Raw genomic sequence first — 53,289 nt, 5'->3', positions numbered from 1 at the left:
CGGGTTGCTGACAATCGCGTCCAGGTACAGGGGCGCGGCGTCGATGCCGTCGCCGGTGATCACCTCGCCTTCCAGGCCGTTTGCCGCCAGGGTCATGCGGCTACTGGCCGCAGCGAAGGCGTCCACGTCCAGCAGGGTCAGCTGGCTGTCGGGGTAGCGACGCTTGAGGCTGGCACCCACCACGCCGGCGCCGCAGCCGAAGTCCAGCACGTGGCCGCGCGGCAGGCCGTCCAGGTGCTCCAGCAGCAGCGCGGTGCCGCGGTCGAGGCGGCCGTGGCTGAACACGCCGGGCAGGGTGATGACCGTCAGCGGGCCGTCGGCCAGGGCCAGTTCGTAGCGCTGGGCCAGGCTGTGCAGCTCGACGGCGGCGGGGGCGGCGTCGATGTTGACCTGCCACAGCTGGCAGTGGCGGGCGCTGTCCAGCTTGCGTGGCTTGCCCAGCGCCTGCAGCTGCTTGGCCGCGCCTTCGATGCCACCGCGTTTTTCCCCTACCAGGAACAGCGGCTTGCCGCCCAGGCGCGAGGCCAGGGCGTTGAGCAGGTAGTTGGCCAGCTCCCGGGACTTGGGCAGGAACAGCACGGCGGCGTCGAAGTCGCCGGCCGGCGCCTCGGTGCCGAAGTGGCTGCGGGCACCGAAGCGGGCGTTCAGGGCGTTGTGGTCGCCGGCGTGCCAGCACCAGCCGTGGGCGTCGGGCAGCGTGCCGAGCAGGTCGTCGGCGGGCAGGCCTGCCAGCAGCAGGCGGCCCTGGAACAAGTCGGCCTGGCGAAGCAGCACTTCACTGCGCGGGTCCATGGTGGGGGCTCCTGGTCAAAAACCGGCGATTCTACCAGAGCCGCCCGGGGTCAGTTGACCTGGCGCAACGGCGTGCCGCTGAAATGCGCCGTGGCGTTTTCCACCACCTGGCCGACGATGCGCTGCCGCGCCTCGCGGCTGCCCCAGGCGCTGTGCGGGGTCACGATCAGCCGCGGGATGTCGTCGGCCAGCAGCGGGTTGCCGTGCACCGGCGGTTCCACGCTGAGCACGTCGGTGGCGGCGCCGCCCAGGTGGCCGGCGCGCAGGGCATCGGCCAGTGCCTGTTCGTCGATCATGCCGCCACGGGCGGTGTTGACCACGAACGCGCCGGGCTTGAGCAGCGCCAGCTCGGCGGCGCCGATCATGTTGCGGGTGTGCTCGTTGAGGGGGCAGTGCAGGGTCAGCGCGTCGATCTGCGGCAGCAGCTCGGCCAGCGCCAGGCGGTCCTCGCGCGGCGGCCGGCCAGGCAACTGCCCCAGCAGCACGCGCATGCCGAACGCCTCGGCCAGGCGCGCCACCGCGCTGCCCAGCTCGCCGTGGCCCAGCAGGCCCAGGGTCTTGCCTTCCAGCTCGACGATGGGGAAGTCCAGCAGGCAGAACTGGCTGGAGCGCTGCCATTGGCCGGCGGCAATAGCCTTCTGGTAGTCCGGCAGGCGCGTGGCCAGGGCCAGCAACAGCATCAGCGTGTGCTGGGCCACCGACGGCGTGCCGTAGCCCTGGCAGTTGCACACGGCGATGCCGCGGGCGCGGGCGGCGGCCAGGTCGACGTTGTTGGTGCCGGTGGCCGTGATCAGGATCAGTTGCAGGTCGGGGCAGGCGGCGATGGTTTCGGCGTCCACCACCACCTTGTTGGTGATGATCACCTGGGCGTCGCGGCAGCGTTCGATGACTTCTGCGGGGCGGGTGGAACCGTGCAGGTCCAGCGGGTTGAAGGCCTGGTGCAGGGGGGTTAGGTCAAGGTCGCCCAGGTCCAGCGAGCTGTAGTCGAGAAACACGGCGCGGCGCAGATCGGTCATCGGTCGGACTCCATGTGAGGTAGGTTTCACGCAGAAAAATCCTACACGAATTTTCCGGTGGATTTGCTTTGTGAAAATTCAGTGCTAGATTTTCATGAAAATTATCCAATAAAAATTCACGGGCCGGTCCATGTTCAAACAATCCGCGCAGCACGTGCAAAGCTATTACGCCCAGACCTACCCCCAGGCGCTGCCCCTGCGCCCGCGCCTGGAAGGCACGCTTGAGGCCGATGTGCTGATCATCGGCGGCGGCTTCAGTGGCCTGCACACGGCGCTGCGCCTGGCCCTGAGTGGCAAACGGGTGGTAGTGCTGGAGGCCAGCCGCCTGGCGTGGGCGGCCTCCGGGCGCAACGGCGGGCAGGCGCTGCTGGGCTGGTCGTGCGACATGGCTCCGCTTGAGCGCGGGCTGGGCTTGGCCGGGGCGCGCGAGCTGTGGGACAGCATGGTCTGGGCCAGCCAGGAACTGCGCGAGCTGCCCGGCCGCCATGGTTTCGACGTCGACTACCGCCTGGGCAGCCTGTGGGCGGCGGTGCGCGACAGCCGCGTACAGCAGCTGCGCGACGCCCAGCGCGAGGCGCGTGAGAAGTGGGGCGACGACCAGGTGCGCTTCATCGACCGTGACGAGCTGCCCCAGTGGATCGACAGCCCACGCTACAAGGCTGCGCTGCTAGACCCGCGTGGCGCCCACCTCAACCCGCTGAAACTGGCCCAGGGCCTGGCCGCCGCCATCGAGCAGGCCGGCGGCCGCCTGTTCGAGCAGAGCCAGGTGCTGGGCTACCGTCGCCATGGTGAAGGGTTCGTCGCCCGCACCGAGCACGGTGAAGTCAGCTGCGACGTGCTGGTGCTGGCCTGCAACGCCTATCTCGACGGCCTGGACCGCAGCATTTCCAGCCGCGTACTGCCAGTGGGCTCGTACCAGGTGGCCACCGAACCGCTGGCCCCGGCGTTGGCGCAGGCGCTGCTGCCGCGCAACAGCTGCGTGATCGACAACCAGTTCGTGCCGGACTATTTCCGCCTGACCCCGGACCACCGCCTGCTGTTCGGCGGCGGCTGCACCTACCTGGGTGGCATTCCCAAGGACGTCGCCACGGCCACCCGGCCGTACCTGGAGCGCGCCTTCCCGCAGCTCAAGGGCGTGGCGCTGGACTACGCCTGGGGCGGCCATATCGACATCAGCATGAAACGCACCCCCGACGTCGGCCGCGATGGCCAGTGCTACTGGCTGCAGGGCTTCTCCGGCCACGGCGTGCTGCCCACCCTGGCGGCAGCGAAGGCGGTAACCGACGCCATCGGCGGCGACGCGCGGTTGCTGCGCCTGTACCAGGCGCTCGACAATCCGCGCTTTCCCGGTGGCCGCTGGCTGGCCGCCCCCCTGGAAGCCGCCGGCAAGGCCTGGTACCGGCTTCGTGACGTAATTTGACGGGCATCTCCCATGAACATGCAGGCAGAAATCGACAGCCTCGCGATCCTGATTCGCGACCTTCGCAAGCACAAGAACCTCACCCTGGGCGAGCTGGCCAAGCGCATCGACCGCTCGGTGGGCTTCCTGTCCCAAGTGGAGCGCGGGCTGTCGCGCCCGACGGTGGCCGACCTCACCGCCATCAGCGAGGCGCTGGGCGTGCCCACTACCTATTTCTACGCGCCGGAGCGCCCGCGGGCACGCCAGTGGGTTACCCGCCCCAGTGACCGCCGCACCCTGTACTACGCCGGCGGCATCACCGACGTGCTGGCCTCGCCGACCATCGCCGGCGGCTTTTCCATGCTTGAAAGCCACCTGGCACCGGGCGCCACCAGCGGTGACGGGCACCTCAACGACAGTTCCGAGCAGGGCGGCTTCGTGCTCGAAGGCGAGCTGACCGTATGGCTGGACGGCGACGCCGAGCCGGTGACCCTGCACGCCAACGACAGCTTCCAGCTGCCGCCCCACGCCCAGTTTCGCTACGCCAACCGTACCGACCAAGCCACCCGCGTGTTGTGGGTGTTCAACTGATCGATAACAAGGATAAAAAACGATGAGCCCCGCCACGCCCGACCTGCTCAGTGAAGTGCGCGCCTTCCGCGCCAGCCATCCGCAGGTGCGTTACGTCGACCTGATTGCCCTGGACATCCCCGGGCACTTCTACGGCAAGCGTTACCCGGTGGAGATGCTGGAGAAAGTCGCGGCCGGTGGGCCCCTCAAGCTGCCGCAGAACTGCGTGCTGCTGGGCGCCCAGGGCGGGCTGCATGCCATTGGCGACTACTGCTTCAACGACGGCGACCCGGACGCGCCGCGCCGGCTGATTCCCGGCACCCTCAAGCCGGTGAGCTGGGAAGGCCAGCCCCTGGGGCAGATGCTGATCAGCTCGGATGGCACCGCCGCGCCCATCGAGTTCGAACCGCGCGAAGTGCTGGCGCAGGTGATGCAGCGCCTGGCGCGCAAGGGCATTCGCCCGGTGGTGGCCTTCGAGCTGGAGTTCTACCTGTTCGACCGCGCGCTGAAGGACGGCCTGCCGCAATTCCCCCGCGACGCCAGCAGCGGCGATGAGGACGACCAGCCCAACATGCACATCGAGCGCCTGTCGCGCTACGCCGCGGTGCTCCATGACATGGTCGAGACCGCCAACCAGCAAGGGGTGGAGGCCAACGTCATCACCGCCGAGCTGGGCCCCGGCCAGTTCGAGATCAACTTCGCCCACTGCGACGACGGCCTGCGTGCCGCCGACTGGGCCGCGCTGTTCGCCCGCAGCACCCGCGGCGTGGCGCTCAAGCATGGGCACCGCGCCAGTTTCATGAGCAAACCCTACCTGCACGCGCCCGGCAGCGGCATGCACGTGCACGTCAGCCTCTACGACGCCGCGGGCAACAACCTGCTGGCCGCCGATGACCAGCGGCCGCTGCGCCACGCGGTGGCCGGTTGCCTGGCGCTGCTACCCCATTGCATGCCGATCTTCGCGGCCAACCACAACGCCTTCCGCCGCTATGGCGCCATGGTCAACGCCGCCAGCCGCGCCAGCTGGGGCTTCGAGGACCGCGACGCGTGCATCCGCATCCCCGAGTCCGACCCGCGCAACCTGCGCATCGAACACCGCCTGGCCGGGGCCGACGCCAACCCGTACCTGGTGCTGGCGGCCATCCTCACCGGCATGGAACACGGCCTGGAGGCGGGGCTGGAACCCATCGCCCCGCTCAATGAAAACCGCCAGAGCGGCATCGACTTTCCCAAGGACATGCTCGACGCCGTGCGCCACATGCAGGGCCATGCCGCGGTGCGCGAGGGGCTGGGTAGTGAATTTGTCATGGTTTATTGCGAAAACAAGCGCCAGGACCACCTGGCGTTCCTCGACGAGATAGCTGCGCGCGAATACCGCTGGTTCCTCTGAAAAACACGCCGCCCCGCACTGCGTAGCCGCTGCCGCAGGCTGCGCTGGCCTTGTGCCTCACTGCAGATTTCCAGTGTACACAAAGGCCAGCGCAGCCTGGCGGCAGCGGCTACAAGGGTTTTTTGTTATCTTCGGGGTTTTGTAACTGCCTATGACAAAAGCCCTTGGAGGCCCCTGATGTACTGGATGGAATTTCTCACCGTTGCGCTGATTCACCTGCTGGCCGTCGCCAGCCCCGGCCCCGATTTCGCCGTGGTGGTGCGTGAAAGCGTGACCCACGGCCGGCGCGCCGGCACCTGGACGGCCCTAGGCGTGGGCTCGGCGATTTTCCTCCACGTGGGCTATTCGCTGCTGGGCATCGGCCTGATCGTGTCGCAGTCCATCGTGCTGTTCAACGCCCTGAAATGGCTGGCCGCCGCCTACCTGCTGTACATCGGCTTCAAGGCCATTCGCGCCAAGCCCGCAGCGCCAGGCGCCGAGACCTTCAAGGCCGAGCCGCAGCAGCGCAGCCCCAAGGCCGCCTACGTCGCGGGTTTCATGACCAACGGCCTGAACCCCAAGGCCACGCTGTTCTTCCTGTCGCTGTTCACCGTGGTCATCAATCCCCACACCCCCTTGCTGGTGCAGGCAGGCTATGGTGTATATCTGGCATTCGCCACCGCGGCCTGGTTCTGCCTGGTGGCCATGTTGTTCAGCCAGCAGCGCGTGCGCGACGGCTTCGCCCGCCTGGGCCACTGGTTCGACCGTGGCATGGGCGCGGTATTGATCGCCCTGGGCGTGAAAATTGCTCTGACTGAAATGCACTGAAGCCCCCGGGGGCATGGCAGGCTGGATGCCATCATCGGAAATAATTTCCAATGATTATGCTGTGCCCCGCAGGGTCTAAAGTGTGAAAGTATTTGCCATGCATTTGCACTCAGAATAGGGATCCTCATGATGCAGACTCGCGTTATTCCGCCGGCCGATGGTGCTTACCAATACCCTCTGTTGATCAAGCGGCTGCTGATGTCGGGCAGCCGTTACGAGAAAACCCGCGAGATTGTCTACCGGGATCAGTTGCGCTACAGCTATGCAACGCTCTCCGAGCGCATCGCGCGCCTGGCCAACGTGCTGACCGAGGCGGGGGTAAAGGCGGGCGACACCGTGGCAGTGATGGACTGGGACAGCCATCGCTACCTGGAGGCCATGTTCGCCATTCCGATGATTGGCGCGGTGGTGCACACCGTCAACGTGCGGCTTTCCCCCGAGCAGATCCTGTTCACCATGAACCACGCGGTGGACAAGCTGGTGCTGGTCAACAGCGACTTCGTCGGCCTGTACCAGGCCATTGCGCCGCACCTGACCACCGTCGAGAAGACCCTGCTGCTGACCGACGGCGCGCAGAAGACCGCCGAGTTGCCCAACCTGGTGGGCGAGTACGAGCAACTGCTGGCCGCCGCCAGCCCGAAATACGACTTCCCCGATTTCGACGAGAATTCGGTGGCCACCACCTTCTACACCACCGGCACCACCGGCAACCCCAAGGGCGTCTACTTCACCCACCGCCAGCTGGTGCTGCACACCCTGAGCCTGGCCACCGTCACCGGCAGCCTCGACAGCACCCGCTTCATGGGCACCAACGACGTCTACATGCCCATCACGCCAATGTTCCACGTGCATGCCTGGGGCGTGCCCTACGTGGCCACCATGCTGGGTATCAAGCAGGTCTACCCGGGCCGCTACGAGCCGGAAATGCTGGTGGAGCTGTGGAAGCGCGAGAAGGTCTCGTTCTCCCACTGCGTGCCGACCATCCTGCAGATGCTGCTCAACTGCAAGACCGGCCAGGGCCAGGACTTCGGCGGCTGGAAGATCATCATCGGCGGCAGTTCGCTGAACCGCGCGCTGTACGAGGCCGCAAAAGGCCGCGGCATCCAGCTGACCGCCGCCTACGGCATGTCCGAGACCTGCCCGCTGATTTCCGCCGCGCACATCAACGAAGAGCTGCTGGCGGGCCTTGAAGACGAGCGCACCACCTACCGCATCAAGGCCGGCGTGCCGGTGCCGCTGGTGGAACCGGCAATCATCGACGCCGACGGCAACTTCCTTCCCCACGACGGCGAGACCCAGGGCGAGCTGGTGCTGCGCGCACCCTGGCTGACCATGGGCTACTACCGCGAGCCCGAGAAGGGCGCCGAACTGTGGAAGGGCGGCTGGCTGCACACCGGTGACGTGGCCACCCTGGACGGCAACGGCGCCATCGACATTCGCGACCGTATCAAGGACGTGATCAAGACCGGCGGCGAGTGGGTGTCGTCGCTGGAGCTGGAAGACCTGATCAGCCGTCACCCGGCGGTCAAGGAAGTGGCCGTGGTCGGCATCGCCGACGCCCAGTGGGGCGAGCGGCCGTTCGCGCTGCTGGTGGTGCGCGAAGGCCAAAGCGCCGATGCCCGCGCCCTCAAGGACCACCTGCAGCCGTTCGTCGAGCTGGGCCACATCAACAAGTGGGCCATCCCCAGCCAGATCGCCGTGGTGCCGGAAATTCCCAAGACCAGCGTCGGCAAGCTGGACAAGAAGAAAATCCGCCTCGACATCGCCGAGTGGCAGGCCAGCAACAGCAGCCTGCTGTCCACGCTGTAACGCCCGGCCCGAAGCTGCTGCCACTGGCAGCGGCTTCGGGTCTCCTACACGCTGTGCTGAACCGGCTGGCAGCCGGCCTCCTGCCACCTCCATACATTCAGTCTTTTGCCACGCAAAAGGATATGTATGGAACCTTCTTCCTCCCCATTCGCGCAGGTCACCCGCGTCGGGCTGTTCTTCGACGGCACCGGCAACAACGCGGCCAATGCGCCTTGCACTGACACCCCGCCGGGCAACCGGCGCGGCAGCCATGGCACGGCCCCCACCAATATCTTCAAACTCAGCCAGCTGTATGGCGGCCCGGGGGTACAAGCGCTGTATATCCCGGGCATCGGCACCCAGGCCGGCCAGCCTGACAGCCTGCTGGACAGCGCCCTGGGGCGCGGGCGTTCAGGCGTGCTGGCGCGGGCCGAGCAAGGGCTGAATGCCATCCGGCAGCTAAACGGCAAGCCGGTGATCGTCGACCTGTTCGGCTTCAGCCGCGGTGCCGCGGCCGCGCGCCATTGTGCCAACCTGCTGCTGCAGGTGCCGGGCGTCAGCGTTGGCTTCATCGGCCTGTTCGACACCGTGGCGGCGGTAGCGGGCCCCGTGAACCTGCAACTGCACCTGGCCCCGGCACGCTTTGCCAACGTGGTGCACCTGGTGGCGCGCGACGAGCACCGGGCGCACTTCCTCTTGGCCCAGGTGTGCGCCGGGCATGTGGAAATCGAAGTGCCGGGGGCGCATGCCGACGTCGGTGGGGGTTATTTCGCGCTGGAGCGGGAGCAGCTGTTGGTGGGGCGTATGCAGGCGCTGACGGTGGCGGCGGGCACGGCGGTCGAGGCGACCTCGATTTATCGCGAGGCCCAGCGAATCAGGGCGGGATGGTTGAGCCGGGGCTGGCCAGCGGACTGCCTCAAGGTACTGGCACCGGCACCGACCCCGGTGCTCGACCGCCAGCAGCCTGCGCAACAGCGGGTGTATGCCGGCGTGCAGCTGGAGCGCGAGGTGCGCGGGGAGTTGTCGCAGGTCTACCTGCGTGTCATGCGCGAATGGGCGGTTGCCCGTGGGGTGCCGCTGGCGCCAGTGGCGAGTGCACTGCCGGCGGAGCTTGAACCGCTGTGCCAGGGTTTCCTGCGGGGCGAATTTTCGCTGTCGCGGGTGGAGGAGGACTGGTTGCGGCTCCAGTACATCCACCTTTCGGCCCACTGGACCGCGCCGGCGATTGTGCAAGGCAATCAGCCGCGCTCGGGGGCCACGGCGTTGTATATCAATGCCCCGGCGGCGAACGGCAGGCGTGTGCGGCGGCGTTACTGACGCAGCCTGTAGCCGCGGCCGCCAGGCCGCGTCACGAGCGCCGCGTACTTCGTTTGGCTTATGACGCAGCCTTCGGCAGCTGCTACGGGGTGGGGGTGTACGGGGTAGAATGCAGGCATCGAACGGCAGCAGAAAGAACCATGAACGCTACCCACCCTACGTTGATCCGCGAAACCTTCCCGGTAGGCCCCCTGCAGTGCAACTGCACCATCATCGGCGACCCCATCAGCAAAAAGGCCATCGTCGTCGACCCGGGCGGCAGCCCCGACCTGATCATGGCACGCCTGGACGCCCATGGCCTGAAGGTGGTGAGCATCATCCACACCCATGCCCACCTGGACCACTTCCTGGCCTCGGGCCAGTTGAAGGAGAAGACTGGGGCCACGCTGCACCTGCACAAGGACGACCAGTTCCTGTGGGACAACCTGGAGATGCAATGCCAGATGTTCGGTGTGCCCTACACGCCAGTGCCGCCGCCGGACCGCTGGCTGGGCGATGACGAAGAGCTGGCCTGCGGTTGCGGCGTGGCGCTGCACACGCCGGGGCACACGCCAGGGTCGATGAGTTTCTGGTTCGCCGACGCCAAGCTGCTGATCGCCGGGGACACGCTGTTCCGCCGTGGCATCGGCCGCACGGATTTGTGGGGCGGCGATCAACGGACTATCGTTCGTTCCATCAAGGAGCGTTTGTACCGCTTGGACGAAGACGCCACGGTGGTCACCGGGCACGGCCCGGACACGCGCCTTGGGGACGAAATGCGCGAGAATCCATTTGTTCGTGTCTGAATGTTACTTCACGGAATTCTGACCATTTAAGGTGTCTAATTGGCGCAGCAGTCTGCTCGTCAACAGCCGCTGTTTTACCACTGCAAGTACAGGAGTTTCCTGAAATGTCGCGTCGCCTGATTATTGCTGCCACCGCCGTTGCCCTGCTGGCCGGCTGTGCCTCGCAAAACAACCCGTATGACAACCAGAGCCAGGGTTCTGGCGTGAACAAGACCGCCACCTACGGCGGCCTGGGCGCCCTGGCCGGCGCGGTGGCAGGTGCTGCCATCGACCACAACAACCGCGGCAAGGGCGCGCTGATCGGCGCGGCATTGGGCGGTGCCGGCGGCGCCGGTTATGGCTACTACGCCGACAAGCAGGAGAAGGCCCTGCGTGCCTCCATGGCCAACACTGGCGTGCAGGTACAGCGTGAAGGTGACCAGATCAAGCTGATCATGCCGGGCAACATCACCTTCGCCACCGACTCGTCGTCGATCGCGCCAAGCTTCTACTCGCCGCTGAACAACCTGGCTGGTTCGTTCAAGCAGTACAACCAGAACCTGATCGAGATCGTCGGCTACACCGACAGCACCGGCAGCCGCCAGCACAACATGGACCTGTCCCAGGCCCGTGCCCAGAGCGTGGCCACCTACCTGACCTCCCAGGGCGTGGACCCGTCCCACGTGTCGGTACGCGGTGCCGGCCCCGACCAGCCTATTGCCAGCAACGCCGATGCCAACGGCCGTGCGCAGAACCGCCGGGTAGAGGTCAACCTCAAGCCGCTGCCGGGTGCGCAGTACCAGCAGCAGTAAATGAAAAATCCCGCCGTGAGGCGGGATTTTTTTTGGTTTGAGGTCAGCGTTTCATCTGCTCCAGCAACTCATCCTTCGCCACCCATAGCTCGTTCACCCACTGCTGGAACTGCGCCCGGTACTGTACGTCCTGGTCGTAGCTGCGGCCGATGAACTGCGCCGGGATGGCGATCTCCTCCAACTGCACCGTCACGTTGCGCACCCGCCCGCACAGCAGGTCCCAGAACCCAGGGCGGCCGCCCGGGTAGTCGATGGTGACGTTGACGATGGACTCCAACTGCTCGCCCATGGCATCCAGCACGAAGGCGATGCCACCGGCCTTGGGCTTGAGCAGGTGCCTGAACGGCGATTGCTGCTGGGCGTGCTTGGCCGGGGTGAAGCGCGTGCCTTCGGCGAAGTTGAAGATGGCCGTGGGCTTGCCGGCGAAGCGGGCGCAGGTGCGGCGCGTGGTTTCCAGGTCCTTGCCCTGTTTCTCCGGGTGCTTGGCCAGGTAGGCCTTGGAGTAGCGTTTCATGAACGGGAAGCCCAGGGCCCACCAGGCCAGGCCAATCACGGGCACCCAGATCAGTTCCTGCTTGAGGAAGAACTTCAGCGGCCGGATGCGCCGGTTGAGCACGTACTGCAGCGCCATGATGTCGACCCAGCTCTGGTGGTTGCTGGTGATCAGGTACGAGTGCTGGTAGTCCAGCCCCTGCAGGCCACTGACCTGCCAGCGGGTGCGGCACAGCAGCTTCATCCAGCCCTTGTTCAGGGTGATCCAGGCTTCATGGATGTGACGCATCAGCACGTCGGTCACGCGCTGCGCCGCCGGGAAGGGCAGGCACAGCTTGAACAGGCTGACGATGAACAACGGGGTGCAGCACAGCACGGTGTTGCACGCCAACAACAGCGAGGCGATCACGCCTCGCACTGGCGCCGGAATCTGTTTCATGGGGTTTCCTGGTTAGCCACGCGGCGGTGAGCCTGAATGGCGGTGAGGGCGATGGTGTAGACGATGTCGTCGACCTGGGCGCCGCGCGGCAGGTCGTTGACCGGCTTGCGAAGGCCTTGCAGCATGGGGCCCAGGCTGACGCAGTCGGCGCTGCGCTGCACCGCCTTGTGGGTGGTGTTGCCGGTGTTCAGGTCGGGGAACACGAACACCGTGGCGCGCCCGGCCACCTCGCTGTTGGGGGCCAGCTGGCGGGCGATGGTCTCGTTGGCGGCGGCGTCGTATTGCAGCGGGCCGTCGATCAGCAGGTCGCGCTGGGCCTCGCGCGCCAGCAGGGTGGCTTCGCGAACTTTCTCGACGTCGTCGCCACTCGCCGAGTCGCCACTGGAATAGCTGATCATCGCCACCCGCGCGGGAATGCCGAAGGCCTCGGCCGAGTCGGCGCTCTGCCGGGCGATTTCCGCCAGCTCGCCGGCGCTGGGGTGCGGGTTCATCACGCAGTCGCCGTACACCAGCACCTGGTCGGGGAACAGCATGAAGAACACCGAGGACACCAGGCTGCAGCCCGGCGCGGTCTTGATCAGTTGCAGGGCCGGGCGGATGGTGTTGGCGGTGGAGTGCACCAGGCCCGACACCAGGCCGTCGACCTCGTCGAGGGCCAGCATCATGGTGCCGATCACCACGTTGTCTTCCAGCTGTTGCTCGGCCATGGGCGCGTTCAGGCTCTTGCTCTTGCGCAGCGCCACCATGGGTTCCACGTAGCGCTCGCGCACCACTTCCGGGTCGAGGATCTCCAGGCCCTCGGGCAGCACGATGCCCTGGGCGCTGGCCACCGCGTGCACGTCCGCAGGCTTGGCCAGCAGCACGCAACGGGCGATGCCGCGGGCCTGGCAGATAGCCGCGGCCTGCACCATCAGCGGCTCGGCACCTTCGGGCAGGACGATGCGCTTGTTGGCGTGCTGGGCGCGCTGGATCAGCTGGTAGCGGAACACCGCCGGCGACAGCCGCAGCTCGCGCGGGGTGCCGCAGCGCTGGTGCAGCCAGTGGGCGTCGAGGTGGCTGGCGACGAAGTCGGTGATGATCTCCGCGCGCTCGCGGTCATCGATGGGTATTTCCTTGTTGAGCTGGTTGAGCTGGGTGGCGGTGTCGTAGGAACCGGTGCTCACCGACAGCACCGGCAGGCCGGCCTGCAGCGCGCCGCGGCACAGCTCCATCAGGCGTGGGTCGGGCAGGGTGTCGCTGGTCAGCAGCAGGCCGGCCAGGGGCACGCCGTTGAGGGCGGCCAGGCTCACTGCCAGGATGATGTCGTCGCGGTCGCCGGGGGTCACCACCAGCACGCCGGGCTTGAGCAGCTGCAGGGTGTTGAGCACGGTGCGCGCGCAGATGATGATTTTCGACATGCGCCGGGTTTCATAGTCGCCGGCGTTGATCACCTGGGCGCCCAGCAGTTCGGCCACGTCGCGGGTGCGCGGGGCGTTGAGGTCGGCCTGGTAGGGAATGCAGCCCAGCAGGCGGAAGTCGCCACCGCGCAGCAGCGGCGAGTGTTCCTTGAGGCGCGCGGCGAAGGCTTCCAGGCTCTCGTCGGTGCGCACCTTGTTGAGGATCACCCCCAGCACCTTCGGGTCGCGCGGGCCGCCGAACAATTGCGCCTGCAGTTCCACCCTGCCGGACAGCTCGGCCAGCACTTCGGTCTCGCTGGCGGCGGACACCAGGATGACGTCGGCGTCCATGCTCTTGGCCAGGTGCTGGTTGACCCGCGCCGCGTAGCTGGCGTGGCGGGTGGGCACCATGCCCTCGACAATCAGCACGTCCTTGCCCACCGACGCCTGCTGGTACAGGGTGATGATTTCCTCCAGCAGTTCGTCCAGCTGGCCGTCGCCCAGCATGCGCTCGACGTGGGCCAGGCCCAGGGGCTTGGGCGGGTTGAGGCCGTGGGTGCGCGCCATCAGTTCGGTGGAGCGTTCCGGGCCGGTGTCGCCGGGGTGCGGCTGGGCGATGGGCTTGAAGAAACCGACGGTCAGGCCGGCGCGCTCCAGGGTGCGCACCAGGCCCAGGCTGATGGAAGTGAGGCCGACGCCGAAATCAGTTGGCGCGATAAAAAATGTCTGCATGCGAGCTTCCCGAATGAGCACTGCGCGGGCGTCGGCCTATGGCTGGCCGATCGCGAAATCAGTTGCCAAGGGTATCGTTATCCTCCAGCCGTGCACACCAGCCGCAGCGAAAGCTTTTGCCTATTTGTTGTGCACGTTGTTGCGGGTCCAGCACCCACGGGCGCGACTGCCAGGGCGGCTGGTGGCGCAGGTGCTGGGTGTGGCCGCAGGACAGCACGGCGACCCAGTCGCCGTGCGCGTCGCGGATGAAATCTACGATTGTGGTGGTGTTCATCGGTTCCGTTGGTCCGGGTTGCGTTCGCTTTCGGGCGACGCCTTGGTTACACTTGTTCGTTCTACATTCTTATGCAAAAAGGTGTCGCCCCATGCCGATCGCTGCCAACAAGGCTGTCTCCATCGACTATACCCTGACCAACGACGCTGGTGAGGTCATCGACAGCTCCGCCGGCGGCGCGCCGCTGGTGTACCTGCAAGGCGCAGGTAACATCATTCCAGGCCTGGAAAAGGCCCTGGAAGGCAAGGACGTCGGTGAAGAACTGACCGTTGCCATCGAACCAGAAGAAGCCTACGGCGAGTACTCGGCCGAACTGGTCAGCACCCTGAGCCGCAGCATGTTCGAAGGCGTCGACGAACTGGAAGTGGGCATGCAGTTCCACGCTTCCGCGCCGGACGGCCAAATGCAAATCGTCACCATCCGTGACCTGGACGGCGACGACGTCACCGTCGACGGCAACCACCCGCTGGCCGGCCAGCGCCTGAACTTCCAGGTCAAGATCGTCGCCATCCGTGACGCCAGCCAGGAAGAAATCGCCCACGGTCACGTGCACGGCGAAGGTGGTCACCACCATTAATCCGCGCGCGTAAGCCCGGATAGCCAAAAGGCGTCCGTTCGGGCCTGATGAAATCTCGCAAGAGTGCTCATCGGGCTTGGACGGGCGCCTTTTTTGTCTGCTAGTGTTTCGCACAGCGCCTTTGCGCCACAGGGATATGGAATAGGGGAGTTAGTCATGAGTATTTTCCACGACCTTAAACTGCAGGCGCTCGACGGCCAGGAACTGCCCCTGGCGCCCTTCAAGGGCAAGGTGGTGCTAGTGGTGAACGTGGCGTCCAAATGTGGCCTGACGCCGCAATACGCCGCCCTGGAGAACCTGTACCAGACCTTCAAGGACAAGGGGTTCAGCGTGCTGGGCCTGCCGTGCAACCAGTTTGCCGGCCAGGAACCGGGCAGCGAGCAGGAGATCCAGCAGTTCTGCAGCCTCAACTACGGGGTGACGTTCCCCCTGAGCGCCAAGCTGGAAGTGAACGGCCATGGCCGCCACCGCCTTTACCAGCTGCTGGCGGGCGAGGGTGCGGAGTTCCCCGGTGACATCACCTGGAACTTCGAGAAGTTCCTGGTGGGCAAGGATGGCCGCGTGCTCGCGCGCTTCTCGCCGCGCACCGCGCCGGACGACCCCACGGTGGTCCACGCCATCGAAAAAGCCCTGGGCTGAGGCCCACGTGGCCGGGCCCTCGTGCCCGGCTAGCGGCGCTTATCACTGCAATCAATAGTGCTGTCAGCCACGCTGGCGGCGTTTTATGCTGCGGGTCTTTGAGCCATCTTTCAGAGGATCTGCGCATGTCGGTCAACGCTCTGTTCAAGCCGTTCCAGTTGGGTGCCCTGCAGCTGCCGAGCCGCGTGGTGATGGCGCCCATGACCCGTTCGTTCTCGCCCGGTGGCGTGCCAACCGCCAAGGTGGTGGAGTACTACCGCCGTCGCGCCGCCGCCGGCGTCGGCCTGATCGTCACCGAAGGCACCACCGTGGGCCACAAGGCCGCCAACGGCTACCCGCACGTGCCGCGCTTCTACGGCATCGACGCGTTGGCCGGCTGGAAGCAAGTGGTGGACGCGGTGCACGCCGAGGGCGGCAAGATCGTTCCGCAACTGTGGCACGTGGGCAACGTGCGGCGCCTGGGCACCGAGCCTGACGCCGCAGTGCCGGGCTACGGCCCCCAGGGCAAGGTCAAGGACGGCAAGGTGCTGATCCATGGCATGAGCCACCAGGACATCGCCGACGTGATCGCCGCGTTCGCCCAGGCCGCTGCCGACGCCAAGGCCATCGGCATGGACGGCGTGGAGATCCATGGCGCCCACGGCTACCTGATCGACCAGTTCTTCTGGGAAGGCACCAACCAGCGCGATGACGAATACGGCGGCAGCCTGGCCAAGCGCTCGCGCTTCGCCATCGAGCTGGTCCAGGCCGTGCGCGCTGCCGTGGGGCCGGGCTTCCCGATCATCTTCCGCTTCTCGCAGTGGAAACAGCAGGACTACAGCGCGCGCCTGGTGCAGACCCCGGAAGCCCTGGGGCAATTCCTGCAGCCACTGGCCGACGCCGGGGTGGACATTTTCCACTGTTCGACGCGGCGTTTCTGGGAGCCGGAATTCGAAGGTTCCGACCTCAACCTGGCCGGCTGGACCCGCCAGCTCACCGGCAAGCCGACCATCACCGTGGGCAGCGTGGGCCTTGACGGCGAGTTCCTGCAGTTCATGGTCGACACCGACAAGGTGGCGCAGCCCGCCAGCCTGGAAAACCTGCTGCAGCGCCTGAACGCCGAGGAGTTCGACCTGGTGGCGGTGGGCCGTGCCTTGCTGGTGGACCCGGACTGGGCGGCCAAGGTGCGTGACGGCCGCGAGCAGGACATTCTGCCCTTCAGCCGGGAAGCGTTGACGAGCCTGGTTTGATCGCAAACCCGCCCATGCGTTGCGCGGCGGCCTGACAGGCGCCGCGCAGCTGGGTTTCGAATTGCTCGATGATTGCCGCCCAGCCCTGGCGGCTGGCGTGCTGGCGTGCGTTGAGGCGGATGCGGCGCAGGGTTTCGCTGTCTTCCAGCAGCCAGCCGGCGGCGTCGATGAAAGCTTCTTCGTCGCCCGGCATGGCCAGGGCGCCGTTGTGGCCGTGGCGAATGTGCTGGCCGGCGGCGGCCTCGTCGTAGGCCACAACGCCCAGGCCCGAGGCCAGGGCTTCGAGCACCACGTTGCCGAAGGTCTCGCTGAGGCTGGGGAACAGGAACACGTCGCCGCTGGCGTAGTGCATGGCCAGCTCCTCGCCCCGTTGCGCGCCACAGAAAATCGCCTCGGGCAACTCCTGCTCAAGCTGCGTCCGTTGCGGCCCATCACCGACGATCACCAAGCGCAGGCGCTGCAGCGGGTAATGCAGTTGCAGGGTCTGCAGGCTGCGCTTGAGCAGGCCGAGGTTCTTTTCCGGCGCCAGCCGGCCCACATGGATCAAGGCAATGTCGTCCGGCCCCAGCCCCCAGCTGTCGCGCAAGGCCTGGCTGCGCCGTGCCGGGTTGAACAGCTGGCTGTCCACCCCGCGCGACAGCAGCGCCAGGCGCTCGAAGCCACGGCGTTCGAGGCTGTGGCGCTGGGTGGCGCTGGGCACCAGGGTCAGTTGGGTGCGGTTGTGGAACCAGCGCAGGTAGCCGGTGAGCAGGCGTGTCAGCAGGCCCAGGCCATAGTCGCGGGTGTATTGCTGGAAATTGGTGTGGAAACCACTGACTACGGCGATCTTGAGGCGCCGCGCCGCGCGCAGGGCGTTCAGGCCCAGCGGGCCTTCGGTGGCGATGTACAGCACGTCGGGGCGCACCCGGCGCCAGCGCCGCAGCAGCTTGTGCATCGACGCCTGGCCCCATTGCAGGCCGGGGTAGCCGGGCAGTGGCCAGCCGCGGCAAAGCATCAGTTCGTCGTCTGCCCCATTCCGTTCGTCGACGTTTTGCCGTGGCCGCACGATCTCGACGTGGTGGCCGCGGGCCCGCAGGCCATCGCTCAGGCGGCCAAGGGTATTGGCCACACCGTTGATTTCGGATGGAAAGGTTTCGGTAACCAGGGTGATGCGCAGCGGTGGTGTGGTCATGGAACCAGTGTCGGATCAGGGGATTGCGGGCGTATTTCACCCCTGTGACGAATTCATGACGCCTACGCCCGGCGATAAATCGCCTAGTGTTTAGAGACAACCTGCGCGCAACCGGGTGATCGCCATGACCGATAACCTTTACGCGCCGCCTCAGGCGGATCTGCGTATGCCAGCGGTCAGGGAGCCCGCGTTCTACACCGTCTCGGATGGCAAGTTTTTCACCTTGTTTTTCGCCAGCCTGGGGCTTTACCTGGTGTATTGGTCATGGAAGAACTGGCGCCGCTACCAGCGCGCCACCGGCGCCAAGGTCTCGCCCCTGGCCCGCGGCCTGCTGCCGTTGTTCTTCACCCACGCCTTGCTGTTTCGCGCCGAGGACCTGCTGCAGGCGCGCGGCATGCACGCCATCGAGCCGCCCGAAGTGTGGGCCAACCGCTTTGTCGTGGCGACGGTGCTGGGGCTGCTGTTCAACGGCATGGCCCGGGCGGGCATTGGCTACCCGCTGACCGACCTGGGCTGCCTGGCGGCGCTGGTGGTGCAGGGGCTGGCGGTGTGCAAGGGGCAGCAGTTGCTGAACTTTGCCGCGGACGACCCCTTGGGCGAGGCCAATTCCCGGCTGCACTGGGTGGATTACCTGTGCATGGTGCCGGGAATATTGTTGTGGGTGTTTATCCTGCTGGCGTATTGGGCCGATACGCCGTAACGCAGTCCCGTAGCAGCGGCCGCCAGGCCGCGTCCGGCGGTCAACCGCGTTCCCGCACCCAGAACAGTGTGGCGCCGGCTACCGCGGCCGGCATCATCAGCAGGTTCACCACCGGTATCAGCAGCACCAGGTAGACAATCCCGCCAAACCCCAGGCTCTGCCAGCGCTTCTGGCGCAGCCAGGCGAGCATGTCGGGCCAGCTCATCTTGTGGTTGTCGGCCGGGTAGTCGATGTACTGGATGGCCATCATCCACACGCCGAACAGCAGCCACAGCGGCGCCGCCACCACGTTCACCACCGGGATCAGCGACAGCACGAACAACGCCAGGGTGCGCGGCAGGAAATAGCCCAGCTTGCGCAGCTCGCGGTTGAGCGTGCGCGGCACCTCGCGGGCCAGCTCGCCCCATTTGAACGGCGGGAAATCGTCCTGCCCACGCACCACCACTTCCACTTTTTCCGCCAGGAAGCTGTTGAACGGCGCGGCGACGATGTTGGCCACCAGGGTGAAGCAGAAGAACACCATCAGCACCACCAGCGCCACGAACAGCGGCCAGAGGATATAGCTGAGGAAGCCCAGCCACGACGGCAGCGTGGGCATCAGGTGGTCGACCCATTGGCTGAATTCATGACCGGCGAAATAGATGAGCCCGGCGAACAGCACCAGGTTGATGGCCAGCGGCAGCAGGACAAAGAGCCGCAGGCCGGGGCTGAGGACCATTTTCAGGCCTTCGCGCAGGTATTGCGGGCCGGACAGGACAGGCGCGTGCATGGTGTGCTCCGAGTTGAAAACGGGCCGACATTACCGGCTTTGCGCCCCGTGGGAAAGTGAAGCAATGTGCTGTAACAAAGCCTTCGAGTGCCAGGTCCGATCGGATAGAGCGGGGCTATGAGGTGGATTGTGAATCGATATTTCCTTACCCTTGGCCCCCTCGCTACAGTGCGCACATCAAATTTCTAAACCCTTTTCCTCAATTTTGCATTTCAAGGAGTTTCCATGACCATTCTCGTCAACAAGCAGGCCCCTGACTTCGACGCCCCGGCCGTACTGGGCGACGGCTCGATCGTCGACAGCTTCAAGCTGTCGTCGCTGCACGGCAAATACATCGTGCTGTTCTTCTGGCCGCTGGACTTCACCTTCGTCTGCCCATCGGAAATCATCGCCCACAACAACCGCATCGCCAAATTCCGCGAGCTGGGCGTTGAAGTGGTTGGCGTGTCCATCGATTCGCAGTTCACCCACTACGCCTGGCGCAGCACCCCGGTGGAGAAGGGCGGCATCGGCGAAGTCGAGTTCACCATGGTGGCCGACGTCAAGCACGAGATCACCCGTGCCTACGGCATCGAGCACGAAGACGGCGTGGCCCTGCGCGCTTCGTTCCTGATCGACCAGAAAGGCGTGGTACAGCACCAGGTGGTCAACAACCTGCCGCTGGGCCGTGAAGTCGACGAAATGGTGCGCCTGGTCGAAGCCCTGCAATTCACCGAACAGTATGGCGAAGTCTGCCCAGCCGGCTGGCGCCCAGGCCAGAAAGGCATGAAGGCCGACGCCCAGGGCGTGGCCGACTACCTGGCCGAAAACGCCACCAGCCTGTAAGCGGTTTCCAGGACGGGTGAGCAATAGCCTTCCCCAAGGTTTCAGCCGTCCTTTTTTAATTCCAGCCGGTTCGCCGGCCTCGGGCCCCCGGCGTACAATGTCGGGGTCCATAGGAGTCAGCCATGTCTGAAGCACGTCATTCCCGAGTGATCATCCTCGGTTCCGGCCCTGCCGGTTACAGCGCTGCCGTCTACGCAGCCCGCGCCAACCTCAAGCCGCTGCTGATCACCGGCATGCAGGCCGGCGGTCAACTGACCACCACCACCGAAGTCGACAACTGGCCGGGCGACGTCCACGGCCTGACCGGCCCGGCGCTGATGGAGCGCATGCGCGAGCACGCCGAGCGTTTCGAGACCGAGATCATCTTCGACCACATCGAAGGCGTTGACCTGGCCAAGCGCCCGTTCACCCTGACTGGCCAAGGCACCAGCTACACCTGCGACGCGCTGATCATCGCCACTGGCGCCAGCGCCCGCTACCTGGGCCTGCCGTCGGAAGAAACCTTCATGGGCAAGGGCGTTTCGGCCTGCGCCACCTGCGACGGTTTCTTCTACCGCAACAAGCCGGTCGCCGTGGTGGGCGGTGGCAACACTGCCGTGGAAGAAGCGCTGTACCTGGCCAACATCGCCAGCAAGGTCACCCTGGTGCACCGCCGCGAGACCTTCCGCGCCGAGAAAATCCTGATCGACAAGCTGCATGCCCGCGTGGCCGAAGGCAAGATCGAACTCAAGCTCAACGCCACCCTGGACGAAGTGTTGGGTGACAACATGGGCGTGACCGGTGCGCGCCTGAAGAACAACGACGGCAGCTTCGACGAGCTGAAAGTCGACGGCGTGTTCATTGCCATCGGCCACACCCCGAACACCTCGCTGTTCGAAGGCCAGCTGGCCCTGAAGGACGGCTACATGGTGGTCAGCGGCGGCCGTGAAGGCAACGCCACCGCCACCAGCGTCGAGGGCGTGTTCGCCGCCGGCGACGTGGCCGACTACGTGTACCGCCAGGCCATTACCTCGGCCGGCGCCGGCTGCATGGCCGCGCTGGACGTGGAACGCTACCTGGACGGCCTGCAGAACGCTTCGTTCTGATGGACGCCTGACGCGGCCTGCGGCCGCTGCTACGAAGAATGCGGCGTCGCAGGCATAAAAAAACCGGCCATCAAGGCCGGTTTTTTTGTGGGCGGGTATCAGCCCTTGCGCGCCAGCGGCTGCGCGGCAAACTTCACCCCGGCCAGGCCGTGGGCGATCAGGTTGCGGATGTTGCCGTGGTCGCTGCCTTCAGGCGTGGCCACTACCGAACGGTAGTGCTCGCCGAACGCCAGCAGGGCTTCCTGGTCGCTCAGGCCTTCCAGCACGGCCAGGCCCAGGGTCTTGCACGAGCCTTCGTTCTGGCCGGCAGCGTTTTCCAGCGCACCGTTGGTGAAGGCCTGCGGCTGGTAGTCGTAATGCGCGGTCACGTACGCCAGGGTGTCGGCGAAGACGTGTTCGCCGGTGGCGAGGCTGGCGCGCAGGGTATTCAAGTCAGTCATGCTGTTTTCCTTTGGCGAACGCCGCTTGCTGTTCGGCGCTGGCTTCTTGCTGATAAAGAGTCTTCCACTGGCTGTACGGCATGCCGTACACCACTTCACGGGCGTCATCCAGGCTGACCTCGATGTGACGCTCGTCGGCCTCGGCCTTGTACCACTTGGACAGGCAGTTGCGGCAGAAACCGGCCAGGTTCATCAGGTCGATGTTCTGCACGTCGGTGCGCTTGCCCAGGTGCTCCACCAGGCGGCGGAAGGCCGCGGCTTCAAGTTCCAGGCGTTGTTGATCGTTCATGGTGCGGTTTCCGTTCAGCGGCGTGCCGCGAGGGTGATCGACACCGACTCGGCAAAGCGCAGGGCATGGGGTTTGTCGACTTCGACTTCGGCGTACAGCACGGCCTGGTTGGCCATCACCAGGTCCAGCAGTTCCTGGGTAAGGCGTTCCAGCAGGGCAAAGCGGTTGCCCTCCACGTGCTGGATCACCGCCTTGGTGATGGTGCGGTAGTTCAGCGCGTGGTCGATGTCGTTGTCACGCACCGCTTCCTGGGCCGCATACAGGATGGTCAGGTTGATCAGCACATCCTGCTTGTTGAGGATCTCGTCCTCGTTGATTCCGATGAAGGTGCGCAGGCGCAGGTCCTTGACCCGGATGCGCGCCATTCCTGGCTCCAGTTGTGGCATTACTTGCTCCGTCCAATCAATTGCAGGAATTCCTGGCGGGTGGTGCTCGAGTCGCGGAAGGCGCCGAGCATCACCGAGGTGTTCATCACCGAATTCTGTTTCTCCACGCCTCGCATCATCATGCACATGTGCTTGGCCTCGATCACCACGGCGACGCCGGCGGCGCCGGTCACGTCACGCACCGCCTCGGCGATCTGGCGGGTGAGGTTCTCCTGGATCTGCAGGCGCCGGGCGAACATGTCGACGATGCGCGCGATCTTCGACAGTCCCAGCACCTTGCCGGTGGGGATGTAGGCCACGTGGGCCTTGCCGATGAAGGGCAGCAGGTGGTGCTCGCACAGCGAGTACAGCTCGATGTCCTGGACGATCACCATCTCGTCGTTGTCGGAGGCGAAAAGCGCGCCGTTGACGATCTCCTCCAGGGTCTGGCCGTAGCCGTGACACAGGTACTGCATGGCCTTGGCCGCGCGCTTGGGGGTGTCGAGCAGGCCCTCGCGGTCCGGGTCTTCACCCAGGTCCTGGAGGATCGCGCGGTAGTGTTGCGGCAGGCTGGGGTTCATGGAAGCTACTTCCTCGCGCGGGGCGCTTATTTTACGTGCCGGCCGCCGTTGACGGTCAAGGTAGTGCCGGTGACATAGGGGTTGTCGAGCAGGTAGCGCAGGCTCTGGTACACCACCTGCGGCCCTGGCTCGATGCCCATGGCCGACTTGGCCAGGGTCTTGGCGCGGTACGCCGCGTCGTCGTCTTCATTGAACATCAGCAGCGCCGGGGCGATGCCGTTGACCTTGATGCGTGGCGCGTACTTGGCGGCGAACGACAGGGTCAGGCTGTCCAGCCCGGCCTTGCTGGCGCAGTAGGCGATGTGCTTGCTGCTGCCCTTGCGGGTCACGTCGTCGCTGATGTGCACGATGTCCGCCACTTCACTGGCGTGCAGCAGGTCGGCGCAATGCAGGTTGATCAGGTAGGGCGCGAGCATGTGCACGCTGACCATCTGCGCGAAGGCCTGGGCTTCCTCGCCCGGCGTTTCCGCCTGCCAGGCCGATGCATTATGAACGATGGCACGCAGCCCGCTGGTGTGTTTCTTCAGCAAGGCGATGAACGCGAAAATGCCCGCCTCGCTGGAGAAATCCCCGAACAGCGTGACGGCGCCACGCTCGCGCAGGCGCGCCAGGCTGTCGCGCTCGCTGCGGTAGCTGACGATCACCGGCTGGCCGTCGTCCAGCAGGCGCTCGGCGCAGTGCAGGCCGACGCGCTGGCTGGCGCCGGTGATGAGAATAGGGGCGGGGCGGGGCATGCAGTGGCTCGCGGCAGGTGTCTACCCGGAACTTATACCACTGACGTGCCAGTGCACAACCGCCCCGTAGCAGCGGCCGCCAGGCCGCGTCCCAGGCACCGCGGTACACCGGACGCGCCCTGACGCAGCCTTCGGCAGCTGCTACGAGACACCTGCGCACTCCGCCCCTGTAGCAGCGGCCGCCAGGCCGCGTCCGCAAACGCCGCGCATGGTCAGGCGTATTGCGTGGCGCCGGACGCCGCCTGCGGCAGCTGCTACGTCGTCAGGGTACACACTGTGGGAGCAACCCAATAGACAGTTGCTGCTACGAGGGTTGGTGGACGGCGGCGGGGCGCTGTGGCACTGCGTGCAACCAGTTATGTAGCAACCGCGTGGACAGCGGAATGAAGAAGTACACCATGATTGGCGTCAGGGCCAGGGTACTGACCATGATGCGCGGCACCAGGCTCAGCTCGCCCAGCAGCGGCCCCAGCACGAAGTTGAACAGCAGCGACACCGGGAAAAACGCCAGCCAGATCGCCACCGCCTGCTTCCAGCGCGGCGGCCGCACGTGGCCGGTGTCGCCAAACCAACCATCGATGCCGCTGACCCGGTGCTCGTGGGGCTGGGCAAACAGGCCGCTGCCACGGGCCAGCCAGGCGCTGCGCGAGGCCGAGTGCTCCCAGGCGTGCAGGGTGGTTTCGTCGGCGAAGCGGAAGATAATCTGGAATTCGTCGTCATCGGGGGGCGGGGCCAGCACGCCGGAGCCCAGGTAGCCGGGGAAGTCGGTGGCCAGTTGTTCGCCTTCGCGCAACCAGGCGATCAGGTCGTGGTAGCGGCCATTGGCAACGCGGCGCGCTACCATCAGGGTGACGGGGGTAGACATTGTGTATCTCCGTTCAGTACGGGCCTCCCGGGTAGGGCGCGCCTCTCGCTGCAGGGCCGGGGTGGTGGCCTGCATGCAAATTCAAGCAAGGATTATTCCTGAACGGCGAAAATGCGCCAGTGCTGTTTCGCTGACGCCAGATATCCGTGCAATTGGGTAGATCGTGCCAACCAAGGTACAATGCCCGCTGACCCCACGCCTTGGCGCCCGTACCGATGTCAGATTTCGTTCCAGCCTCTTCTGCCGCCGCCCAAACGTCGCGCCAGGAGCTGTTTCCCATCCGCGAGGTAGCGCGCCTGACCGGCATCAACCCGGTGACCCTGCGCGCCTGGGAGCGCCGTTATGGGCTGATTCGGCCCACGCGCACCGAAAGCGGGCACCGCCTTTACTCCCAGGCTGACATCGACGAGGTACGCAGCATCCTGGGCTGGATCGAACGCGGCGTGGCGGTGAGCAAGGTCGGCAAGATCCTCGCGCGCAGCCATTCGTCCAAGGCGCAGCCGGAGCCGCTGGAGCGGCCGCTGGCCAGCAGCGAGTGGGGCGAGTGGCAGGAGCAGGTGCGCCAGGCCGTGCATGCCTTCGACGAGCGCCGGCTGGAACAGGTCTACGGCCAGATATTCGCCAGCTACCCCGTGGTGGTGGCGTTCCAGGACGTCCTGATGCCCGTGTGGCAGGCGTTGCTGCTGCGCCAGGACGCGTTCGGGCAGGCCAGCGAATGGTTGCTGCTGGACAGCTTCCTGCGTGGGCGCACCTTGCAGCGCTTGCAGATGCTGCGCCATCAGCAGCAGGAAAGCACCGTGCTGCTGGCGGCCATTCCGGGCCAGTGCCACGAACTGGAACTGCTGGTGGCCGGGCTGATGCTGGCCAGCAGCGACGTGGCGGTGCAGGTGCTGGCGCCGGGGCAGCCGCTGGAGGAGCTGAGCCTGGTGTGCGAGAAACTGGCGCCCCAGGCCATGGTGCTGTTCTCCAACCACCCGCCAGCCCCGGACGCGCCCAAGCGCCTGCGCAAGGTGGGCCTGGCCCTGGACTGCCCGTTGATGCTGGCCGGCGAGGCCAGCGACCTGATGCAGGACGCGTTGGTGAATACCGAGGTGGCGTGCCTGGGCAGCGACGGGCGCCTGATGCAGCGCCGCCTGCAGCAATACTTGGCGGGGCACCTGGATACCTGAGGCGGCCTACGCGTGCAGTTGCGGGTGGGCGCGGCGGTGCTGGGCGAGAATGTACTGGCGCAGGCGCTCGGTGTCCTGCGGGTTGTCCTGGCTCAGGCGGTAGGCGTAGTGGCCATGTTCGGTCTTGCGCCGCAGGGTGCCGCGCAGGGGCATCGGCTCGTGGCCTTCGGGGTTGAACCAGAGTGAGAAGCGGCGCGGCGGGTTGCGGCCGTTGCGCATTTCCAGCAGCACGCCTTCGAAGGAAATTTCCAGCACCTGGTAATCGGTGATGCGGCCCTTTTCGTCTTCCAGCACCACCGGCTGGTTCAGCGCCATGCGCCACGGCCGCACCATGGGGCCGTCCTCGTAGATGCTGGGCGCGCCCAGCTTCAGGTGCACGGCGTGGAATTCGTCCTCCACCAGCTGCAGCGGGAAACTCATCTGCTGGTTTTCGAACTGGGCCTGGATGGTCACCTGTTCGTTGGCCACCAGGCGCGCCAGCAGGTCACGGATCTGCGTGCCGCCATTGACCAGCAGGCTCGCCGTGGTATCACGCACGTTGAGCTGCGGGTTGTGCTGCATGGTTCGAATGAAATCCAGCTCATCCTGGGTAAGGAGGGCGTCAACTGGCATGATCGAGCTCGAAGGCGAATAAGGCGGTTGTTCGGACAGTAGACAGCACCCTCGGCGGTTAGTTAGCGCCGTTGGTCGTTTTCCAGGGCCATGATCCGCGCCCGTGCTTCATCCAGTTCGCGTTGCAGCTGCGCCACGCGCTCCTGGGCTTCCACCTGCTCGGTCACATCCTTCTGGATGCCGATGAAATAGGTAAGCTTGTCGCTTTCGTTGTACACCGGGGTAATCGACAGCTCGTTCCAGAACGCCGAGCCGTCCTTGCGGTAGTTGCGCAGGCGCTGGCGGCACGGCTGGCCGTGGTCGATGGCCTGGCGGATCAACGCCAGCGCGGCTTCATCGCGTTCGCCATTCTGCAGGAAACGGCAATCGCGGTAGAGAATTTCATTGGAACTGTAGCCGGTCAATCGTTCGAAGGCCGGGTTGACGTAGATGAGGATGTTGTCGTCGCCCTCCTGTTCGGCCACGACGATCCCGTCATTGGACGCGTCCATCATCCGTTGCAGCAGCTTGGCGTTGATCATTTCAGGCATTCCACGACAGTTCACGGGCCATTCTAGAGCAACCGGGGCGTGGGCACACCCTGCGTCTGGCAGATGGCCACACTGCGTCCCAGGGCCCTGGCCTGTTACTATCGGAGTTTTGACCCTGCCCAGGACCCACGCAATGAAAGTCGCCATCCTGTCCGGCTCCGTGTACGGCACTGCTGAAGAAGTGGCCCGTCACGTGAAGTCGTTGCTCGACGCCGCCGGTTTCGAGACCTTCTACAACCCCCGCGCCAGCCTCGAGGAACTGCTGGGCGCCGCGCCCCAGGCCTTGCTGGCGGTGACGTCGACCACGGGCATGGGCGAGTTGCCGGACAACCTGCAACCGCTGTATTCGCAGCTGCGCGATCAACTGCCTGCCACCCTGCGCGGCCTGCCGGGCGCGGTGATCGGCCTGGGCGACGCCAGCTATGGCGACACCTTCTGCGGTGGCGGCGAGCAACTGCGCGAGCTGTTCGCCGAGCTGGGCGTGCAGGAGGTGCAGGACATGCTGCGCCTCGATGCCAGTGAATCGGTGACCCCGGAGACCGACGCCGAGCCGTGGGTTGCGCAGTTGATCGAGCGCCTGCGCGCCGCCTGACCCTGGTCGCTGAAACGATTAGTTTCAGCGCTTATGGGATCCATTATCTGCTTGATTTTGCTGGTGACTCACAAGGCCAATAAGCTGGCTGCCAACGCAATTACCCCCGGCGGGAGGGCTGGTTAAACTCCTGCCAGGAGAGCACAGAAAGTGCCGAGGTAATGTCCGTGACCACAGCTCATGTTCCCTCGACTTCGATTGCCCGCGACCGGGCGCATCGCGAGCCGCCAGTGCCTTCGCCTGCTGCCCAGGCTGCACTCGGGCAGGCACGCGGGGCCACGCCACTGGCCGAGATACCCTTGACGGTATGGCGCACCCGCGGGCAGACCTTCGATTTTCGCGGCCACGCCATTCGCTACTGGGTAGCGGGGCGCGGCGAGCCGCTGCTGCTGTTGCACGGCTTTCCCACCGCCAGCTGGGACTGGCACTACCTGTGGCAACCGCTGGCCAGCCGCTACCGCCTGATCGCCTGCGACATGCTGGGGTTCGGCGACTCCAGCAAGCCCGTGGACCACGCCTATAGCCTGATCGAGCAGGCCGACCTGCAACAGGCGCTGCTGGCGCACCTGAACGTCCAGCAACCGGTGCACCTGCTGGCCCATGACTATGGGGACAGTGTCGCCCAGGAACTGCTGGCCCGGCACCAACATGGGCTGGCGCGCATCGCCAGCTGCGTGTTCCTCAATGGCGGCCTGTTTCCCGAGGCCCACCGCGCCCTGTTGATCCAGAAACTGCTGATCAGCCCGCTGGGCTGGCTGGTGAGCCGCAGCTTCAGCCGCGAGACCCTGGTCAACAACGTGCGCCAGATCTACGGCCCTGATACCCGCCCCAGCGAAAGCGCCATGGACGATTGGTGGAGCCTGATCCGCGCCAACCAGGGCACGCGCGTGCTGCACCGCTTGTGTGGCTACCTGGTGGAGCGGCGCCTGCGCCGTGACCGCTGGGTGACTGCCATGCAACACGCCGGGGTGCCGCTGCGCTTCATCAATGGCGTGCTCGACCCGGTGTGCGGCAGGCCCATGGTGACCCGCTACCGCGAGCTGATCCATCGCGCCGACACGGTTTCCCTGCCCGGCATCGGCCATTACCCGCACACCGAAGCACCGGTACAGGTGCTCAAGCACTACCTGGCGTTCCGTGACCAGTTGCAGGCGCAAGCCGCCGCAAGTGAACGCCGGCGGCTCTACTCCTGAAGCCGGGGCGGGGGATCATCCCCCAGCCTTATCGTGGCGTATTCAGGTAGGGCCGTCTTTATTGTGACTGGAACGTTCGTGCACGACACTGCCGCCATGCCCCCTTTTGTGCTGCCAGGAGTAGTGCCATGAGCGATGCGGTCCGTTTCGAAGATAAAGTGGTGATTGTCACTGGCGCCGGCGGCGGCCTGGGGCGTGCCCACGCCTTGCTGTTCGCCCGCCATGGCGCGCGGGTGGTAGTCAATGACCTGGGCGGCTCCACCCACGGCGAAGGCGCCAACGCCTCGGCCGCCGACCGCGTGGTGGCGCAGATCCGCGAGGCTGGCGGCACCGCCATTGCCAGCCACGAGTCGGTCACCGACGGTGACAAGATCGTCCAGCAGGCGCTGGACAGCTTTGGCCGCGTGGACGTGCTGGTGAACAACGCCGGCATCCTGCGCGACAAGAGTTTCCACAAGATGGACGATAGCGACTGGGACCAGGTGTACCAGGTGCACGTGCAGGGCGCCTACAAACTCACCCACGCCGCCTGGCCACACCTGCGCGAGCAGAACTTCGGCCGGGTGATTTTCACCTCGTCCACCTCGGGCATCTACGGCAACTTCGGCCAGGCCAACTACGCCATGGCCAAGCTGGGCCTGTACGGTCTGACCCGCACGTTAGCGCTGGAAGGGCGCCGCAACAATATCCTGGTCAACGCCATTGCACCCACCGGCGGCACCCGCATGACCGAAGGGCTGATGCCGCCTGAAGTGTTCGCCTTGCTCAAGCCTGAACTGGTCAGCCCGTTGGTGGTTTACCTGGGCAGCGAGCAATGCCAGGACACGGGTGGTTTATATGAAGTGGGGGGTGGCTGGGTCGGCAAAGTGCGTTGGGAACGCAGCCTGGGCGTGGGCTTCGACCCACAACAGGGCATGAGCGTGGAAGATATTGCAAAAGAGTGGGCGAATATCGGCAACTTTGACAATGCCGTGCACCCCGCAGATAACATTGAAGCGCTGCGGGAAATGATGGCGCATCTCCAGCAGTATTAAAACTTGCGTACCAGAATACTGTAGCCGCTGCCGCAGGCTGCTGGCCCTCGAATACGCTGAAGATCTCCAGAGTGGCACAGGGCCAGCGCAGCCTGCGGCAGCGGCTACAGGCTGGCAGTAAAACGCGGAAATAAAAAAGGCCGCTGTAACACAGCGGCCAAATAAGACGTTAGATCAAGGAGCTTCAAATCAACGTCGGTGAACAAGGTGTCGCCAAAGCCAGGCAGGCCGGGGATCAGCATCGGACAATACACAATGAAGATTAATTCATCATTAACCCTTGGGGGTCGGGTTAGTTCCCTTGGCGACTGAAGAAATACTAAGCGTTAGTTGTGGATTGAAAAATAGCAGTTTGCGACAATGACTGTTACCGCCACTGTAATAGTCCCGTCATGTCGCCAAAACACACGCCGTTCAAAGTGCTTTTTCTCGCAGTCAGCGTTGCCGCCGCGGTGCCGGGCACGGCGTTGGCGCTGCCGTTCAACGTCGGCGACGTGGAAGGGCAGATCGACACCCACCTGAGCTTTACCAGCGACTGGGGCCTGCGCAACGCTGATCACCACCTGGTCGGCGCCAGCAACGGTGGCACGGGGCATTCCAGCCTGGGCGACGACGGCCGCCTGAACTTCAACCGCGGCCAGGCATTTTCCAACCGCCTGCAGGTGGAGCACGCCCTGACCCTGCAGTACGGCGACAGCGGCGTGTACGTGCGCGGTCGCTACTGGTACGACTTCGCCCAGCAGGACGGTAGCCAGGACTTCAAGTCCATCAGCGACCGTGGCCGCGAGGAGGGCGCCCGTGCCGCGGGCGGCCAGTGGCTGGACGCCTACGTGTACCACCACTACAGCATCGGCGACCAACCGGGCACCGTGCGCGTGGGGCGGCAGATCGTCAACTGGGGCGAGAGCGAGTTCATCGGCAACTCCATCAACAGCATCAACCCGGTGGACCTGTCCACCTTGCACCAGCCTGGCGAAACCGTCAGCGACAGCCTGTTGCCCACCAATTTGCTGTACGTGTCCCAGAGCCTCACCGACGCCCTGACCCTGGACGCGTTCTATCAGCTGCAATGGGACGCCTCCCAGGCGGAGAACTGTGGCACCTATTTCGCCGACGACATCACCGCCCGCGGCTGCAGCCGTGGTTTCACCGTGGCCTCTTCACTGCCGGCGCAGCAAGGCCAGGGCTATGAAGTGACCAGCGAAGGCGTGGTGGTGCAACGCGGCCACGACCAGCGCGCCCGCGACGGCGGCCAGTGGGGCACGGCGCTGCACTGGCAGGTGGGTACCGTGGACTACGGTTTCTACTTCATGAACTACCACAGCCGCCAGGCGTTCATCGAGACGCGCAATGGCAGCGGCGCGATTCCTGCGGGCCTGGGCACGCTGACCAACAGCCAGGCCGCCGATGCCGCGCTGCTCGGTGGCAGCTACAACCTGCAATACCCGCAGGACATCCAGCTGTACGGCGCCAGCTTCTCGACGTTGCTGGCCGGCGGCAGCAAGTGGCGTGGCGAACTCAGCTACCGGCCCAACGCGCCGGTGCAGCGCAACCTGGCTGACCTGACCCAGGCGCTGTACGGGCCGGCCGAGCAGGTCAACAGCGGTTACGAACGCAAGGCCATTACCCAGTTGCAGAGCAGCCTGAGCCAGGACTTCGACGAAGTGCTGGGCGCCCAGCGCCTGTCGCTGGTGGGCGAGGCGGGCTGGGTGCACGTGGACAATGTATCAAGCAGCGACCGCCTGGGGCGCGATGCTGTGTATGGCACGGCGGGCAACCATGGGTTTGTGACCAGCAATGCCTGGGGTTACCGGGCCAAGGCAGAGCTGTTTTATCCCGATGCGTTGTTGGGCATTGGCCTCAAGCCGAGCCTGGCCTGGTCCCACGACGTCAGCGGCTATGGCCCCAATGGTATGTTCAACCAGGGCGCCAAGGCGGTAACCCTGGCCATGGGTGCGGAGTTCCAGCAGTTGTACACCGCGAGCCTCGCCTATACCGACTTTTTTGGCGGTGATTACAATACCTTGACCGACCGGGATTATCTTTCTCTGAGCGTGGGCATGAACTTCTGATAGGGTTGTTTTCTACGGAGTGAAGTCTATACCTACGTTTGATTTCAAGCGTAGGGTTGTTCGTTTGTCCTGATAATTATATATATCACGACGTCGCCGTTTAACTTGTTTTATAGGGCTGTTCCGCGCCTCACCTGATACTCGGGTTAGGGCGGACTTTCTCTGAAAACAAGGAGTAACACCATGAAGGACTCATCTGCCATAACAGCGAACGCGCCGTTGGATATGATCCAAAATTTCGCCGCCATCAATACATTGCTCGCCAACATTCCCGCACTGGACGAGTTTGTTGAGGGGGCTTCGAGCGACATGCTGCAAGGGGCGCAATGGAATGAAACTATCGGCGGGCCATTGCTCGAACGGTATAAGCGTGCACTGAAAAAATTCTGGGATGAGCCAGCGCCCGCGACGGGTGGCGATCACCTCGGCAGTGCCCATGAGGTGCTGGCGCAGTTATTTCGAGAAGGTGTGTTGGCCGAGGCTCAGTGGTTGAAAGCAACCAGGAGCATCACCTGGGAACAGGCCGCCAATCTCACCAAGATGCTTGAAGATACCGGTGCCGGTATTGCCCGTCGAGTTACAACGACCGTTAACAAATACGTTATTTACTTGCCTTTCGATGTACTGGTTGACCCTGCAGGTGCTGGCAATGCCGGGCATGCGGTTTGGCTGCTGCCCCACGGCGGGCAAGTGGCGAAGTTTCCCGATGAGCGCAGCTTGTTAAAGCACTTGTCCAGCTTGTTAAAGCACTTGTCCAGCTTGTTTCTTGAGCCTGATCAGCGGCAAGCGATTCTGGCCATGCTGCGGCATTCAGAGCAAACAAGGGTTGAAGTCCAATTGCGCACAACGGAGGGGCTGCAATTATCGTTGTCGACCCTGGAGGGCGGGTTGTTTACTGGCAGGGTGAAATTGCGGAGGATAGACCAGGATATGCAGCTGTACGGGCTGAACCGGGAGTTGTCGCAAATCAGCGATCCTGTCGCGCGGCAAGGGCGTATTGAGCATGTCCGCAGCTTGGGTGGGCTGGATGTTGCCCAATCGCATCGTATGGAAGTGTTGTTGGCGAAGGTTCGTCGTGCGCAAACCCCTGAATGGTTGCGTTCGGCGATTGAAGACGACATCAGCCTGTTCGCCAACCGTGGTAAACAGCAGGCGGCTTGCCTGCAGCGCGTCGATGAGGCGGTAGCACCTCTGTCCAGTCAGCTGAGTTTTGCCCATGCCTACCTCACCGACGAGCTGGCACGGCGGGGCATCGCTCTAGACCCGGCGCGGGTAGAAGTGAGTCTTGTCGATACTTTTATTGTTGACGGGAGTCAGCACGACCATAAGCGGAAGAAGGCTTTGACGGCGTTGGAGGCCAGTGATCTTTACGGTCACGACGACAGCAAGACAACCATCCGGTTGACCGATGCAGATCAGGCTGCAGGGTTGACGGAAGCAGTGGTGAGATCGTTGGTGCAGGGCAAGGATCTGCGTGTAGCCTATCCACAAGAGCTGTTGGCGTGCTATTCCAGTGGGCCGGTAAACAATGCGCTTGTGGACCTGCAAGATGCTCGTATCGCCAGTAGCCTGGTGGCGGCAAAAATGCAGGGAGTCTTCAGTGCCCAGACTTTCGAGTTGCTCGAAGGCCTCCGCGAACCCTACGTGGCGCTGCACAAGTTTCCAGTGGCGACCTACTCCGTGACACTGGCCAATGGCGGGTTTCAACTGGCCGATGCGCTGGTGCTCAGTGTCCCGGAGCAAGGCGAAACCGTCTTTTTGCTGTACGCACCCAATTCGCCTGCTGGTCAGGATTGGCTTAAACATCGCACTCAGCAGCAGGTACTGGACACCATTGTCGGGTGGACAGGCACCCTTGAGGGGCGCAGTTACCTGTTGGGCCAGGTGCCCTTCATGGCCCGTGCGGGCCTGGTGCCGCATCTGGAGATGATGGCAGCTACCCCCCACCTGATCACTCGCACTTGCGTGCAGCTCGCCCATTCAAGGCATGCCCGGTGGCACGACTTGCTCGCAAGCATGGTCGGCCGGCAAGTCTTGCGCATTCTTGACGAGACGAAGGTGCTGACCCCCAGATGGTACGTCGAAGCCGGCCTGGCAGCCAGGCGCAAGATGCTGCGTCTGGACTGCGAGATCTCGTTGCTGACGCAGATGTACCATGAGATTACCCCAATCCCTACCTTTGGCGAGTTTGCCCGCGAACGCCTGCAGCACGCCTTCGATACCGACCCTTCGCGCATAGGTGATCCGCAACGTTGGGACGTGAGCAAATTTGAACTCAAGCTGGCTGGGCAATGGCGTAGCCTGGTGTGGATAGCCATGAATGGCGTGGAGAGAGGAACAGACGTCAGCACGCTGCAGGTCAGGGCGCATGTTGAGGCGCCGTCGAATGAACGGGAAATTGTCTCTGACCTGATGGCGCGCTTCCTGAGGAAAAATGATGCGCCTAACGATTACGAGAAATTGCTTGAATCGACACTGCTGAGCGCAAAGGCACCAAGGCGGGATTTTCGCAACAAGGTGTTCCTGAGACTAAGCCAGTTGGAGCTTGATCGTGCCCGCATGCAGCTGGCCCTGGACCCGCAAGCGCGCGAAGGCATACACCCGCAGTCGATGGTCCTGCCGGGCCAGGGAGCGATCAACCTGGCGGAAGAAATGGGTAACATTCCTTACCATACCAACAACCCGGGTATTTACCACCTGAAGATCAAGGGAGAGAAAGTTCGCGGCGTTTATCTGTTTCGCGACGTAATCAACGGTAATCATGTGGACGTCGTGTATACGCCCCATTCGCCGGACGGTATCTGGTTCAGGCCGGTGGATGACATTGCCAACGCTATCGAGCACAACGGCCTGGGCACTTATCTGCGGGAACGCGTGCCATTCAAGCATCTGCCGCGTTTTGATCGTTTTCTGCAAAAACTGGAGGCGGCCGGGTACTCCAGTGCCTTCACGCGGGAGGATGAGCGGGTAGGCGCCTACGAAATGGTGCGCAGTTTCCCACGCGAGCATGACGCGATGATTCGCGGCATCCTGACCGACGTTGACGCCAGCACCACCAGCAAGCTCGAGCGCTTCTCGGCAATGATTGTCACCCGCACCCTGCAGGTATTGGGCGTGGTAACCCTGCCTTTCCCGCCAGCGCGCATGGCGCTGGGGGTGGCGAAGGTGCTCATGAGCCTGTATCAGGTGGCAGAGGCCTATCGCACTGCCGACCGTGCCCAGGCAGCCTGGCACTTACTGGATGCCGCCTTGGGCGTGGCTTCACTGGCGGGCGTTTCCGGCAAGCCTCGGGAGAAATTCCTGGAAGCCCTGTTCAAGGGCCCACCACCGGATCTGGCCGAGAAGATGATTTCCAAATTCTCCGACCGCCTGACCGATGAGCTGGACACCTACCTGCGCTCGATCACCATCCCGAAAAAAGGCGAGGCGCCGACTCAAGCCTGGCTTCGGCCGCCAGCATAACCCAGCCGCCAACTCACGGCGTGGCTGGCAGCCAGCAGCCGCTGCGCCGCCGGGCCGTGTTCATCGGCATGGAACATGGACGTAGGGCCGACCACTGTCAGCACCGCGCTGATGCGGCCCAGGGCGTCGAACACCGGTGCTGACAACGCGTCCACGCCCGGCAGCAGCAAGCCATGCACATGGTGCAGGCCATTTTCGCGAATTGCCGCGAAGGTGGCTTGCAGCTCACTGCTGGCCTTGCCTTCGGCCTGCATCAGGTCCAGCGTCTCGCGCTCTGGCAGGTACGCGCCGAACACCAGCCCCGTGGATGAGCCGAGCAGCGGCAGCACCGAACCCACCTGCGTCACCACCGTCACCGCACGCACCGCCGCTTCCACCTGCACCACGGTGGCGCCACGGTTGCCCCACACCGCCAGGAAACAGGTCTGGTTCAGTTCGTCGCGCAGCTCCGACAACGGCAGCGCCGCCAGCTTTAGCACGTCCAGGCTGCCCAGCGCGGCCAACCCCACCCGCAGCGCTTCGCGGCCCAGGCCGTAATGGTTGGTGGCAGGGTTCTGCTCGGCGAAGCCACTGGCGATCAGCGCCTGCAGATAGCGGTGCACTTTGCTGGCAGGCATCTGCACGTGTTCGGCCAGGCGCGACAGGGAAGTGGAAGGCGACAGTTCGGCCAGGGCCTTGAGAATGTCAGTGCCCACTTCGGCCGAACGGACTTTCTGCTTGTTGTTGCTCTCGGTGGCGGGCGGGGTGGGCGTGGGCATGGTCGGGGCGGTCCGTGGGCAAGTGGGCGTCTTTATAACTTGACGCTCCCGGGCAATCAAATTACGTTATTCGTAATCGGATTACGATAAAAATAACAATTGCCCCCGGAGGTTTCATGGACCTTGATCCTGGCACTGCCGCGCCCCGCTACCAGAGCGGTTTCGGCAACGAGTTCAGCAGCGAGGCCCTGCCCGGCGCCTTGCCGGCCGGCCGCAACTCCCCGCAAAAGGCCCCCTACGGCCTGTACGCCGAGCAGTTCTCCGGCACCGCCTTCACCGTCCCCCGCAGCGAAGCCCGGCGCACCTGGCTGTACCGCATCCGCCCCTCGGCGCTGCACCCACGTTTCGAACCGCTGGCGCGCCAACTGCAGGGCGGGCCGCTGGCCGAGCCCACGCCCAACCGCTTGCGCTGGGACCCGCTGCCCATGCCCACCGCGCCCACGGACTTCCTCGATGGTTGGGTGGCCATGGCCGCCAACGCCCCGGCGGACGCGCCCAGCGGCACCAGCCTGTACCACTACGCGGCCAACCGCGACATGACCCGCGTGTTCTACAACGCCGACGGCGAGCTGCTGCTGGTGCCCGAGCAGGGTCGGTTGCGGCTGTTGACCGAGTTGGGGGTGCTGGACATCGAGCCGCTGGAAATCGCCGTGATTCCCCGTGGAATGAAGTTCAGCGTGGCGCTACCCGACGGCCAGGCCCGTGGCTACCTGGCAGAAAACCATGGCGCGCCGCTGCGCCTGCCCGACCTGGGGCCCATCGGCAGCAACGGCCTGGCCAACCCGCGTGACTTCCTGGCGCCAGTGGCGCATTACCAGGACAGCAGCGCCCCGGTGGCCCTGGTGCAGAAATTCCTCGGCCGCCTGTGGGGCTGCGAGCTGCAGCACTCGCCCCTGGACGTGGTGGCCTGGCACGGCAACAACGTGCCGTACAAATACGACCTGCGGCTGTTCAACACCCTGGGCACGGTCAGCTACGACCACCCGGACCCGTCTATCTTTACCGTATTGACCTCGCCCAGCAGCGTGCACGGCATGGCCAACATGGACTTCGTTATTTTCCCGCCGCGCTGGATGGTGGCGGACAACACGTTCAGGCCGCCGTGGTTCCACCGCAACCTGATGAACGAGTACATGGGCCTGATCCAGGGCGCCTACGACGCCAAGGCCGAGGGCTTCGTGCCCGGCGGCGCTTCGCTGCACAGCTGCATGAGCGCCCACGGCCCGGACGCCGAGACCTGCGCCAGGGCGGTGGCCGCCGACCTGGCGCCGGTGCGCATCGAACAGACCATGGCGTTCATGTTCGAGACCAGCCAGGTGCTGCGCCCCAGCCGCCACGCGCTGGCCTGCGAGCAATCGCAGCCGCGCTATGACGCCTGCTGGGCGAACTTGCCCAGCACCTTCAACCCGAACCGGAGAGACGCATGAACCCGCACCACAGCTGGCTGGCCAGCGCCAACGACCACGCCGATTTCCCCCTGCAGAACCTGCCCCTGGGCGTGTTCAGCCCCCAGGGCGGGCGCCCGCGTGCCGGAGTGGCGATTGGTGATTCGATCCTGGACCTTGAGGCGCTGCTGGCCACCGGCCTGCTGCAGGGCGAGGCCGCCACGGCGGCGCTGGCCTGCGAAGGCGGCCAGCTCAACGGCTTCTTCGCCCTTGGCCGCCAGGCGCGGGTAGTGCTGCGCGAGCGCCTGACCCAGCTGCTGGCCCAGGGCAGTGATAATGTCGGCGTGGTGCGCGACTGCCTGCACCTGGCCAGCGACTGCGAGCTGCACCTGCCGGCCCGGGTCGGGGACTACACCGACTTCTACGTGGGCATCGAGCACGCGAAGAACGTCGGCAAGCTGTTCCGCCCCGACAACCCGTTGCTGCCCAACTACAAGTACGTGCCCATCGGCTACCACGGCCGCGCCTCCACCCTGCGGCCCTCGGGCACGCCGGTGCGGCGGCCGAAAGGCCAGACCATGCCGGCCGGGCACAAGGAACCCAATTTCGGCCCCTGCGCGCGGCTGGACTTCGAGCTGGAGCTGGGCATCTGGATCGGCCCGGGCAACGCCATGGGCGAGGGCATCGCCATCGACCGTGCCGACGAGCACGTGGCCGGCTACTGCCTGCTCAACGACTGGTCGGCTCGCGACATCCAGGCCTGGGAATACCAGCCACTGGGGCCGTTCCTGTCCAAGAGCTTCATCACCAGCCTGTCGCCTTGGGTGGTGACGGCCGAGGCCCTGGAACCCTTCCGTTGCGCCCAGGCGCCGCGCCCCGAGGGCGACCCACAGCCGCTGCCATACCTGTGGGACGCACGCGACCAGAAAAGTGGCGCGCTGGACATCGAGCTGGAAGTGCTGCTGCTCACCGAGCGCATGCGCGAGCAGGGCCTGCCCGCCGAACGCATCGCCCTGAGCAACACCCGCAGCATGTACTGGACCGTGGCCCAGCTGGTCACCCATCACAGCGTCAACGGCTGCCAGTTGCAGCCCGGCGACCTGTTCGGTTCCGGCACGCTCTCGGGCGCGCAGCCGGGGCAGCACGGCAGCCTGCTGGAGATCACCCACGGCGGCAAGGAGGCGCTGGCCCTGGCGTCGGGGGAAAGCCGGCGCTTCCTGGAGGATGGCGATGAGGTGATCCTGCGCGCGCGTTGCGTGGCGCCGGGGCAGGTGTCCATCGGCTTCGGCGAGTGCCGCGGGCGCATCATCGCGGCGGCGTGAGGGCTGGGCCATGCAGCTGTATACCTACTACCGCTCGACCTCCTCGTACCGGGTGCGGATCGCCCTGGCACTCAAGGGGCTAGCGTATGAGTCGCTGCCGGTCAACCTGTTGGCCGGCGAACAGCGTGCGCCCGCTTACCTGGCCGTCGACCCACAGGGCCGGGTGCCGGCGCTGCGGGTCGAGGGCGGGCAGGTGCTGATCCAGTCCGGGGCGATCATCGAGTACCTGGAGGAGCGCTATCCCCAGGTGCCGCTGCTGCCGGGCGATTCGCTGGCGCGGGCCCGTGCGCGTGGCATCGCGGCGCTGATCGGCTGCGACGTGCACCCGCTGCACAACGTCAGCGTGCTCAACCGCCTGCGGGGGCTGGGGCAGGATGAGGCGCAGGTACAGGACTGGATTCGCGCCTGGATCAGCGATGGCCTGGCGGCGGTGGAGCAGTTGCTCGATGACAGTGGCTGGTGCCTGGGGCCGCAGCCAGGCCTGGCGGACGTCTACCTGATTCCCCAGCTGTACGCGGCCGAGCGGTTCGGCGTGGCGTTGACAGAGTGGCCGCGTATCCAGCGGGTGGCGGCGCTGGCGGCCGGGCACCCGGCGTTCGCCCAGGCGCACCCGGCGGCCCAGGCCGACGCGCCGTCAGTGCAGTGACGAAGGCGCCGGCGGCAGTTCGCCCAGGCGGGCGGTCAGGCGCAGGCGCTGGATCGGGTCTTCGCTGAGCAGCAACGCGTACTCCAGGTCGAAGCGCTCGCCGCGGGGGCAGTCCAGGTGCTGGTAGATGCCGGCGCGGGCAATGTAGTCGGCGGCGGTAGGCGAACCCAACACCAGCACCCGCTCGGCGTCCTTGAGGGCGGCGACGTAGTCGTCATGGGTGCTGTGCAGCTGCCGCAGGTTGCGTGACAGGCGTTGCAGCATCTGCCGCGGGTCGGCCTGGGCCAGGTGCTCGGCCACCAGCGGCACCTGCGGGCCGAACTGGCGGCCCAGCAGTTCACGGGTGTCGGCTGGGTACAGGCGGCGGCCACCGCAGGGGTCCAGCTGGTGATCGGCGCCAGGCACCCGCAGCAGGAAGTGCCCGGGAAAATTCACCCCCATCAGTGGGATGTCCAGGCGCCGGGCCATTTCCAGGGCCAGCAGCGCCAGGGCCAACGGCTGGCCGCGCTTGCGCTCCAGCACCTTATTCAGCAGCGCGGCCTGGGGGCGTAGCGGGTGGAAGTCGTCCTGCACGAAGCCCAGGGCATTGAGCCGCCGCAACAACGGCTGGGCCAGCTCGGCGACCGGCAGCATGGGCAGGCCGATGCTGATCTGCAGTTGCAGCTCGCGCAGCGCTTCGTCGCACTGCCGGGGGTCGAACCCCGGATCATGTTCGGCAGCCAGCCACAACGCGGCCTCGAAGGTCGCGGGCGGGCTTTGCGCAAGGCACTCCAGGCAAGCCTGGCGGGCGGCGTCGAGAACAGGTTTCATCTTCCACTTGTAGCCCTGCGGCGCGCTTTCGTCCAGTACGCCCATGCACGCCAACCCCGTAGCAGCGGCCGCAGGCCGCGTCCCCAGGCGCCGCGTTTTTCCACCAACACCGCAGCGAGGCCTGACGCAGCCTGGCGGCAGCTGCTACGGGGTGGCGGGCAGCAGCTACACTGGTTAACACAACAAGATCGGGAGCCGTTCGATGTTCGCTCTCATGCAAAGCACCCGCACCCACGCGCTGCACCTGGCCGTCGATCCGGCCACGGGCCTGCGCGCCGTGGTTGCCATTCACGACTGCCGCGCGGGCCCCGCGATTGGCGGCTGCCGTTACCTTGCCTACCCCGATGACGAAAGCGCCATGGTCGATGCCATTCGTCTGGCCCAGGGCATGAGCTTCAAGGCCGCGCTGGCCGGCCTGCCGTTTGGGGGCGGCAAGGCGGTGATCATCCGCAGCCCCCACGTGGAAAACCGCGCCGGCCTGTTCGAGGCGTTCGGCCGCTTCATCGAGACCCTGGACGGGCGCTTCATCACCGCCATCGACAGCGGCACCTCCACCGCCGACATGGACTGCGTGGCCCAGCACACCCGCCACGTCACCAGCACCACCGCCGCCGGCGACCCCGCGCCGCACGCCGCCATGGGCGTGTTCGCCGGGATTCGCGCCACCGCCATGGCGCGCCTGGGCACCGATAACCTGGAAGGCCTGCGCATTGCCGTGCAGGGCCTGGGCAACGTCGGCTACGCGGTGGCTGAACAGCTGCATGCGGCCGGCGCCGAGCTACTGGTCAGCGACCTGGACGCCGGCAAGGTGCAACTGGCCATGGAGCAATTGAACGCCCACCCCGTGGCGGCGGAGGCGCTGCTCAGCACCCCCTGCGATATTTTCTCGCCCTGTGGCCTGGGCTCCATCCTCAACGGCCAAAGCGTCTCGCAACTGCGCTGCGCCGCGGTGGCTGGCGCTGCCAACAACCAGCTCACCAGCCTGCAGGCCGCCGACCAGTTGGAAAAGCGCGGCATCCTCTATGCCCCCGACTACGTGATCAATTCCGGCGGCTTGATCTACGTGGCGCTCAAGCACCAGGGCGAGGAGGTCGGCACCATCACCGCGCACCTGGCGCGCATCGCCACGCGCCTCACCGAAGTGTTTGCCCATGCCCAGGCCGAGAAGCGCTCACCGGCGCGGGTGGCCGAGGCCCTGGCGGAGAAACTGATCTACGCCTGATTTGGCGAGCCGGCGCCTTACCGGCGCCAGCTCCTTGAACGACCTGCGGCCACAAGCGGCGGGTCTTGACCGCTACACGTACCCCGTGTGGACCAGGAGTTGTGCAATGACCTCCAACAAGATCAAGCTTCCCTATACCCGTTACCTATCCCCCGACGGCCGCCTGCTGGGCGCCTTGCCCGCCTGGGCCGATGATTTCAACCTGCTGACCCGCCTGTACCGGCAAATGGTGCTGACGCGCCTGTTCGACCAGAAGGCCGTGGCCCTGCAACGCACCGGGCGCATCGGCACCTACGCGCCTACCCTGGGCCAGGAGGCCATAGGCGTGGCCATCGGCAGCCTGATGCACGCCGAAGACGTGCTGATCCCTTACTACCGTGACACCGCCGTGCAACTGATGCGCGGCGTGCGCATGGAGGAAATCCTGCTGTACTGGGGCGGTGACGAGCGCGGCAGCGACTACGCCGAGCCGGCAGTGGCCCAGGACTTCCCGCTGTGCGTGCCCATCGCCACCCAGGCCCTGCACGCCTGCGGCGTGGCCAGCGCGTTCAAGATTCGTGGCGAGCACCGGGTGGCCGTCACCACCTGCGGCGACGGCGCCACCAGCAAGGGCGACTTCCTCGAAGCGCTCAACGTCGCCGGTGCCTGGCAGCTGCCGGTGGTGTTCGTGATCAACAACAACCAGTGGGCCATCTCGGTGCCGCGGCGCATCCAGTGCGGCGCGCCGACCCTGGCACAGAAGGCCATCGGCGCCGGCTTCCATGGCGAACAGGTGGACGGCAACGACATCCTCGCCGTGTACGACCGCATGCAGGTGGCGCTGGAGCGCGCCCGCCACGGCAAGGGGCCGGTGCTGCTGGAATGCCTGAGCTACCGCCTGGGCGACCACACCACCGCCGACGACGCCACCCGCTACCGCAGCGCCGATGAGGTCAAGCAGGCCTGGCAGGAAGAGCCGATCAAGCGCCTGCAATCGTTCATGGCCGGGCAGGGCGTGTGGGACGAGGGCCGCGAACAGGCGCTGATCGCCGAGTGCCAGGGCCTGGTGCAACAGTCGGTGGCCAACTTCGAGGCCGCCGGCACCCAGGCGCCCGAGTCGGTGATGGACTACGTCTACGCCAAGTGGCCGGCGGTGCTGGCTGACCAGCGCGCGGACTTCCTCGAACGGGTGGCACGCCGCCAGGGAGGGGCCGACCATGAATAACGACAAGATCAGCCTGCTGGAGGCAGTGAACCTGGCCATGCACCGGGCCATGGCCGAGGACGAGAACGTGGTGGTGCTGGGCGAGGACGTGGGCGTCAACGGCGGCGTGTTCCGCGCCACCCAGGGCCTGCGCGAAAGCTTCGGCTTCAAGCGCGTGATCGATTCGCCGCTGGCGGAAACCATGCTCGGCGGCCTGGTCATCGGCATGGCCGCCCAAGGCCTCAAGCCCATCGTCGAGATTCAGTTCATGGGCTTCATCTACGCCACCATGGAACACCTGGTGTCCCACGCCAGCCGCCTGCGCAACCGCACCCGCGGGCGCCTGAGCTGCCCGATGGTGCTGCGCACGCCCATGGGCGCCGGCATTCGCGCGCCCGAGCACCACAGCGAAAGCACCGAGGCGCTGTTCGCCCATATACCCGGCCTGCGCGTGGTCATCCCTTCGTCGCCGGCGCGCGCCTACGGCCTGCTGCTGGCGGCCATCGACGACCCGGACCCGGTGCTGTTCCTGGAGCCCACGCGCCTGTACCGCATGAACCCGCAACCCCTGGCCGACGACGGCAAGCGCCTGCCGCTGGACAGCTGTTTCACCCTGCGCGAAGGCAGCGACCTGACGCTGATCAGCTGGGGCGCCAGCGTGCATGAAACCCTGCAGGCCGCCGCTGCCCTGGCCGAGCGCGGCGTATCGGCGGAAGTCATCGACGTGGCCTGCGTCAAGCCGCTGGACCTGGACACCCTGGAAGCCTCGGTGCGCAAGACCGGCCGCTGCGTGATCGTCCACGAAGCACCGCGCTCCTGCGGGGTGGGCGCGGAGATCGCCGCCAGCCTCTACGAACGCGCCTTGCTCGACCTGCAGGCGCCCATCCAGCGTGTCACCGCCCCGGACATCCCGCCGCCGCTGTACAAGCTCGAGCAGCTGTACATCCCGGCGGTGCCGGACATTCTGGACGCCTGCGACACCGTGCTGAATTTCGCCTGAGGAGGCTGCGATGAAATATTTCAAACTGCCCGACCTGGGCGAAGGCCTGCAAGAGGCCGAAATCGTGCAATGGCACGTCAAGGCTGGCGACAGCGTCAAGGCCGACCAGCTGCTGGTGTCAGTGGAGACCGCCAAGGCGCTGGTGGACATTCCCGCGCCCTATGACGGCGTGGTGGCCAAGACCTTTGGCGGCGAAGGCGACATCCTGCACGTGGGCGAGCCGCTGCTGGGCTACGAGGGCGAGGCCGACGCCGGCACCGTGGTCGGCCGCCTGGAAGGCGGTGGCGGCGCCAGTGCCGACCAGTTCTTCGTCGGCGCTGCGCCGTCCACCCGTGAGCACCTGGGCACCCGGGCCACCCCGGCGGTACGGCAACTGGCGCGGCAACTGGGCGTCGACCTGACCGCGCTCAGCGGCTCGGGCAGCGACGGCCTGGTCACCCGCGCCGACGTCGAAGCCGCGGCGCAAGGCGCCCAGGACCGATTCGGCGGCGAAAAGCTGCGCGGCGTGCGCCGCAGCATGGCGTTGAACATGGCCAAGTCCCACGCCGAAGTGGTGCCGGTGACCATCTTCGGCGACGCCGACCTGCACCGCTGGGGCCAGGCCCGCGACCCGCTGATTCGCCTGGGCAAGGCCATGGCCGCCGCCTGCAAGGTGGAACCGGTGCTCAACAGCTGGTTCGATGGCCGCAGCCTGTCCATCCGCACCCATGCCCAGCTCGACCTGGGCATTGCCGTGGACACCCCCGACGGGCTGTTCGTGCCGGTGCTGCGCGATGTCGGCAACCGCAGCGCCGAGGACCTGAAGGAGGGCATGAGCCGGCTGCGCGCGGACGTGAAAGCGCGCTCCATTCCGGCGAAGGAGATGATGGGGGCGACCATTACGCTGTCGAACTTCGGCACCCTGTTCGGGCGCTACGCCAACCCCGTGGTGGTACCGCCGCAGGTGGCGATCATCGGCGCAGGGGGCATTCGCGAAGAGCCGGTGGCAGTGGAGGGGCAGGTCGTAGTGCACCCGATACTGCCGCTGTCGCTGACCTTCGATCACCGGGCGGTGACGGGCGGAGAGGCCGCGCGGTTCCTGCGGGCGTTGGTGGAAGAACTGGAAAAACCCTGAAACCCCCGTAGCAGCTGCCGAAGGCTGCGTCCTGGACCCCGCCGAGCCATCAGGCCAATCGCGGAGGCGCAGGACGCAGCCTGCGGCAGCTGCTACGGGATTATTCGGCGCCTTCGCCGCTGATCAATTCGTTCAGCGCGTCGGGCTGGCTCTTGAACGCCTTGGCGAACACATCGCGGTTCTTGGCCATGTAGATGCCCGCGTCTTCAACCTGTTGCTCGGTCAGGGACGGGACTGCCTTTTTCAGGACTTCTGCGAGCAGCTCAGCGAGCTCGAGCATTTTGTCATGACGGTCAGCTTCGGCTTTATCCATGAACAGACGCTCCAGATCTCGGCTGCTGCGGTATACCACTTCGACGGCCATTCACCACCTCACATGCCTTTACGAAAGTTGTCGATTTCGACCACTGGTTGTTTATACAGTAAAAGGATAAGGGATTTTGCTGCCGCTGGATAGTGGCAATTTAATCAGCATTGTCGCAGGGTGAGACAAAATGCCTTCACCGCAAGGCCCGGTTGCTGATGCACAATGAAAGCATCCGCACCCCACGAGTCAAGGAAACCGCATCGTGAAAATCAACTGGGCTGATGCCATGCGCAAGAATGTCCACCACCTGGCAGGCTCGCTGGGCAACCTGCTGGTCGAGACCTTCCACTACCTGGCGCTGTTCGCCATCGGCGCCATCACCGCCTGGGCGGCCGTGGTGGCGTTCCTGGGCATGGTGGAGAAGGGCAACATCATGGTCGATGACATCCTGCTGCTGTTCATCTACCTGGAGCTGGGGGCCATGGTCGGCATCTACTTCAAGACCAACCACATGCCCGTGCGCTTCCTGATCTACGTGGCCATCACCGCGCTGACCCGGCTGCTGATCTCCGACGTGTCGCACCACGGCCCCGCCGACCTGGGCGTGGTCTACCTGTCGGGCGCCATCCTGCTGCTGGCGTTCGCCATCCTGGTGGTGCGCTTCGCTTCCTCGCGCTTCCCCTCGGCCAAGGTCCCGGACCCGGATGCGATGGTCAAGGGCGCGCTGACCGAGGAGAAAGGCGAGACCTAAGGCAGATGGATCTTCAACCCCTGGCCCAGTTGCGAGGCGATATAGAAGGCATCCACCAACGCCTGGGACAGGTCGGGGTCGCTTTCCTCGAACTCCTTCACGGCGATGCTGCCCAGGGTCAACTGGTGCAGCTTGGACTTATCGCGTTCGCGGCCCTCCAGCACAGCCTTGATGTAGCCGAGCTGGTCGAGCACAGACGCATACACTCCCAGGCCCGGTGTCTGCTGGTGGCGGTCCTGGGTGATGGCGACGGCCTTGTCGATGAAATCTACGGGGGTCATGGGGTTTCCAGGTTGAACAGATCTTCTGATTGGCTATAGCGGCTGCACACCTGTTTCTGCAAGGGCGGCCCGGCTTCTCGGCCAGGCGTCGCTCGCTGGTGGTTCCCGCAACCGTGGTCAGTTCGCCCAGCCACCCTGGCGCCAGTGCCAGCCGTCGCGGGTCTGCACCCAGTGCGGGTGCACGTAGCGGTAGCCCGGGCGCAGCGGCTCCCAGTGGCCGCGCACCGGCACGTAGCGGCCGCCTTCCCAGGCCCAGTAGCCACGGGCCCACACATAGCCTGGTCGTGGCCCTGGCTCTTCTTCGATGACCTGCACCGGTGGCGCCTGGGGCGCTACCACTTCGACGTATTCACGGTGTACGGGGCGGCGGTCGTGGACCACGCGCTCCTCGACGCAGCCAGCGGTGGCGGCGACGATGGCCAGCAGGGCGATGCTTCGCATCAGCATAGTGTCTACCTCTTGTAGTTTTCTGTAACAAGCTGGAAAACTACAGCAGCGACGACGGCCCGCACAGCGACTTTACCGGGGGCCCGTTATCGCGACAGGCAAGGTTCAGGCAACAGGGCGAAACGCTGGCACACGCAAATTTTGGCCTGGCCTGGCGGCCGGCGTAGGCAGGTTCAGGGCGTCGCCGTCGGTCATGGCCGCGAGGATCTCCATGGCGCTGTGGCCGCGCTCGATGGCGATGCCGAACTTGATGCTTTCGATCAGGCGTTGCACGCGCTTGGGGTCATTGCGTTGGGCGGCGCTGATCATTCGCTTGGCCACTACCCCGGTTTCGTTGGACAGGGTCAGCATGATGCTGCCGTCTAGGCGTTCGATGCTGAGGTTGACCCGGTACTCGGGCTGGAAGGCATCGCTGATCGCTTGAAAGGGGTTTTCCATGGTGCGTCACCTGAGATGTAAGACGTGCATCAATTGACTGGGGGTTTTCGCGTTAGTTCGACCCTCCAGACCATTGGGTCCAAGCAAGCGCCATGCCCGCCCCGCCCTGTAGCCGCTGCCGAAGGCTGCCCTGGCCCTCGAGCACACCCAGGATCAACCGTTGCAATACGTGCCAGCGCAGCCTGCGGCAGCGGCTACAGGGGAATTGCGTGTACAAAAAAAGGCGAGCCACCTGGGCTCGCCTTTTTCGTTACAGAGAATGTCTAGCTGTTGAGCACCTGTTCGTTCTCGAGGAATTCTTCCTGCAACAGGGCATCTGCCTGGCTGGCTGCACCATTCTGGCTATTCACCGCGCGTTTGCTGCGCAGCTTGCCGAACAGGTGTTCCAGCGCGTGGGTGAGCTTGATGGCGGCGCCATCCACTGCCTGATCCAGCGTGGTGGCCTTGTGGGTCACGGAAATCGGTTGGTGGCCTTTTGGCCGGGCTTCCATCTGGCAGCGCTTGTCGTGCGGGCCGGGCTTGTCGCCGTTCTCATCGGCCAGGTGAACCTCGATGCGGGTGAGGTCCTCTTCGTAGCGGTCGAGCGTGCTTTCGACGGTACTGCGTACCCACTCCTCCAGTCGGATGCTGCTTTGAATATGGTTGTCGCTATTGACTTGGATTTGCATAGTTCATCCCTTATTCAGCTAGCTCGCAAGAGATGCGCCGAGGGTGGAAATCAGCGCCTCTTGATTACAAGGTCGGGCACTTGGCCAAACAATTCAACCCCCCAGCGAAGATAAATATTCAGTAACTGCATTCCCCTTGACCTGTAGCAGCTGCCGAAGGCTGCGTCACTGCGTCAAGATTCCTTTGCACATGAGAATATTTATCATTAATATCGAAGTTTGACCGTCTTGTTACCCTGAGCCCGCCACTGCCATGAAAAGCCCTTCTGCCGGCCTGCCGGTTGCCTACCGCCTGGGTGTCTGCTCGCGCATCGTCGCGGCGGCCGTGGGCGGCTATGGGTTGGCCTCGCTGGTGGGCATCAGCCTGGCGGCCCTGCTGCCGCTGGCGCGCGCCGAGGCCATGGTCAGCGGCATGATGCTGTCGTTCCTGGTGTACGTGGCGGGGGTGCTCTGGTGCTTTGCCTGCCGTACGGCCACCCGCGCCTGGCTGGGCTTGCTGGCGCCAAGCCTGGTGCTGCTGGCGATCAATGGGCTGGTTTACTGGATGCAACACTCATGAAGGAAGGCTTGCGCCAGGCCATGGCCTGGCTGCACACCTGGGCGGGATTGGTGTTCGGCTGGCTGCTGTTCGCGATTTTCCTGACCGGCACGTTGTCGTACTTCAAGGATGAGATCAGCCACTGGGCGCACCCTGAAATCGCCGCCTACCCGCTGGATGCCGCCGCCAGCCTGGGGCATGCCCAGGCTTACCTGCAAGCCCATGCGCCGCAAGCGTCGGTGTGGTACATCACCGTGCCCGATGCCCGCCAAGCGGAGATCGGCCTGATGTACCCGGACGCCACGGGGACGTTCCAGCAGGTCAGCCTCGATGCCCACAGCGGCCAGGCGGTCACCGCCCGCGAATCCATGGGCGGCGAGTTCTTCTACCGTTTCCATTTCCAGCTGCAACTGCCGTACCCCTGGGGGCGGTGGCTGGCCAGCCTGTGCGCGCTGGTGATGCTGGCCACGCTGGTCAGCGGCATCATCACCCACAAGAAGATCTTCAAGGAGTTCTTCACCTTCCGCCCGCGCAAGGGCCAGCGCTCCTGGCTGGACGGGCACAACGCCGTGGGCGTGCTGGTGTTGCCGTTCCACCTGATGATCACCTACAGCAGCCTGGTGATCTTCATGACCATGCTGCTGCCGGCCAACATCCTGGCCCAGTACGGCTCGCAGACCGCGGCGGTGTTCGCCGAGCTGATGCCCACCTCGAACGTGCCGGCCGCCGCCAACCAATCGGCCCCATTGGTGCCCTTGGCCGATTTGTACACGCAGTTCCAGCAACAAGCGCCCGGCAGCCACCTGGGGCTGGTGGAGGTCGACCACCCTGGCGACGCTAACGCCTCGGTGGTGTTCGGCCGCCACGGCGCCGACCGCATCGTCCACCAGATCGGCCAGGGCCTGGTGTTCGACGGCGTCAGCGGCATGCTGCGCGCCGACAGCCAGGTCAGCAGCCTGCCACTGGTGATTGCCGGTGGCCTGTACGGCTTGCACATGGGCCACTTCGCCGGTGCGGGCCTGCGCTGGCTGTACTTCCTCGCCGGCGTCGGCGGCACGGCCATGATCGGCACCGGCCTGGTGATGTGGCTGGGCAAGCGCCAGCTCAAGCACGCCAAGAGTGCGCGGCAGCCGTTCCACCTGCGGCTGGTGGCGGTGCTCAACACCATGAGCATGGCCGGCCTGCTGCTGGCCGTGGCCAGCTTCTTCTGGGCCAACCGCCTGTTGCCGGTGGACCTGGCGGCGCGCAGCGACCTGGAGGTGCGGCTGTTCTTCTGGGTCTGGGGGCTGTCGGCGTTGCATGCAGCGCTGCGCCCGCCGCGCCAGGCCTGGTTGGAACAACTGGGGTTGGGGGCGCTGTTGTTCGCCGGGGTGCCGCTTCTCAATGCGCTGACCACCGCCCATGGCTTGAATCATTCAATGCCCAGTGGCGACTGGGCCATGGCCGGGGTCGACCTTGGCGCGCTGGGCTGGGGCCTGCTGATGGCCTGGGCGGTGCGCAAGCTGTGGCGTCACGCGCCGGTCAAACAGCCCCGCAAGCTTGTGCTGCAGGCCGAGGGCGAACCGTCATGATGCCGGTGATCGCACTGCTGTGTTATTCGGGCTTCACCGGCCTGTGCCTGGCCATGGACCGCCACTATCGCGACCTCACGGGGCGTGCGTTGCAGGCGCCGGTAGGTCTGTTCCTGCGCGTGGGCGGGGCGCTGCTGCTGGCCGCCGCGCTGGGCGTGGCGGTACAGGCCGACGGCGGTGGTTGGAGCATGGGCCTGGTGCACTGGTGCGCGGGGCTGATGGGCAGCGCCATGCTGCTGGTGTTCCTGCTGCCGTACCGGCCGCGCCTGGCCCTGGGCCTGGCGGCCGCGGGGTTGCCGTTGGCGCCGCTGCTGGGCCTTGCGCTTTAACCCAGGAAAGCCGCCCGGTAGCTGATGGGGGAGGCACCCAAGGCCTGCCTGAAGCGATTGCTGAAATGGCTGGCGCTGGCGAATCCGCACGCCAAGGCAATGTCCCCCACGGCCAGTTGGCTGCCGCGCAGCAACGCGCACGCCCGCGCCATGCGCCGCGCCAGCACGTATTGGTGGGGCGGCAGGCCAAAGCTGGCGCGGAACATGCGCGCGAAATGGTATTCGGACAGGTTGCACAGGGCCGCCAGCTCGCCCAGGGTCAGGGGCTGGTCCAGCGCGCGGTCCACATGCTCCACCAGCCGCCGCCGGTGGTGGCCGGCCAATCCACCGTTTACCCGCACACCGTCGCGCAAGCCCGCCTGGTGCAGCAGCGTATGGCTGAGCAGCTCATGGGCCAGGCTGGTGCCCAGCAGACGCTCGGCCGGCTCCTGCCAATCCAGGGCGATCAGCTGGCGAAAACGCGTAGCCTGGCGGGGCTCGTCGAGAAACGTCACCTCGCGCAGCTGCATCTCCCGCGGCTCGCGGTCCAGCAGCGTCACGCAGCCCAGGGCGAACTGCTGCTCGCTGAAATACAGATGCGCCAGGCGCAGCTCACCGTTCACCACCCACGCCGAATCCTGCCCGGCCGGCAGCGTGCACAGCTTGTCCGGCGCGCCCTTGCGCCCGGGCGCGTCGGTGCGAAACGTGCCGGTGCCGCCACCCACGTAGCACGACAGCGTGTGGTGGCTGGGCGCCTGGTAGTGCTGCGAATCGTGGCGGTTGTTCCACAGCGCCGCCGTCAAGCCGTCGCCCAACGCAGCACTCTGCTCCAGGCGCGCGTGGGACGAGCGTTGCAGGCATTGGAACACCTGGATGGGCGGGGTTGGGGGCATGGTCGAATCCTCTGCGCACATCGTACCGTTTGGCACCTCCCGTGGCAGTGGGTGGCCGATGAAAAGCGCAAGAATTGGCAAGTGAACGGGGGAAACTGGACCTACCTGTCAGTTCTGTCAGTAGACCCGTTTCGCAAAGCAGAGGAATTTGGTGTCTCCAAGGCACTGTTCGGTGTTGTGCCGAGCAGGCAATAGGAGGGGCTGCGAAATGGCTATCAAATCTTTGAGAGGTATCAATGATTACCTCGATCTTACCTACGGCGAGAACGGTATTGTCGATCTGGAACCGGAGGCCGGTCCGGCTATTGGCTCTTACGTCTATCTTCGTAATCACGGTCATCCCTTCGTCCTGGACAGTCAAGGTAGGAGCTTGATTCTTCATCGCAAGACAACTGTTCAGCACGGCCCATCTTTCCTTGCACTAGCGCGGCTACGAGTGGACGGAAGCTTTGATTTCGATTTTGGCAACAGCGGGATCGCTGAGTTTGATCGAGTATTCAAGTTAGCCGAAGACGCTTGTTGTAGCTTGGCATTCGGCAAGAGTGACGTTGTTCTAGGGCTGTACAGTACCATCATACCGGGTTCCACCCCGGCACTTTTTGATTGTCGAGTATTCCAGTGCCTGGAGGATGGTCAACTTGACCAAGATTTTGGCACGGCCGGGGTGGTCCACTTGGGTAGTTACACTTCTCCCCTTCAAGCCATCACACTTCAGCCCGATGGAAAGTTATTGTTGGTGGGGGGGAATGGCAACGCGGGGCTGGTGATTCGGCTATTGAGCAATGGTGCGTTTGATAATGAGTGGGGGCTGGCCGGTTTTGGCTGGTACCCACTGTCAGTAAACGGATCTGCGTTTGTCGACTGCATTTATACCCAAGTTTCCTCGGGTGGTGAGAAACTCGGAAAAATAATCCTCTACGGCCATGATCAATTTGCACCGAATTTGTCCGACCCGAAAAATTTCATAATCGCAAGGCTGAACATGGACGGCCAGCTTGATCCTGGTTTTGCAACGGAAGGCATACTTCGGGAGTCAAGAGCCTTTGAAACCGTACGACTAATTCAGGGCGACGGCGTTTTGCTGGATGAAAAGGGAAGGCTCACGGTTTCAGCTACTTTGTCGGCAACAACCTCCAGCGCTACCTTGTGGATGGCTCGCTACACCAGTGACGGGCTTCCTGACCCATCATTCAATAACGGGCGTTTCATGACCGACCAACTCCCCAGATCTGGTGAGTTAGTGCTCAAAGGCAGGGTCGTTCAGCCCGGCGACGAGAAGGTTGTGTTCGCCGGCAACTTTCAGGAGGGAACTGTCCCATTTTCTTTTACGGTTGTGGTACGGAGGTACCTACCTGACGGCGCTGGCCGAGATACCACTTTTGGCGATGAAGGGGAGCTTTCGGTAGCGCTGTGGCCGGGGGAAGAGGACATCAGTCAAGGCTTCAGGTTAGCGCTGCAACAGGATGGGAGATATCTGGTGTTGGCGTATCACGGAATACCTTATCAGTTACGTGTCATCGGAATATTACCCAATCCCGCTACTTAGGAGCTGAGAGTCGGCAAGAAATCGTCGCTAACACAGCGGCAGGTAGGTAACAGAAGCGCAAGTTCCTGCAAGTGACAGGTTCAGCAAAGTCGCAGACTGACAGCAGTCCTCTGGAGTGCTTTGCCATGAACCTGTTTCTCTACCTGCTCACCGTCCTCATCTGGGGCACCACCTGGCTCGCCCTCAAGCTGCAACTGGGCGTGGTGGCCATCCCGGTGTCCATCGTCTACCGCTTTGCCCTGGCGGCGCTGGTGCTGTTCGCCATCCTGTTGCTCAGCCGGCGCCTGCAACCCATGAACCGGCGCGGCCATCTGATTTGCCTGGCCCAGGGGCTGTGCCTGTTCTGCCTCAACTTCATGTGCTTCCTGACGGCCAGCCAGTGGGTGCCCAGCGGCCTGGTGGCCGTGGTGTTCTCCACCGCCACGCTGTGGAATGCGCTCAATGCCCGGGTGTTCTTCGGCCAGCGTATTGCCGCCAACGTGTTGGGCGGTGGCGCCTTGGGGCTGGGTGGATTGGGCCTGCTGTTCTGGCCAGAGCTGGCCGGGCATTCGGCCAGCCGTGAGACCCTGATTGGCTTGGGCCTGGCGTTGCTGGGTACGCTGTGCTTCTCGGCGGGCAACATGCTGTCCAGCCTGCAACAGAAAGCCGGGCTGAAGCCGCTGACCACCAACGCCTGGGGCATGCTCTATGGTTCGGTGATGCTGGCGGGCTATTGCCTGGTGCGTGGCGTGCCGTTCAGCGTCGACTGGAGCCTGCAGTACATCGGCTCGCTGCTGTACCTGGTGATCCCGGGTTCGGTGATCGGCTTTACCGCCTACCTCACCCTGGTGGGACGCATGGGGCCGGAACGGGCGGCGTACTGCACGGTGCTGTTTCCGCTGGTGGCGTTGAACGTGTCGGCGTTTGCCGAAGGGTATCAATGGACCGCGCCGGCCCTGGCGGGGCTGGTGCTGGTGATGGCGGGGAATGTGCTGGTGTTTCGCAAGCCCAAACCGCCGGCCGTGGAGGCCGGCGGCAGGCTGGCCTGATCAGCCCTTGAACACCTGCGGGTTCACCAGGTCCTGCGGGCGCTGGCCTTTCAGCGCTGCGGTCAGGTTGTCCATGGCACGGTTGGCCATGGCTTCGCGGGTTTCCGAGGTGGCCGAGCCGATGTGCGGCAGGGTCACGGCGTTCTTCAGTTGGAACAGCGGCGATTCGGCC

At 65.0% G+C, this 53,289-nt stretch carries 57 protein-coding genes (2 of these 57 only partly in view); 33 read left to right on the top strand and 24 right to left on the bottom strand.

The window, feature by feature from the left end:
* On the bottom strand, positions 1 to 792 hold the 5' portion of the coding sequence (locus AC0Z2B_RS03195) for a methyltransferase (protein ID WP_476295097.1). The gene continues 204 nt to the left of window position 1, outside the view; the window shows 792 of its 996 coding nt (coding positions 1-792); the start codon lies at positions 790 to 792; its stop codon lies off the left edge, out of view.
* Between the two features lie 50 nt (positions 793 to 842).
* A complete protein-coding gene (locus AC0Z2B_RS03190) occupies positions 843 to 1,808 on the bottom strand; it encodes a 2-hydroxyacid dehydrogenase (protein WP_476295095.1) in 966 nt (321 codons plus the stop codon).
* 130 nt (positions 1,809 to 1,938) lie between these two features.
* Between AC0Z2B_RS03190 and AC0Z2B_RS03185 the strand changes: the two genes are divergently transcribed.
* The 8 genes from AC0Z2B_RS03185 to AC0Z2B_RS03150 all read left to right on the top strand — a co-directional run bounded on the left by AC0Z2B_RS03185 (position 1,939) and on the right by AC0Z2B_RS03150 (position 10,655).
* Positions 1,939 to 3,228 carry an NAD(P)/FAD-dependent oxidoreductase gene (locus AC0Z2B_RS03185; RefSeq protein ID WP_476295094.1) on the top strand — a complete coding sequence of 430 codons (1,290 nt, stop codon included), beginning with the start codon at positions 1,939 to 1,941 and terminating at the stop codon, positions 3,226 to 3,228.
* A gap of 12 nt (positions 3,229 to 3,240) precedes the next feature.
* Entirely contained in the window at positions 3,241 to 3,798 is a 558-nt protein-coding gene (locus tag AC0Z2B_RS03180; RefSeq protein ID WP_416422545.1) for a helix-turn-helix domain-containing protein, read from the top strand.
* Positions 3,799 to 3,820: 22 nt separating this feature from the next.
* A complete protein-coding gene (locus tag AC0Z2B_RS03175) occupies positions 3,821 to 5,167 on the top strand; it encodes a glutamine synthetase family protein (protein ID WP_476295092.1) in 1,347 nt (448 codons plus the stop codon).
* 177 nt (positions 5,168 to 5,344) lie between these two features.
* On the top strand, positions 5,345 to 5,974 hold the full coding sequence (locus tag AC0Z2B_RS03170; protein WP_476295091.1) for a LysE family translocator: 630 nt from the start codon (positions 5,345 to 5,347) through the stop codon (positions 5,972 to 5,974).
* A 126-nt stretch (positions 5,975 to 6,100) separates the two neighbouring features.
* Positions 6,101 to 7,783: a long-chain-fatty-acid--CoA ligase gene (locus AC0Z2B_RS03165; RefSeq protein ID WP_473005415.1), complete on the top strand. Its 1,683-nt coding sequence runs from the start codon at positions 6,101 to 6,103 to the stop codon at positions 7,781 to 7,783.
* A 126-nt stretch (positions 7,784 to 7,909) separates the two neighbouring features.
* On the top strand, positions 7,910 to 9,079 hold the full coding sequence (locus AC0Z2B_RS03160) for a T6SS phospholipase effector Tle1-like catalytic domain-containing protein (RefSeq protein ID WP_476295089.1): 1,170 nt from the start codon (positions 7,910 to 7,912) through the stop codon (positions 9,077 to 9,079).
* Positions 9,080 to 9,219: 140 nt separating this feature from the next.
* Positions 9,220 to 9,864, top strand: a complete 645-nt coding sequence (locus tag AC0Z2B_RS03155; protein WP_476295088.1) for an MBL fold metallo-hydrolase — start codon at positions 9,220 to 9,222, stop codon at positions 9,862 to 9,864.
* A 104-nt stretch (positions 9,865 to 9,968) separates the two neighbouring features.
* A complete protein-coding gene (locus tag AC0Z2B_RS03150) occupies positions 9,969 to 10,655 on the top strand; it encodes a YiaD family glycine zipper/OmpA-like lipoprotein (RefSeq protein ID WP_416422551.1) in 687 nt (228 codons plus the stop codon).
* Positions 10,656 to 10,698: 43 nt separating this feature from the next.
* Here AC0Z2B_RS03150 and AC0Z2B_RS03145 read toward each other — a convergent pair whose 3' ends face one another.
* From AC0Z2B_RS03145 to AC0Z2B_RS03135, 3 genes are read right to left on the bottom strand one after another with little or no spacing between them, the layout of a single operon-like run.
* On the bottom strand, positions 10,699 to 11,586 hold the full coding sequence (locus tag AC0Z2B_RS03145) for an acyltransferase (protein ID WP_476295086.1): 888 nt from the start codon (positions 11,584 to 11,586) through the stop codon (positions 10,699 to 10,701).
* On the bottom strand, positions 11,583 to 13,694 hold the full coding sequence (pta, locus tag AC0Z2B_RS03140; protein WP_416422553.1) for a phosphate acetyltransferase: 2,112 nt from the start codon (positions 13,692 to 13,694) through the stop codon (positions 11,583 to 11,585). The genes AC0Z2B_RS03145 and pta overlap by 4 nt, the downstream gene beginning before the upstream one ends.
* A 58-nt stretch (positions 13,695 to 13,752) precedes the next feature.
* Positions 13,753 to 13,968 (bottom strand): DUF3565 domain-containing protein, encoded by a 216-nt coding sequence (locus AC0Z2B_RS03135; protein WP_476295085.1) that lies wholly within the window; start codon positions 13,966 to 13,968, stop codon positions 13,753 to 13,755.
* A gap of 91 nt (positions 13,969 to 14,059) precedes the next feature.
* Between AC0Z2B_RS03135 and AC0Z2B_RS03130 the strand changes: the two genes are divergently transcribed.
* From AC0Z2B_RS03130 to AC0Z2B_RS03120, 3 genes are all read left to right on the top strand, one after another.
* A complete protein-coding gene (locus AC0Z2B_RS03130; protein WP_268145453.1) occupies positions 14,060 to 14,545 on the top strand; it encodes an FKBP-type peptidyl-prolyl cis-trans isomerase in 486 nt (161 codons plus the stop codon).
* Between the two features lie 156 nt (positions 14,546 to 14,701).
* Positions 14,702 to 15,184 carry a glutathione peroxidase gene (locus AC0Z2B_RS03125; protein ID WP_416422554.1) on the top strand — a complete coding sequence of 161 codons (483 nt, stop codon included), beginning with the start codon at positions 14,702 to 14,704 and terminating at the stop codon, positions 15,182 to 15,184.
* A gap of 125 nt (positions 15,185 to 15,309) precedes the next feature.
* The gene (locus AC0Z2B_RS03120) at positions 15,310 to 16,413 is read left to right on the top strand and encodes an oxidoreductase (RefSeq protein WP_473005418.1); all 1,104 of its coding nucleotides are present in this window, start codon (positions 15,310 to 15,312) and stop codon (positions 16,411 to 16,413) included.
* Here the strand turns inward: AC0Z2B_RS03120 and AC0Z2B_RS03115 are convergent.
* Positions 16,382 to 17,584, bottom strand: a complete 1,203-nt coding sequence (locus AC0Z2B_RS03115) for a glycosyltransferase family 4 protein (protein ID WP_476295084.1) — start codon at positions 17,582 to 17,584, stop codon at positions 16,382 to 16,384. The two genes, AC0Z2B_RS03120 and AC0Z2B_RS03115, sit on opposite strands and share 32 nt — an antisense overlap.
* Positions 17,585 to 17,708: 124 nt before the next feature.
* On the opposite strand from AC0Z2B_RS03115, the gene AC0Z2B_RS03110 reads away from it, so the two are divergent.
* The gene (locus tag AC0Z2B_RS03110) at positions 17,709 to 18,284 is read left to right on the top strand and encodes a hypothetical protein (protein ID WP_476295083.1); all 576 of its coding nucleotides are present in this window, start codon (positions 17,709 to 17,711) and stop codon (positions 18,282 to 18,284) included.
* A gap of 40 nt (positions 18,285 to 18,324) precedes the next feature.
* Here the strand turns inward: AC0Z2B_RS03110 and cysZ are convergent, their stop codons facing one another.
* Positions 18,325 to 19,053 (bottom strand): sulfate transporter CysZ, encoded by a 729-nt coding sequence (gene cysZ, locus AC0Z2B_RS03105; protein WP_476295082.1) that lies wholly within the window; start codon positions 19,051 to 19,053, stop codon positions 18,325 to 18,327.
* Between the two features lie 225 nt (positions 19,054 to 19,278).
* Here cysZ and AC0Z2B_RS03100 point away from each other — a divergent pair, with 225 nt between their 5' ends.
* Together AC0Z2B_RS03100 and trxB are read left to right on the top strand one after the other, a co-directional pair.
* A complete protein-coding gene (locus AC0Z2B_RS03100; RefSeq protein WP_416422559.1) occupies positions 19,279 to 19,878 on the top strand; it encodes a peroxiredoxin in 600 nt (199 codons plus the stop codon).
* A 122-nt stretch (positions 19,879 to 20,000) separates the two neighbouring features.
* Positions 20,001 to 20,963 (top strand): thioredoxin-disulfide reductase, encoded by a 963-nt coding sequence (trxB, locus tag AC0Z2B_RS03095; protein WP_476295081.1) that lies wholly within the window; start codon positions 20,001 to 20,003, stop codon positions 20,961 to 20,963.
* A gap of 98 nt (positions 20,964 to 21,061) precedes the next feature.
* Here trxB and AC0Z2B_RS03090 read toward each other — a convergent pair whose 3' ends face one another.
* The 6 genes from AC0Z2B_RS03090 to AC0Z2B_RS03065 all read right to left on the bottom strand — a co-directional run bounded on the left by AC0Z2B_RS03090 (position 21,062) and on the right by AC0Z2B_RS03065 (position 24,237).
* Complete coding sequence (locus AC0Z2B_RS03090) at positions 21,062 to 21,403, bottom strand: HopJ type III effector protein (RefSeq protein ID WP_416422561.1); 342 nt, start codon at positions 21,401 to 21,403, stop codon at positions 21,062 to 21,064.
* Complete coding sequence (locus tag AC0Z2B_RS03085) at positions 21,396 to 21,692, bottom strand: DUF1244 domain-containing protein (protein WP_476295079.1); 297 nt, start codon at positions 21,690 to 21,692, stop codon at positions 21,396 to 21,398. The genes AC0Z2B_RS03090 and AC0Z2B_RS03085 overlap by 8 nt, the downstream gene beginning before the upstream one ends.
* A gap of 14 nt (positions 21,693 to 21,706) precedes the next feature.
* Positions 21,707 to 22,078 (bottom strand): dihydroneopterin triphosphate 2'-epimerase, encoded by a 372-nt coding sequence (gene folX / locus AC0Z2B_RS03080; RefSeq protein ID WP_038336348.1) that lies wholly within the window; start codon positions 22,076 to 22,078, stop codon positions 21,707 to 21,709.
* On the bottom strand, positions 22,078 to 22,638 hold the full coding sequence (folE, locus tag AC0Z2B_RS03075; RefSeq protein WP_416422563.1) for a GTP cyclohydrolase I FolE: 561 nt from the start codon (positions 22,636 to 22,638) through the stop codon (positions 22,078 to 22,080). The genes folX and folE overlap by 1 nt, the downstream gene beginning before the upstream one ends.
* A gap of 26 nt (positions 22,639 to 22,664) precedes the next feature.
* Positions 22,665 to 23,372 (bottom strand): dihydromonapterin reductase, encoded by a 708-nt coding sequence (folM, locus tag AC0Z2B_RS03070; protein ID WP_476295077.1) that lies wholly within the window; start codon positions 23,370 to 23,372, stop codon positions 22,665 to 22,667.
* 304 nt (positions 23,373 to 23,676) lie between these two features.
* The gene (locus tag AC0Z2B_RS03065; protein WP_476295076.1) at positions 23,677 to 24,237 is read right to left on the bottom strand and encodes an antibiotic biosynthesis monooxygenase; all 561 of its coding nucleotides are present in this window, start codon (positions 24,235 to 24,237) and stop codon (positions 23,677 to 23,679) included.
* Positions 24,238 to 24,452: 215 nt separating this feature from the next.
* Between AC0Z2B_RS03065 and AC0Z2B_RS03060 the strand changes: the two genes are divergently transcribed.
* Positions 24,453 to 25,406, top strand: a complete 954-nt coding sequence (locus AC0Z2B_RS03060) for a MerR family transcriptional regulator (protein ID WP_476295075.1) — start codon at positions 24,453 to 24,455, stop codon at positions 25,404 to 25,406.
* A 6-nt stretch (positions 25,407 to 25,412) separates the two neighbouring features.
* Here the strand turns inward: AC0Z2B_RS03060 and AC0Z2B_RS03055 are convergent, their stop codons facing one another.
* Positions 25,413 to 26,018, bottom strand: coding sequence for a PilZ domain-containing protein (locus AC0Z2B_RS03055; protein WP_416422567.1), 606 nt, complete (start codon positions 26,016 to 26,018; stop codon positions 25,413 to 25,415).
* A 62-nt stretch (positions 26,019 to 26,080) separates the two neighbouring features.
* Positions 26,081 to 26,539, bottom strand: coding sequence for a PAS domain-containing protein (locus AC0Z2B_RS03050; protein ID WP_416422568.1), 459 nt, complete (start codon positions 26,537 to 26,539; stop codon positions 26,081 to 26,083).
* A 142-nt stretch (positions 26,540 to 26,681) separates the two neighbouring features.
* Here AC0Z2B_RS03050 and AC0Z2B_RS03045 point away from each other — a divergent pair, with 142 nt between their 5' ends.
* From AC0Z2B_RS03045 to AC0Z2B_RS03025, 5 genes are all read left to right on the top strand, one after another.
* On the top strand, positions 26,682 to 27,140 hold the full coding sequence (locus AC0Z2B_RS03045; protein WP_416422569.1) for a flavodoxin: 459 nt from the start codon (positions 26,682 to 26,684) through the stop codon (positions 27,138 to 27,140).
* 284 nt (positions 27,141 to 27,424) lie between these two features.
* Entirely contained in the window at positions 27,425 to 28,333 is a 909-nt protein-coding gene (locus tag AC0Z2B_RS03040) for an alpha/beta fold hydrolase (protein ID WP_416427537.1), read from the top strand.
* A gap of 128 nt (positions 28,334 to 28,461) precedes the next feature.
* A complete protein-coding gene (locus AC0Z2B_RS03035) occupies positions 28,462 to 29,367 on the top strand; it encodes an SDR family oxidoreductase (protein ID WP_416422570.1) in 906 nt (301 codons plus the stop codon).
* A 392-nt stretch (positions 29,368 to 29,759) separates the two neighbouring features.
* Positions 29,760 to 31,439, top strand: coding sequence for a DUF1302 domain-containing protein (locus AC0Z2B_RS03030; RefSeq protein WP_476295073.1), 1,680 nt, complete (start codon positions 29,760 to 29,762; stop codon positions 31,437 to 31,439).
* Positions 31,440 to 31,622: 183 nt separating this feature from the next.
* Positions 31,623 to 34,901, top strand: coding sequence for a dermonecrotic toxin domain-containing protein (locus tag AC0Z2B_RS03025; protein WP_476295071.1), 3,279 nt, complete (start codon positions 31,623 to 31,625; stop codon positions 34,899 to 34,901).
* On the opposite strand, the gene AC0Z2B_RS03020 is transcribed toward AC0Z2B_RS03025, so the two are convergent.
* A complete protein-coding gene (locus AC0Z2B_RS03020; protein ID WP_476295070.1) occupies positions 34,874 to 35,659 on the bottom strand; it encodes an IclR family transcriptional regulator in 786 nt (261 codons plus the stop codon). The genes AC0Z2B_RS03025 and AC0Z2B_RS03020 overlap by 28 nt on opposite strands.
* 116 nt (positions 35,660 to 35,775) lie before the next feature.
* Here AC0Z2B_RS03020 and hmgA point away from each other — a divergent pair, with 116 nt between their 5' ends.
* Genes hmgA through maiA form a run of 3 tightly spaced genes read left to right on the top strand, consistent with a single transcriptional unit; the run spans position 35,776 to position 39,012 of the window.
* Positions 35,776 to 37,086: a homogentisate 1,2-dioxygenase gene (gene hmgA / locus AC0Z2B_RS03015; protein WP_476295069.1), complete on the top strand. Its 1,311-nt coding sequence runs from the start codon at positions 35,776 to 35,778 to the stop codon at positions 37,084 to 37,086.
* On the top strand, positions 37,083 to 38,366 hold the full coding sequence (gene fahA, locus AC0Z2B_RS03010) for a fumarylacetoacetase (RefSeq protein WP_473005432.1): 1,284 nt from the start codon (positions 37,083 to 37,085) through the stop codon (positions 38,364 to 38,366). Before hmgA ends, fahA begins: the two co-directional genes overlap by 4 nt.
* A gap of 10 nt (positions 38,367 to 38,376) precedes the next feature.
* Positions 38,377 to 39,012, top strand: a complete 636-nt coding sequence (maiA, locus tag AC0Z2B_RS03005; protein WP_476295068.1) for a maleylacetoacetate isomerase — start codon at positions 38,377 to 38,379, stop codon at positions 39,010 to 39,012.
* On the opposite strand, the gene AC0Z2B_RS03000 is transcribed toward maiA, so the two are convergent.
* On the bottom strand, positions 39,001 to 39,822 hold the full coding sequence (locus AC0Z2B_RS03000; RefSeq protein ID WP_416422577.1) for a SirB1 family protein: 822 nt from the start codon (positions 39,820 to 39,822) through the stop codon (positions 39,001 to 39,003). The two genes, maiA and AC0Z2B_RS03000, sit on opposite strands and share 12 nt — an antisense overlap.
* Positions 39,823 to 40,024: 202 nt before the next feature.
* Here AC0Z2B_RS03000 and AC0Z2B_RS02995 point away from each other — a divergent pair, with 202 nt between their 5' ends.
* From AC0Z2B_RS02995 to AC0Z2B_RS02980, 4 genes are all read left to right on the top strand, one after another.
* Positions 40,025 to 41,044: a Leu/Phe/Val dehydrogenase gene (locus AC0Z2B_RS02995; protein ID WP_416422578.1), complete on the top strand. Its 1,020-nt coding sequence runs from the start codon at positions 40,025 to 40,027 to the stop codon at positions 41,042 to 41,044.
* A 106-nt stretch (positions 41,045 to 41,150) separates the two neighbouring features.
* A complete protein-coding gene (pdhA, locus tag AC0Z2B_RS02990) occupies positions 41,151 to 42,248 on the top strand; it encodes a pyruvate dehydrogenase (acetyl-transferring) E1 component subunit alpha (protein WP_416422579.1) in 1,098 nt (365 codons plus the stop codon).
* On the top strand, positions 42,241 to 43,227 hold the full coding sequence (locus AC0Z2B_RS02985) for an alpha-ketoacid dehydrogenase subunit beta (RefSeq protein WP_476295066.1): 987 nt from the start codon (positions 42,241 to 42,243) through the stop codon (positions 43,225 to 43,227). The genes pdhA and AC0Z2B_RS02985 overlap by 8 nt, the downstream gene beginning before the upstream one ends.
* A gap of 10 nt (positions 43,228 to 43,237) precedes the next feature.
* A complete protein-coding gene (locus AC0Z2B_RS02980) occupies positions 43,238 to 44,341 on the top strand; it encodes a dihydrolipoamide acetyltransferase family protein (RefSeq protein ID WP_416422581.1) in 1,104 nt (367 codons plus the stop codon).
* Between the two features lie 100 nt (positions 44,342 to 44,441).
* Here the strand turns inward: AC0Z2B_RS02980 and AC0Z2B_RS02975 are convergent, their stop codons facing one another.
* Positions 44,442 to 44,705, bottom strand: coding sequence for a YebG family protein (locus tag AC0Z2B_RS02975; RefSeq protein WP_027979086.1), 264 nt, complete (start codon positions 44,703 to 44,705; stop codon positions 44,442 to 44,444).
* A 205-nt stretch (positions 44,706 to 44,910) separates the two neighbouring features.
* Between AC0Z2B_RS02975 and AC0Z2B_RS02970 the strand changes: the two genes are divergently transcribed.
* Positions 44,911 to 45,399, top strand: a complete 489-nt coding sequence (locus tag AC0Z2B_RS02970; protein WP_416422582.1) for a phosphate-starvation-inducible protein PsiE — start codon at positions 44,911 to 44,913, stop codon at positions 45,397 to 45,399.
* Here the strand turns inward: AC0Z2B_RS02970 and AC0Z2B_RS02965 are convergent.
* The 4 genes from AC0Z2B_RS02965 to AC0Z2B_RS02950 form a co-directional block, all read right to left on the bottom strand.
* A complete protein-coding gene (locus AC0Z2B_RS02965) occupies positions 45,396 to 45,680 on the bottom strand; it encodes an immunity protein Tsi6 family protein (protein WP_476295065.1) in 285 nt (94 codons plus the stop codon). The genes AC0Z2B_RS02970 and AC0Z2B_RS02965 overlap by 4 nt on opposite strands.
* A 117-nt stretch (positions 45,681 to 45,797) precedes the next feature.
* Entirely contained in the window at positions 45,798 to 46,127 is a 330-nt protein-coding gene (locus tag AC0Z2B_RS02960) for a YXWGXW repeat-containing protein (RefSeq protein ID WP_476295063.1), read from the bottom strand.
* A 105-nt stretch (positions 46,128 to 46,232) separates the two neighbouring features.
* A complete protein-coding gene (locus AC0Z2B_RS02955) occupies positions 46,233 to 46,565 on the bottom strand; it encodes a DUF3509 domain-containing protein (RefSeq protein ID WP_476295062.1) in 333 nt (110 codons plus the stop codon).
* A 263-nt stretch (positions 46,566 to 46,828) separates the two neighbouring features.
* The gene (locus tag AC0Z2B_RS02950) at positions 46,829 to 47,233 is read right to left on the bottom strand and encodes an HPF/RaiA family ribosome-associated protein (protein ID WP_476295061.1); all 405 of its coding nucleotides are present in this window, start codon (positions 47,231 to 47,233) and stop codon (positions 46,829 to 46,831) included.
* Positions 47,234 to 47,486: 253 nt separating this feature from the next.
* Here AC0Z2B_RS02950 and AC0Z2B_RS02945 point away from each other — a divergent pair, with 253 nt between their 5' ends.
* From AC0Z2B_RS02945 to AC0Z2B_RS02935, 3 genes are read left to right on the top strand one after another with little or no spacing between them, the layout of a single operon-like run.
* Positions 47,487 to 47,792, top strand: a complete 306-nt coding sequence (locus AC0Z2B_RS02945; protein ID WP_476295060.1) for a DUF3649 domain-containing protein — start codon at positions 47,487 to 47,489, stop codon at positions 47,790 to 47,792.
* A complete protein-coding gene (locus tag AC0Z2B_RS02940; RefSeq protein WP_476295058.1) occupies positions 47,789 to 49,342 on the top strand; it encodes a PepSY-associated TM helix domain-containing protein in 1,554 nt (517 codons plus the stop codon). The genes AC0Z2B_RS02945 and AC0Z2B_RS02940 overlap by 4 nt, the downstream gene beginning before the upstream one ends.
* Positions 49,342 to 49,671: a DUF3325 domain-containing protein gene (locus tag AC0Z2B_RS02935; protein WP_476295144.1), complete on the top strand. Its 330-nt coding sequence runs from the start codon at positions 49,342 to 49,344 to the stop codon at positions 49,669 to 49,671. The genes AC0Z2B_RS02940 and AC0Z2B_RS02935 overlap by 1 nt, the downstream gene beginning before the upstream one ends.
* Here the strand turns inward: AC0Z2B_RS02935 and AC0Z2B_RS02930 are convergent.
* Positions 49,668 to 50,543 carry a helix-turn-helix transcriptional regulator gene (locus tag AC0Z2B_RS02930; protein ID WP_476295057.1) on the bottom strand — a complete coding sequence of 292 codons (876 nt, stop codon included), beginning with the start codon at positions 50,541 to 50,543 and terminating at the stop codon, positions 49,668 to 49,670. The two genes, AC0Z2B_RS02935 and AC0Z2B_RS02930, sit on opposite strands and share 4 nt — an antisense overlap.
* 208 nt (positions 50,544 to 50,751) lie before the next feature.
* Between AC0Z2B_RS02930 and AC0Z2B_RS02925 the strand changes: the two genes are divergently transcribed.
* Positions 50,752 to 52,089: an NHL repeat-containing protein gene (locus AC0Z2B_RS02925; protein ID WP_476295056.1), complete on the top strand. Its 1,338-nt coding sequence runs from the start codon at positions 50,752 to 50,754 to the stop codon at positions 52,087 to 52,089.
* 125 nt (positions 52,090 to 52,214) lie between these two features.
* On the top strand, positions 52,215 to 53,117 hold the full coding sequence (locus AC0Z2B_RS02920; RefSeq protein ID WP_476295054.1) for a DMT family transporter: 903 nt from the start codon (positions 52,215 to 52,217) through the stop codon (positions 53,115 to 53,117).
* Here the strand turns inward: AC0Z2B_RS02920 and AC0Z2B_RS02915 are convergent, their stop codons facing one another.
* A protein-coding gene (locus AC0Z2B_RS02915; protein ID WP_473005442.1) for an NAD(P)-dependent oxidoreductase crosses the window boundary here: on the bottom strand, positions 53,118 to 53,289 show its final stretch. The gene runs 803 nt beyond the window's last position; only the last 172 of its 975 coding nucleotides appear in the window; its start codon lies beyond the right edge, outside the window; it ends in the stop codon at positions 53,118 to 53,120. It abuts the gene before it with no gap.

It is taken from the genome of Pseudomonas sp. GYB4201, assembly GCF_056312595.1.
The sequence above is the reverse complement of the archived record's forward strand: the minus strand, read 5'-3'. Positions and strand labels throughout refer to the sequence as shown.

Coding starts and splice junctions, on each gene's coding strand:
- AC0Z2B_RS03190 (WP_476295095.1), bottom strand. CDS start 1,808: ATGACCGATCTGCGCCGCGCCGTGTTTCTCGACTACAGCTCGCTGGAC.
- AC0Z2B_RS03185 (WP_476295094.1), top strand. CDS start 1,939: ATGTTCAAACAATCCGCGCAGCACGTGCAAAGCTATTACGCCCAGACC.
- AC0Z2B_RS03180 (WP_416422545.1), top strand. CDS start 3,241: ATGAACATGCAGGCAGAAATCGACAGCCTCGCGATCCTGATTCGCGAC.
- AC0Z2B_RS03175 (WP_476295092.1), top strand. CDS start 3,821: ATGAGCCCCGCCACGCCCGACCTGCTCAGTGAAGTGCGCGCCTTCCGC.
- AC0Z2B_RS03170 (WP_476295091.1), top strand. CDS start 5,345: ATGTACTGGATGGAATTTCTCACCGTTGCGCTGATTCACCTGCTGGCC.
- AC0Z2B_RS03165 (WP_473005415.1), top strand. CDS start 6,101: ATGATGCAGACTCGCGTTATTCCGCCGGCCGATGGTGCTTACCAATAC.
- AC0Z2B_RS03160 (WP_476295089.1), top strand. CDS start 7,910: ATGGAACCTTCTTCCTCCCCATTCGCGCAGGTCACCCGCGTCGGGCTG.
- AC0Z2B_RS03155 (WP_476295088.1), top strand. CDS start 9,220: ATGAACGCTACCCACCCTACGTTGATCCGCGAAACCTTCCCGGTAGGC.
- AC0Z2B_RS03150 (WP_416422551.1), top strand. CDS start 9,969: ATGTCGCGTCGCCTGATTATTGCTGCCACCGCCGTTGCCCTGCTGGCC.
- AC0Z2B_RS03145 (WP_476295086.1), bottom strand. CDS start 11,586: ATGAAACAGATTCCGGCGCCAGTGCGAGGCGTGATCGCCTCGCTGTTG.
- pta (WP_416422553.1), bottom strand. CDS start 13,694: ATGCAGACATTTTTTATCGCGCCAACTGATTTCGGCGTCGGCCTCACT.
- AC0Z2B_RS03135 (WP_476295085.1), bottom strand. CDS start 13,968: ATGAACACCACCACAATCGTAGATTTCATCCGCGACGCGCACGGCGAC.
- AC0Z2B_RS03130 (WP_268145453.1), top strand. CDS start 14,060: ATGCCGATCGCTGCCAACAAGGCTGTCTCCATCGACTATACCCTGACC.
- AC0Z2B_RS03125 (WP_416422554.1), top strand. CDS start 14,702: ATGAGTATTTTCCACGACCTTAAACTGCAGGCGCTCGACGGCCAGGAA.
- AC0Z2B_RS03120 (WP_473005418.1), top strand. CDS start 15,310: ATGTCGGTCAACGCTCTGTTCAAGCCGTTCCAGTTGGGTGCCCTGCAG.
- AC0Z2B_RS03115 (WP_476295084.1), bottom strand. CDS start 17,584: ATGACCACACCACCGCTGCGCATCACCCTGGTTACCGAAACCTTTCCA.
- AC0Z2B_RS03110 (WP_476295083.1), top strand. CDS start 17,709: ATGACCGATAACCTTTACGCGCCGCCTCAGGCGGATCTGCGTATGCCA.
- cysZ (WP_476295082.1), bottom strand. CDS start 19,053: ATGCACGCGCCTGTCCTGTCCGGCCCGCAATACCTGCGCGAAGGCCTG.
- AC0Z2B_RS03100 (WP_416422559.1), top strand. CDS start 19,279: ATGACCATTCTCGTCAACAAGCAGGCCCCTGACTTCGACGCCCCGGCC.
- trxB (WP_476295081.1), top strand. CDS start 20,001: ATGTCTGAAGCACGTCATTCCCGAGTGATCATCCTCGGTTCCGGCCCT.
- AC0Z2B_RS03090 (WP_416422561.1), bottom strand. CDS start 21,403: ATGACTGACTTGAATACCCTGCGCGCCAGCCTCGCCACCGGCGAACAC.
- AC0Z2B_RS03085 (WP_476295079.1), bottom strand. CDS start 21,692: ATGAACGATCAACAACGCCTGGAACTTGAAGCCGCGGCCTTCCGCCGC.
- folX (WP_038336348.1), bottom strand. CDS start 22,078: ATGCCACAACTGGAGCCAGGAATGGCGCGCATCCGGGTCAAGGACCTG.
- folE (WP_416422563.1), bottom strand. CDS start 22,638: ATGAACCCCAGCCTGCCGCAACACTACCGCGCGATCCTCCAGGACCTG.
- folM (WP_476295077.1), bottom strand. CDS start 23,372: ATGCCCCGCCCCGCCCCTATTCTCATCACCGGCGCCAGCCAGCGCGTC.
- AC0Z2B_RS03065 (WP_476295076.1), bottom strand. CDS start 24,237: ATGTCTACCCCCGTCACCCTGATGGTAGCGCGCCGCGTTGCCAATGGC.
- AC0Z2B_RS03060 (WP_476295075.1), top strand. CDS start 24,453: ATGTCAGATTTCGTTCCAGCCTCTTCTGCCGCCGCCCAAACGTCGCGC.
- AC0Z2B_RS03055 (WP_416422567.1), bottom strand. CDS start 26,018: ATGCCAGTTGACGCCCTCCTTACCCAGGATGAGCTGGATTTCATTCGA.
- AC0Z2B_RS03050 (WP_416422568.1), bottom strand. CDS start 26,539: ATGATCAACGCCAAGCTGCTGCAACGGATGATGGACGCGTCCAATGAC.
- AC0Z2B_RS03045 (WP_416422569.1), top strand. CDS start 26,682: ATGAAAGTCGCCATCCTGTCCGGCTCCGTGTACGGCACTGCTGAAGAA.
- AC0Z2B_RS03035 (WP_416422570.1), top strand. CDS start 28,462: ATGAGCGATGCGGTCCGTTTCGAAGATAAAGTGGTGATTGTCACTGGC.
- AC0Z2B_RS03030 (WP_476295073.1), top strand. CDS start 29,760: ATGTCGCCAAAACACACGCCGTTCAAAGTGCTTTTTCTCGCAGTCAGC.
- AC0Z2B_RS03025 (WP_476295071.1), top strand. CDS start 31,623: ATGAAGGACTCATCTGCCATAACAGCGAACGCGCCGTTGGATATGATC.
- AC0Z2B_RS03020 (WP_476295070.1), bottom strand. CDS start 35,659: ATGCCCACGCCCACCCCGCCCGCCACCGAGAGCAACAACAAGCAGAAA.
- hmgA (WP_476295069.1), top strand. CDS start 35,776: ATGGACCTTGATCCTGGCACTGCCGCGCCCCGCTACCAGAGCGGTTTC.
- fahA (WP_473005432.1), top strand. CDS start 37,083: ATGAACCCGCACCACAGCTGGCTGGCCAGCGCCAACGACCACGCCGAT.
- maiA (WP_476295068.1), top strand. CDS start 38,377: ATGCAGCTGTATACCTACTACCGCTCGACCTCCTCGTACCGGGTGCGG.
- AC0Z2B_RS03000 (WP_416422577.1), bottom strand. CDS start 39,822: ATGAAACCTGTTCTCGACGCCGCCCGCCAGGCTTGCCTGGAGTGCCTT.
- AC0Z2B_RS02995 (WP_416422578.1), top strand. CDS start 40,025: ATGTTCGCTCTCATGCAAAGCACCCGCACCCACGCGCTGCACCTGGCC.
- pdhA (WP_416422579.1), top strand. CDS start 41,151: ATGACCTCCAACAAGATCAAGCTTCCCTATACCCGTTACCTATCCCCC.
- AC0Z2B_RS02985 (WP_476295066.1), top strand. CDS start 42,241: ATGAATAACGACAAGATCAGCCTGCTGGAGGCAGTGAACCTGGCCATG.
- AC0Z2B_RS02980 (WP_416422581.1), top strand. CDS start 43,238: ATGAAATATTTCAAACTGCCCGACCTGGGCGAAGGCCTGCAAGAGGCC.
- AC0Z2B_RS02975 (WP_027979086.1), bottom strand. CDS start 44,705: ATGGCCGTCGAAGTGGTATACCGCAGCAGCCGAGATCTGGAGCGTCTG.
- AC0Z2B_RS02965 (WP_476295065.1), bottom strand. CDS start 45,680: ATGACCCCCGTAGATTTCATCGACAAGGCCGTCGCCATCACCCAGGAC.
- AC0Z2B_RS02960 (WP_476295063.1), bottom strand. CDS start 46,127: ATGCTGATGCGAAGCATCGCCCTGCTGGCCATCGTCGCCGCCACCGCT.
- AC0Z2B_RS02955 (WP_476295062.1), bottom strand. CDS start 46,565: ATGGAAAACCCCTTTCAAGCGATCAGCGATGCCTTCCAGCCCGAGTAC.
- AC0Z2B_RS02950 (WP_476295061.1), bottom strand. CDS start 47,233: ATGCAAATCCAAGTCAATAGCGACAACCATATTCAAAGCAGCATCCGA.
- AC0Z2B_RS02945 (WP_476295060.1), top strand. CDS start 47,487: ATGAAAAGCCCTTCTGCCGGCCTGCCGGTTGCCTACCGCCTGGGTGTC.
- AC0Z2B_RS02940 (WP_476295058.1), top strand. CDS start 47,789: ATGAAGGAAGGCTTGCGCCAGGCCATGGCCTGGCTGCACACCTGGGCG.
- AC0Z2B_RS02935 (WP_476295144.1), top strand. CDS start 49,342: ATGCCGGTGATCGCACTGCTGTGTTATTCGGGCTTCACCGGCCTGTGC.
- AC0Z2B_RS02930 (WP_476295057.1), bottom strand. CDS start 50,543: ATGCCCCCAACCCCGCCCATCCAGGTGTTCCAATGCCTGCAACGCTCG.
- AC0Z2B_RS02925 (WP_476295056.1), top strand. CDS start 50,752: ATGGCTATCAAATCTTTGAGAGGTATCAATGATTACCTCGATCTTACC.
- AC0Z2B_RS02920 (WP_476295054.1), top strand. CDS start 52,215: ATGAACCTGTTTCTCTACCTGCTCACCGTCCTCATCTGGGGCACCACC.